The 55,579-nt window shown below is 67.9% G+C and carries 59 protein-coding genes (2 of these 59 running past the window's edge); 39 read left to right on the top strand and 20 right to left on the bottom strand.

The window, feature by feature from the left end:
• The 5 genes from ACWF0M_RS03775 to ACWF0M_RS03755 all read left to right on the top strand — a co-directional run.
• Window positions 1–669: the 3' portion of a Gfo/Idh/MocA family protein gene (locus ACWF0M_RS03775; RefSeq protein ID WP_452234066.1), read on the top strand. The gene continues 429 nt to the left of window position 1, outside the view; 669 of the gene's 1,098 nt are visible here — the last part of the coding sequence; its start codon lies beyond the left edge, outside the window; its stop codon occupies window positions 667–669.
• A gap of 64 nt (window positions 670–733) precedes the next feature.
• A complete protein-coding gene (gene hrcA / locus ACWF0M_RS03770; protein ID WP_452234065.1) occupies window positions 734–1,756 on the top strand; it encodes a heat-inducible transcriptional repressor HrcA in 1,023 nt (340 codons plus the stop codon).
• Window positions 1,757–1,781: 25 nt separating this feature from the next.
• On the top strand, window positions 1,782–2,924 hold the full coding sequence (gene dnaJ / locus ACWF0M_RS03765; protein WP_452234064.1) for a molecular chaperone DnaJ: 1,143 nt from the start codon (window positions 1,782–1,784) through the stop codon (window positions 2,922–2,924).
• A 76-nt stretch (window positions 2,925–3,000) separates the two neighbouring features.
• Entirely contained in the window at window positions 3,001–3,705 is a 705-nt protein-coding gene (locus tag ACWF0M_RS03760; protein WP_452234063.1) for a 16S rRNA (uracil(1498)-N(3))-methyltransferase, read from the top strand.
• A 43-nt stretch (window positions 3,706–3,748) separates the two neighbouring features.
• Window positions 3,749–4,078, top strand: a complete 330-nt coding sequence (locus tag ACWF0M_RS03755) for an ArsR/SmtB family transcription factor (RefSeq protein ID WP_452234062.1) — start codon at window positions 3,749–3,751, stop codon at window positions 4,076–4,078.
• A gap of 4 nt (window positions 4,079–4,082) precedes the next feature.
• Here the strand turns inward: ACWF0M_RS03755 and ACWF0M_RS03750 are convergent, their stop codons facing one another.
• Entirely contained in the window at window positions 4,083–5,207 is a 1,125-nt protein-coding gene (locus tag ACWF0M_RS03750) for a Gmad2 immunoglobulin-like domain-containing protein (protein WP_452234061.1), read from the bottom strand.
• On the bottom strand, window positions 5,204–5,713 hold the full coding sequence (locus ACWF0M_RS03745) for a SigE family RNA polymerase sigma factor (RefSeq protein ID WP_452234060.1): 510 nt from the start codon (window positions 5,711–5,713) through the stop codon (window positions 5,204–5,206). Before ACWF0M_RS03745 ends, ACWF0M_RS03750 begins: the two co-directional genes overlap by 4 nt.
• A gap of 280 nt (window positions 5,714–5,993) precedes the next feature.
• Between ACWF0M_RS03745 and ACWF0M_RS03740 the strand changes: the two genes are divergently transcribed.
• The 7 genes from ACWF0M_RS03740 (at window position 5,994) to ACWF0M_RS03710 (ending at window position 11,739) form a co-directional block, all read left to right on the top strand.
• Window positions 5,994–6,920, top strand: coding sequence for a PhoH family protein (locus ACWF0M_RS03740; protein WP_452234475.1), 927 nt, complete (start codon window positions 5,994–5,996; stop codon window positions 6,918–6,920).
• Window positions 6,917–7,393, top strand: a complete 477-nt coding sequence (gene ybeY, locus ACWF0M_RS03735; protein ID WP_131290828.1) for an rRNA maturation RNase YbeY — start codon at window positions 6,917–6,919, stop codon at window positions 7,391–7,393. Before ACWF0M_RS03740 ends, ybeY begins: the two co-directional genes overlap by 4 nt.
• Window positions 7,394–7,400: 7 nt before the next feature.
• Window positions 7,401–8,705 (top strand): hemolysin family protein, encoded by a 1,305-nt coding sequence (locus ACWF0M_RS03730; protein WP_452234059.1) that lies wholly within the window; start codon window positions 7,401–7,403, stop codon window positions 8,703–8,705.
• A gap of 41 nt (window positions 8,706–8,746) precedes the next feature.
• A complete protein-coding gene (locus ACWF0M_RS03725) occupies window positions 8,747–9,088 on the top strand; it encodes a cytidine deaminase (protein ID WP_452234058.1) in 342 nt (113 codons plus the stop codon).
• Window positions 9,072–10,001, top strand: coding sequence for a GTPase Era (gene era / locus ACWF0M_RS03720; RefSeq protein WP_452234057.1), 930 nt, complete (start codon window positions 9,072–9,074; stop codon window positions 9,999–10,001). Before ACWF0M_RS03725 ends, era begins: the two co-directional genes overlap by 17 nt.
• Entirely contained in the window at window positions 10,001–10,669 is a 669-nt protein-coding gene (locus tag ACWF0M_RS03715; protein WP_452234056.1) for a GNAT family N-acetyltransferase, read from the top strand. Before era ends, ACWF0M_RS03715 begins: the two co-directional genes overlap by 1 nt.
• A 116-nt stretch (window positions 10,670–10,785) precedes the next feature.
• The gene (locus tag ACWF0M_RS03710; RefSeq protein ID WP_452234055.1) at window positions 10,786–11,739 is read left to right on the top strand and encodes a hypothetical protein; all 954 of its coding nucleotides are present in this window, start codon (window positions 10,786–10,788) and stop codon (window positions 11,737–11,739) included.
• Between the two features lie 65 nt (window positions 11,740–11,804).
• On the opposite strand, the gene ACWF0M_RS03705 is transcribed toward ACWF0M_RS03710, so the two are convergent.
• Window positions 11,805–12,794, bottom strand: coding sequence for a GNAT family N-acetyltransferase (locus ACWF0M_RS03705; RefSeq protein WP_452234054.1), 990 nt, complete (start codon window positions 12,792–12,794; stop codon window positions 11,805–11,807).
• Between the two features lie 41 nt (window positions 12,795–12,835).
• Window positions 12,836–13,261: a PPOX class F420-dependent oxidoreductase gene (locus tag ACWF0M_RS03700; RefSeq protein WP_452234053.1), complete on the bottom strand. Its 426-nt coding sequence runs from the start codon at window positions 13,259–13,261 to the stop codon at window positions 12,836–12,838.
• A gap of 267 nt (window positions 13,262–13,528) precedes the next feature.
• Here ACWF0M_RS03700 and leuA point away from each other — a divergent pair, with 267 nt between their 5' ends.
• From leuA to recO, 12 genes are all read left to right on the top strand, one after another.
• Window positions 13,529–15,247 carry a 2-isopropylmalate synthase gene (gene leuA, locus ACWF0M_RS03695; RefSeq protein WP_452234052.1) on the top strand — a complete coding sequence of 573 codons (1,719 nt, stop codon included), beginning with the start codon at window positions 13,529–13,531 and terminating at the stop codon, window positions 15,245–15,247.
• A gap of 249 nt (window positions 15,248–15,496) precedes the next feature.
• Window positions 15,497–16,597 carry an ABC transporter permease gene (locus tag ACWF0M_RS03690; RefSeq protein WP_452234051.1) on the top strand — a complete coding sequence of 367 codons (1,101 nt, stop codon included), beginning with the start codon at window positions 15,497–15,499 and terminating at the stop codon, window positions 16,595–16,597.
• Window positions 16,598–16,601: 4 nt separating this feature from the next.
• Window positions 16,602–17,498: an ABC transporter permease gene (locus ACWF0M_RS03685; RefSeq protein WP_452234050.1), complete on the top strand. Its 897-nt coding sequence runs from the start codon at window positions 16,602–16,604 to the stop codon at window positions 17,496–17,498.
• Window positions 17,499–17,503: 5 nt separating this feature from the next.
• Window positions 17,504–18,586, top strand: coding sequence for an ABC transporter ATP-binding protein (locus tag ACWF0M_RS03680; RefSeq protein ID WP_452234049.1), 1,083 nt, complete (start codon window positions 17,504–17,506; stop codon window positions 18,584–18,586).
• Window positions 18,583–19,644: an ABC transporter ATP-binding protein gene (locus tag ACWF0M_RS03675; protein ID WP_452234048.1), complete on the top strand. Its 1,062-nt coding sequence runs from the start codon at window positions 18,583–18,585 to the stop codon at window positions 19,642–19,644. The genes ACWF0M_RS03680 and ACWF0M_RS03675 overlap by 4 nt, the downstream gene beginning before the upstream one ends.
• On the top strand, window positions 19,644–19,850 hold the full coding sequence (locus ACWF0M_RS03670) for a hypothetical protein (protein ID WP_452234047.1): 207 nt from the start codon (window positions 19,644–19,646) through the stop codon (window positions 19,848–19,850). The genes ACWF0M_RS03675 and ACWF0M_RS03670 overlap by 1 nt, the downstream gene beginning before the upstream one ends.
• Before the next feature lie 62 nt (window positions 19,851–19,912).
• Window positions 19,913–21,778 (top strand): ABC transporter substrate-binding protein, encoded by a 1,866-nt coding sequence (locus ACWF0M_RS03665; RefSeq protein ID WP_452234046.1) that lies wholly within the window; start codon window positions 19,913–19,915, stop codon window positions 21,776–21,778.
• A 42-nt stretch (window positions 21,779–21,820) separates the two neighbouring features.
• Complete coding sequence (locus ACWF0M_RS03660; protein ID WP_452234045.1) at window positions 21,821–23,278, top strand: GNAT family N-acetyltransferase; 1,458 nt, start codon at window positions 21,821–21,823, stop codon at window positions 23,276–23,278.
• A 63-nt stretch (window positions 23,279–23,341) separates the two neighbouring features.
• Window positions 23,342–23,632: an SAV_915 family protein gene (locus ACWF0M_RS03655; RefSeq protein WP_452234044.1), complete on the top strand. Its 291-nt coding sequence runs from the start codon at window positions 23,342–23,344 to the stop codon at window positions 23,630–23,632.
• 114 nt (window positions 23,633–23,746) lie between these two features.
• Entirely contained in the window at window positions 23,747–24,736 is a 990-nt protein-coding gene (locus ACWF0M_RS03650; RefSeq protein ID WP_452234043.1) for an aldo/keto reductase, read from the top strand.
• Window positions 24,733–25,554, top strand: coding sequence for an SDR family oxidoreductase (locus ACWF0M_RS03645; protein ID WP_452234042.1), 822 nt, complete (start codon window positions 24,733–24,735; stop codon window positions 25,552–25,554). Before ACWF0M_RS03650 ends, ACWF0M_RS03645 begins: the two co-directional genes overlap by 4 nt.
• A 12-nt stretch (window positions 25,555–25,566) precedes the next feature.
• Window positions 25,567–26,319: a DNA repair protein RecO gene (gene recO / locus ACWF0M_RS03640; protein ID WP_452234041.1), complete on the top strand. Its 753-nt coding sequence runs from the start codon at window positions 25,567–25,569 to the stop codon at window positions 26,317–26,319.
• Between the two features lie 5 nt (window positions 26,320–26,324).
• Here the strand turns inward: recO and ACWF0M_RS03635 are convergent, their stop codons facing one another.
• The 4 genes from ACWF0M_RS03635 to ACWF0M_RS03620 form a co-directional block, all read right to left on the bottom strand.
• Window positions 26,325–26,969 carry a hypothetical protein gene (locus ACWF0M_RS03635; protein WP_452234040.1) on the bottom strand — a complete coding sequence of 215 codons (645 nt, stop codon included), beginning with the start codon at window positions 26,967–26,969 and terminating at the stop codon, window positions 26,325–26,327.
• Window positions 26,966–27,346, bottom strand: a complete 381-nt coding sequence (locus tag ACWF0M_RS03630) for a hypothetical protein (RefSeq protein ID WP_452234039.1) — start codon at window positions 27,344–27,346, stop codon at window positions 26,966–26,968. The genes ACWF0M_RS03635 and ACWF0M_RS03630 overlap by 4 nt, the downstream gene beginning before the upstream one ends.
• 888 nt (window positions 27,347–28,234) lie before the next feature.
• Window positions 28,235–29,221: a hypothetical protein gene (locus ACWF0M_RS03625; protein ID WP_452234038.1), complete on the bottom strand. Its 987-nt coding sequence runs from the start codon at window positions 29,219–29,221 to the stop codon at window positions 28,235–28,237.
• Window positions 29,215–29,826: a hypothetical protein gene (locus tag ACWF0M_RS03620; RefSeq protein WP_452234037.1), complete on the bottom strand. Its 612-nt coding sequence runs from the start codon at window positions 29,824–29,826 to the stop codon at window positions 29,215–29,217. The genes ACWF0M_RS03625 and ACWF0M_RS03620 overlap by 7 nt, the downstream gene beginning before the upstream one ends.
• Window positions 29,827–30,315: 489 nt before the next feature.
• Here ACWF0M_RS03620 and ACWF0M_RS03615 point away from each other — a divergent pair, with 489 nt between their 5' ends.
• The gene (locus tag ACWF0M_RS03615; protein WP_452234036.1) at window positions 30,316–31,155 is read left to right on the top strand and encodes an isoprenyl transferase; all 840 of its coding nucleotides are present in this window, start codon (window positions 30,316–30,318) and stop codon (window positions 31,153–31,155) included.
• Between the two features lie 126 nt (window positions 31,156–31,281).
• A complete protein-coding gene (locus tag ACWF0M_RS03610) occupies window positions 31,282–32,175 on the top strand; it encodes a hypothetical protein (RefSeq protein ID WP_452234035.1) in 894 nt (297 codons plus the stop codon).
• A gap of 4 nt (window positions 32,176–32,179) precedes the next feature.
• Here ACWF0M_RS03610 and ACWF0M_RS03605 read toward each other — a convergent pair whose 3' ends face one another.
• Genes ACWF0M_RS03605 through ACWF0M_RS03590 form a run of 4 tightly spaced genes read right to left on the bottom strand, consistent with a single transcriptional unit; the run spans window position 32,180 to window position 35,845 of the window.
• Window positions 32,180–32,821 (bottom strand): response regulator transcription factor, encoded by a 642-nt coding sequence (locus tag ACWF0M_RS03605; RefSeq protein WP_452234034.1) that lies wholly within the window; start codon window positions 32,819–32,821, stop codon window positions 32,180–32,182.
• Entirely contained in the window at window positions 32,818–34,140 is a 1,323-nt protein-coding gene (locus ACWF0M_RS03600; protein WP_452234033.1) for a sensor histidine kinase, read from the bottom strand. Before ACWF0M_RS03600 ends, ACWF0M_RS03605 begins: the two co-directional genes overlap by 4 nt.
• Window positions 34,140–34,958, bottom strand: a complete 819-nt coding sequence (locus ACWF0M_RS03595; protein WP_452234032.1) for an ABC transporter permease — start codon at window positions 34,956–34,958, stop codon at window positions 34,140–34,142. The genes ACWF0M_RS03600 and ACWF0M_RS03595 overlap by 1 nt, the downstream gene beginning before the upstream one ends.
• The gene (locus ACWF0M_RS03590) at window positions 34,958–35,845 is read right to left on the bottom strand and encodes an ABC transporter ATP-binding protein (protein WP_452234031.1); all 888 of its coding nucleotides are present in this window, start codon (window positions 35,843–35,845) and stop codon (window positions 34,958–34,960) included. The genes ACWF0M_RS03595 and ACWF0M_RS03590 overlap by 1 nt, the downstream gene beginning before the upstream one ends.
• A gap of 251 nt (window positions 35,846–36,096) precedes the next feature.
• Between ACWF0M_RS03590 and ACWF0M_RS03585 the strand changes: the two genes are divergently transcribed.
• Both ACWF0M_RS03585 and ACWF0M_RS03580 read left to right on the top strand, forming a co-directional pair.
• Window positions 36,097–37,191, top strand: a complete 1,095-nt coding sequence (locus tag ACWF0M_RS03585) for an S-(hydroxymethyl)mycothiol dehydrogenase (protein ID WP_452234030.1) — start codon at window positions 36,097–36,099, stop codon at window positions 37,189–37,191.
• Between the two features lie 3 nt (window positions 37,192–37,194).
• A complete protein-coding gene (locus tag ACWF0M_RS03580; RefSeq protein ID WP_452234029.1) occupies window positions 37,195–38,118 on the top strand; it encodes a sigma-70 family RNA polymerase sigma factor in 924 nt (307 codons plus the stop codon).
• On the opposite strand, the gene ACWF0M_RS03575 is transcribed toward ACWF0M_RS03580, so the two are convergent.
• From ACWF0M_RS03575 to ACWF0M_RS03545, 7 genes are all read right to left on the bottom strand, one after another.
• Entirely contained in the window at window positions 38,104–38,598 is a 495-nt protein-coding gene (locus ACWF0M_RS03575) for a GNAT family N-acetyltransferase (protein WP_452234028.1), read from the bottom strand. The two genes, ACWF0M_RS03580 and ACWF0M_RS03575, sit on opposite strands and share 15 nt — an antisense overlap.
• Before the next feature lie 84 nt (window positions 38,599–38,682).
• Window positions 38,683–39,657 carry an aldo/keto reductase gene (locus ACWF0M_RS03570; protein WP_452234027.1) on the bottom strand — a complete coding sequence of 325 codons (975 nt, stop codon included), beginning with the start codon at window positions 39,655–39,657 and terminating at the stop codon, window positions 38,683–38,685.
• A 71-nt stretch (window positions 39,658–39,728) separates the two neighbouring features.
• A complete protein-coding gene (locus tag ACWF0M_RS03565; protein WP_452234026.1) occupies window positions 39,729–40,166 on the bottom strand; it encodes a MerR family transcriptional regulator in 438 nt (145 codons plus the stop codon).
• A 50-nt stretch (window positions 40,167–40,216) separates the two neighbouring features.
• Entirely contained in the window at window positions 40,217–40,609 is a 393-nt protein-coding gene (locus ACWF0M_RS03560) for a Fur family transcriptional regulator (protein ID WP_452234025.1), read from the bottom strand.
• 52 nt (window positions 40,610–40,661) lie between these two features.
• Window positions 40,662–41,666 (bottom strand): metal ABC transporter permease, encoded by a 1,005-nt coding sequence (locus ACWF0M_RS03555; RefSeq protein WP_452234024.1) that lies wholly within the window; start codon window positions 41,664–41,666, stop codon window positions 40,662–40,664.
• Complete coding sequence (locus ACWF0M_RS03550; protein ID WP_452234023.1) at window positions 41,663–42,424, bottom strand: metal ABC transporter ATP-binding protein; 762 nt, start codon at window positions 42,422–42,424, stop codon at window positions 41,663–41,665. Before ACWF0M_RS03550 ends, ACWF0M_RS03555 begins: the two co-directional genes overlap by 4 nt.
• The gene (locus ACWF0M_RS03545) at window positions 42,421–43,368 is read right to left on the bottom strand and encodes a metal ABC transporter substrate-binding protein (protein WP_452234022.1); all 948 of its coding nucleotides are present in this window, start codon (window positions 43,366–43,368) and stop codon (window positions 42,421–42,423) included. Before ACWF0M_RS03545 ends, ACWF0M_RS03550 begins: the two co-directional genes overlap by 4 nt.
• A 51-nt stretch (window positions 43,369–43,419) precedes the next feature.
• Here ACWF0M_RS03545 and ACWF0M_RS03540 point away from each other — a divergent pair, with 51 nt between their 5' ends.
• Both ACWF0M_RS03540 and eboE read left to right on the top strand, forming a co-directional pair.
• The gene (locus tag ACWF0M_RS03540) at window positions 43,420–44,700 is read left to right on the top strand and encodes a YibE/F family protein (RefSeq protein ID WP_452234021.1); all 1,281 of its coding nucleotides are present in this window, start codon (window positions 43,420–43,422) and stop codon (window positions 44,698–44,700) included.
• 108 nt (window positions 44,701–44,808) lie between these two features.
• Window positions 44,809–45,957 carry a metabolite traffic protein EboE gene (gene eboE, locus ACWF0M_RS03535; RefSeq protein ID WP_452234020.1) on the top strand — a complete coding sequence of 383 codons (1,149 nt, stop codon included), beginning with the start codon at window positions 44,809–44,811 and terminating at the stop codon, window positions 45,955–45,957.
• A gap of 26 nt (window positions 45,958–45,983) precedes the next feature.
• Here the strand turns inward: eboE and ACWF0M_RS03530 are convergent, their stop codons facing one another.
• Complete coding sequence (locus ACWF0M_RS03530; RefSeq protein WP_452234474.1) at window positions 45,984–46,358, bottom strand: DUF6703 family protein; 375 nt, start codon at window positions 46,356–46,358, stop codon at window positions 45,984–45,986.
• Here ACWF0M_RS03530 and ACWF0M_RS03525 point away from each other — a divergent pair.
• From ACWF0M_RS03525 to ACWF0M_RS03485, 9 genes are all read left to right on the top strand, one after another.
• Window positions 46,317–46,625 (top strand): antibiotic biosynthesis monooxygenase family protein, encoded by a 309-nt coding sequence (locus ACWF0M_RS03525; protein ID WP_452234019.1) that lies wholly within the window; start codon window positions 46,317–46,319, stop codon window positions 46,623–46,625. The genes ACWF0M_RS03530 and ACWF0M_RS03525 overlap by 42 nt on opposite strands.
• Before the next feature lie 78 nt (window positions 46,626–46,703).
• Entirely contained in the window at window positions 46,704–48,089 is a 1,386-nt protein-coding gene (locus ACWF0M_RS03520) for a glycine--tRNA ligase (protein WP_452234018.1), read from the top strand.
• Between the two features lie 2 nt (window positions 48,090–48,091).
• Window positions 48,092–48,757 (top strand): hypothetical protein, encoded by a 666-nt coding sequence (locus tag ACWF0M_RS03515; RefSeq protein WP_452234017.1) that lies wholly within the window; start codon window positions 48,092–48,094, stop codon window positions 48,755–48,757.
• A gap of 1 nt (window position 48,758) precedes the next feature.
• Window positions 48,759–49,880, top strand: coding sequence for a tRNA dihydrouridine synthase DusB (gene dusB, locus ACWF0M_RS03510; protein ID WP_452234016.1), 1,122 nt, complete (start codon window positions 48,759–48,761; stop codon window positions 49,878–49,880).
• A 693-nt stretch (window positions 49,881–50,573) separates the two neighbouring features.
• The gene (locus tag ACWF0M_RS03505; RefSeq protein ID WP_452234015.1) at window positions 50,574–51,905 is read left to right on the top strand and encodes a hypothetical protein; all 1,332 of its coding nucleotides are present in this window, start codon (window positions 50,574–50,576) and stop codon (window positions 51,903–51,905) included.
• Window positions 51,872–53,194, top strand: a complete 1,323-nt coding sequence (locus ACWF0M_RS03500; RefSeq protein ID WP_452234014.1) for an ABC transporter substrate-binding protein — start codon at window positions 51,872–51,874, stop codon at window positions 53,192–53,194. Before ACWF0M_RS03505 ends, ACWF0M_RS03500 begins: the two co-directional genes overlap by 34 nt.
• A gap of 2 nt (window positions 53,195–53,196) precedes the next feature.
• Window positions 53,197–54,102 carry a carbohydrate ABC transporter permease gene (locus tag ACWF0M_RS03495; RefSeq protein WP_452234013.1) on the top strand — a complete coding sequence of 302 codons (906 nt, stop codon included), beginning with the start codon at window positions 53,197–53,199 and terminating at the stop codon, window positions 54,100–54,102.
• A complete protein-coding gene (locus ACWF0M_RS03490; protein WP_452234012.1) occupies window positions 54,099–54,980 on the top strand; it encodes a carbohydrate ABC transporter permease in 882 nt (293 codons plus the stop codon). Before ACWF0M_RS03495 ends, ACWF0M_RS03490 begins: the two co-directional genes overlap by 4 nt.
• A gap of 4 nt (window positions 54,981–54,984) precedes the next feature.
• Window positions 54,985–55,579, top strand: partial view of an ABC transporter ATP-binding protein gene (locus tag ACWF0M_RS03485; RefSeq protein WP_452234011.1) — the 5' portion only. 536 nt of this gene lie beyond the right edge of the window; 595 of the gene's 1,131 nt are visible here — the first part of the coding sequence; the start codon lies at window positions 54,985–54,987; its stop codon lies beyond the right edge, outside the window.

Genomic DNA, 55,579 nt, shown 5'->3' with positions numbered 1-55,579 from the left:
ACCCCGCACGCAGCGACCGCGTTCATGGTGACGCCCGGCCACGAGTTGTGGCACCCCGCGCCCGAGTTCTACTACCAGCCCGGCGGCGGACCAGTCCTCGACATGGGCCCGTACTACGTGACCAGCCTGGTCACCCTGCTCGGGCCGGTGGTCCGGGTCACCGCCCGCGCGGGCCGGGCGAAACAGCAGCGGACGATCCATACCGGACCGCGCGCCGGGACCGTGTTCGACGTGGAGGTGCCGACGCACGTCACCGGCGTACTGGAGCACGAGTCGGGCGCGCTGACCACCGTGCTGATGTCGTTCGACGTATGGGCCGGGCGGCTGCCGCGGATCGAGGTCCACGGTACGGACGGCAGCCTGTCCGTGCCGGACCCGAACGGGTTCGACGGGACCGTCGAGATCGTGACTCCGGCGCAGCGCGAGTGGACCGAGGTACCGGTCGCCGGAGGGTACGCCGGAGCCGGGCGCGGGGTCGGTGTCGCGGACATGGCCCGGGCGTTGCGCACCGGCGAGCCGCACCGCGCGACCGGGGAGCTGGCCTACCACGTGCTCGACGTACTGGAGTCGTTCGTGGACTCCGCCGTACAGGATCAGCCCCTCGATGTGGCCAGTACAGTGACGCGTCCCGCGGCCGTTCCGTTGGGAGCGTCGCCCGAGACCGCCTAGACTGGCACTCTGAACGATTGAGTGCCAGGGGAGTCTGGCCGGAGAGCCGGAGAGGGTGGTGCGCGTGCTCGACGAACGCAAGCTGGATGTGCTCCGCGCCATCGTCGAGGACTACGTGGCCACCCATGAGCCGGTCGGTTCGAAGACCTTGGTCGACCGGCACAACCTCGGCGTCTCGCCGGCAACCGTGCGTAACGACATGGCTGCGCTGGAGGAGGAGGGGTACATCACCCAGCCGCACACCAGCGCCGGCCGGATTCCGACCGACGCGGGCTACCGGCTGTTCGTCGACAAGCTGAGCACGGTCAAGACGCTGTCGATCGCGGAGAAGAAGGCGATCACGTCGTTCCTGGCCGGAGCGGTCGACCTGGACGACGTCGTCCGCCGTACCGTCCGGCTGCTCGCCCAGATCACCCGCCAGGTCGCCATCGTGCAGTACCCCTCGCTGAACCGGTCGAGCGTCCGGCACATCGAGGTCGTCACGATGAGCCCACGGCGGTTGCTGCTGGTGCTGATCACCAGCAACGGCCGGGTCGAGCAACGGCTTGTCGAGCACCCGAACGACGTCGACGAGCAGCTGATCGCGGACCTTCGGTCCCGGTTGAACACCGCCCTCGCCGGGCAGCGGCTGACCGACGCGACGACGTCCCTGGCCGGTCTGCCGGAGCTGTTCGCGCCGGCCGACCGGACGATCGTCGCGGCGATCGTCACCACCTTGCTGGAGGCGTTCACCGACGAGGTCGGCGAGCAGCGGATCGCGGTCGGCGGCGCCGCCAACCTGACCCGGTACGGCGACGACTTCGAGCGGAACGTGAAGCCGGTGCTGGAGGCCCTGGAGGAGCACGTCATCCTCCTGAAGCTGCTCGGCGAGGCGACCAACCCGCAGACGCTGACCGTTCGGATCGGTCACGAGAACCCGTTCGAGGAACTGGCCACCACGTCGGTGGTCGCGACCGGGTACGGGTCGCGGTCGGAGGCGCTCGCCACCCTGGGCATCGTCGGCCCGACCCACATGGACTACCCGAGCACGATGGGCGCAGTACGCGCCGTCGCGCGTTACGTCAGCCAGATCCTGGCCGAATCCTGATGAAGACAACCCCCTGGTCTGGAGTATGAGCACCGATTACTACGCCGTCCTAGGTGTCAGCCGTGACGCTTCACCGGACGAGATCAAGAAGGCGTACCGCAAGCTGGCACGCCAGTACCACCCGGACGTGAACGACTCCGAGGACGCGCACCAGAAGTTCCAGGAGATCGGGCGCGCGTTCCAGGTGCTCAGCGACCCGCAGAAGCGGCAGATGCACGACCTCGGCGGCGATCCGTTCGCCTCCGCGGCCGGCGGACCGGGCGGGGCCGGCTTCGGCCAGGCGTTCACGTTCACCGACATCATGGACGCGTTCTTCGGCCAGACCGGCGGGGCCACCCGCGGGCCGCGGCCGCGGACCCGGCGCGGTCAGGACGCGCTGATCCCGCTGCGGATCGACCTGGCCGAGGCGGCCTTCGGTACGACGCGGGAGCTCAAGGTCGACACCGCCGTACTGTGCCCGACCTGTAGCGGGTCCGGCGCGGCGGCCGGGTCCGAGCCGGTCACCTGCGAGATCTGCCACGGGCGCGGTGAGGTCACGCACACGCAGCGGTCGTTCCTCGGCGAGGTGCGGACGATGCGTCCCTGCCCGAACTGCCGCGGCTACGGCACCACGATCCCGAGCCCGTGCGTCGAGTGCGCCGGCGACGGGCGCGTGCGCTCCCGCCGTACGGTCACCGTCAAGATCCCCGGCGGCGTCGACAGCGGGACGCGCGTGCAGCTGTCCGGTCAGGGCGAGGTCGGTCCCGGCGGCGGCCCGGCCGGCGATCTGTACGTCGAGATCGAGGTCGAGCCGCACGACATCTTCACCCGTAACGGCGACGACCTGCACTGCACGGTGACGCTGCCGATGACGGCGGCCGCGCTCGGTACGACGATCGATCTGCCGACGCTCGAGGGCGAGACGACCCCGCTGGAGATCCGTCCTGGTACGCAGTCCGGCACCGCGACGACCCTGTCCGCACGCGGCGTACCGCGGCTGCGGCATGCCGGTCGCGGCGACCTGATCGTCCAGATCATCGTCGAGACCCCCACCAAGCTCGACGACGCCCAGGCCGAGCTGCTCAGGCAACTCGCGGTGGTGCGCGACGAGGAACGCCCGCAGGGCCAGGTCCAGGCCACCCACAAGAGCGTCTTCGGCCGCCTCCGCGACGCCTTCGGCACCCACTAGATGACATCTCGACACCCCGGGGACGACTCGCCGCCTCTCAGCGGCGCGGGGAGGTGTTTGGTAGGTGGGGGTTGCGGTGTTCTTTCGCGCTGACCTCGGCGGCGACGAGTTGGTGCTCGACGGTGCCGAGGGACGGCATGCGGCCCTGGTACGGCGGATCGGGCCGGGGGAACGCGTTCGGCTGACGGACGGGCGGGGGACCTGGGCCGAAGGGGCCGTGGTCGCTGCGTCCAAGGGCGGCGTGACGGTTGCCGTCGATGCACGGGGGAGCGTGCCGGCGGCGGCTCCGCGGGTCGTCGTGGTGCAGGCGGTGCCGAAAGGCGAGCGGGCCGAGCTCGCGGTGGAGATGCTGACCGAGGTCGGCGTCGACGTGATCGTGCCGTGGAACGCGGAGCGCAGTCAGTTCCGCGCGAACCCGGAGCGGGTCGAGAAGACGCTCGCGAAGTGGCGGGCGTGGGCGTTCGAGGCGAGCAAACAGTCGCGACGTACCTGGTTCACCGAGGTGACCCCGATCGCCACCACGTCCGAGGTCGCCGAGTTGCTGGCCGGCGCCGCGCTCCGCGTCGTACTGCACGAAGAAGCCACCACCCCACTGGCGTCCCTCGAACCGCCCGCGACCGGCGACATCGTCATCGTGATCGGCCCCGAAGGCGGGATCGCACCGACCGAGCTGAAGGCCTTCGAGGCCGACCCGGTCCGCCTGGGCGACACCGTACTGCGGACCTCGACGGCCGGCGTTGCCGCCGCAGCGGCCCTCCTGTCCCGCTTCCGCTGGGCGTGAGCGACGTACGCTGTTAGACAGGAACCGAACACAAGGATCGAATATGTCCGTCGAGTCAGCGCGTGCCCGTACGCTCAATCATGTCGAGCCCGCCGAGGTGCCGTTGCAGGCCGCATTGGATGCGCTCGCGGACCCGGTGCGCCGGTCGATCCTGCGTGACCTGGCCGTTCACGACGACTGGACGCGCGCCTGCGGCACGTTCGACCTCCCGGTGAAGAAGGCGACCGCCAGCCACCACTTCGCCGTACTCCGTGCCGCCGGCCTGATCGAACAACGCGACGAAGGCGCCCGCCGCCTCAACCGCCTCCGCCGCGAAGAGTTCAACACAGCCTTCCCCGGCCTCCTCGCCGCCACCATCGACCGCCAGGACTGAGCAACTACTTCACGACGATCGACTTGGTGTCCGTGTCGGTGATGCTGCCGTCGGCCGCCGAGATCTCGAAGACCTCGAGGGTGTAGGTGCCGGGGTCGAGTTTGGCGATGCTGAAGGCGAAGGGGGCGAACTTGTACGCCTCGGTGGTCTGGGCTGCGCCTTTGGCAACCACCGCTCGGGACTTGTCGGAGACGATCCGCCAGTTCACCTGGGCTTCGAAGACGGACGCGATACCGGTCACCTTCACGGGAGTTGTGACGACGGTGTTGTCGTCCGGGGAGGTGACCCAGATGAACGCCTGTACGTCAGTGGCTTCTGCTCGGCTCAGAGGCTCGCTGGTGTCGACCTGGCCGAACAGTTTGCCGCCGGCCCGACCCTGCTCGGTGACCTGGACTCGCATGGCGCCAGAGTCCTCCAGAGCACCCTGAACCGTGTAGACGAGTTGTTGCGTCGCGACCTTGGCGAGGTCGGGGTCGAGGGTGGCTTGGGGGAGTTGCTTGAAGTCGACGGTGACGACGCCGTTCGAGCGGGTGACGGTGTTCAGGGCGGCGCCGCGCCAGACCGAGTAGTAGTCCGGGTCGGTCGGCTGCTTCGTGGTCATGATGCGGACCGCCTGCTCGGCCGGGCGGCCGCTGACCTGCGCCCAGGTGCGGTACAGGCGGGCGGCCGACTTCTTCGGCGCGCCGACCTGCTGGCCGAGCCAGTAGACCGGGACGACGGTGCTCTTGACTGCTGCTTCGGGTACGCCGCGGTCCGTCGGGTTTGCGGTCTTCGCGGACGGTGAGGTGCTCAGTGCCTGGGACGGTTCGGGGGAGGCGGTCAGCGCCGAAGGGGTCGGGCTCGGTGGTACGCCGGTCGCGGTGGTCGTCGTACCGGATCCGGCGACCGCGTCGCCGTCGTTGGCGGTGTTGGCGGGGCCGTTGAGCATGGTGAATGCGCCGATGGCCGCGGCAGTGCCGACGGCGGCGAGGCCTGCGGTCAGGAGCCAGGGGCGCCGCGCGGCGGGACGCTGGGCGTGCGCGCGGGCGCGGATCTCCGGCAGTACGTCGGACGGCTCGATCCGGTCCGCCTCCTCGTGGAGGGACCGCCGCATCAGCTCGTCGAACGGGTCGTTCTGGTTCTCGTTCATACGTTCTGCTCCAGGAGCTGGCGGAGCGACTTGCTCGCGCGCGCGGCGTGGCTCTTCACGGATCCCCGGCTGATGCCCATCGTGTCCGCGATCTCGGCCTCCGACAGGTCACCGTAATAGCGCAGGACCATCACTGTGCGTTGCTTCTCCGGGAGGGTCCGCATCGCATCGATCACCCGGTCGGTCTCCGCGGTCCGCAGTACGGCCTGTTCGGCGCTCGGCTCGTCCGGAAGGGTCCGAGGGGTGTGCTTGTCCACGACCACCAGGTGGCGCTGGCGGGAGCGGCAGCGGTTCACCACGGCGGTCCGCAGGTACGCGAGCGCCTTGTGCGGGTCGCGCAGCCGGTGCCAGCGGCCGTGCATCGCGACGAACGCGTCCTGAACGATCTCCTCGGCCGTACCGGTGTCGCGCAGCAGCAAGGCGCCGAGGCGGACCAGCGACGTGTAGTGCGCGGTGTAGACAGCCGTCAGCGCCTCGTCGGCATCCCACGAGGACTCATGTGTCACGCACTCTTCGTACACCACGGCCGGTTGTGCCACGAAAAGACGACGCAAAGACCCCGTCCCAGGTTGACAACAGCCCATGACCGGCGCGTCCGGACTAATACCGGTGAGGCTGTCGGCGGGGGCGGCTAGCATGGGTGGACTACTTCATCGGCATCAGGAGGGGAACAGGCTGTCCAGGCCACGCAGTATCGAACCGGAGGCGCGCCCGAACGGCACAGTTGCCGGCGCAGCCGCCGGCACGCAGGCGTCGCACAAGATCGTCGTGCCGAACAGCATCGACATGGTGGCCCTGCTCGGAGCCCGGGACGAGTTCCTCCGCATCGTCGAGAAGGAGTTCGCCGCCGACATCCATGTCCGCGGCAACGAGATCACGCTGAACGGCGAGCCGGCCGAGCTGGCCCTGGCCGAGCGGCTGATCGACGAGCTGATCGCGGTGATCCGCACCGGTCACGGGCTGACCGCCGACTCGGTCGAGCGCAGTATCGCGATGATCAAGCAGGCCACGGCCGAGAGCCCGGCCGACGTGCTGACGCAGAACATCCTGTCCAGCCGCGGCCGCACGATCAGGCCGAAGACGCTGAACCAGAAGCGGTACGTCGACGCGATCGACAAGAACACCATCGTGTTCGGCATCGGCCCGGCCGGTACCGGCAAGACCTACCTGGCGGTCGCCAAGGCGGTCCAGGCGCTGCAGGCCAAGGAGGTCACCCGGATCATCCTGACCCGGCCGGCCGTCGAGGCCGGCGAGCGGCTCGGGTTCCTGCCCGGCACCCTGTCGGAGAAGATCGACCCGTACCTGCGGCCGCTGTACGACGCGCTGCACGACATGCTCGACCCGGAGTCCATCCCGCGGCTGATGACCGCCGGCACGATCGAGATCGCGCCGCTGGCCTACATGCGCGGCCGGACGCTGAATGACGCCTACATCATCCTGGACGAGGCGCAGAACACCTCGCCGGAGCAGATGAAGATGTTCCTCACCCGGCTCGGGTTCGGCTCCAAGATGGTCGTCACCGGCGACGTCACCCAGGTCGACCTGCCGAACGGGACGCACTCGGGGCTGCGGGTCGTGCAGGAAATCCTCGAGGGCGTCCAGGACCTGACGTTCTGCCGGCTCACCGCGCACGACGTGGTCCGGCACAAGCTGGTCGGGCGGATCGTCTCGGCGTACGAAAACTATGAAGGTAGTGCTGAGAACCACCGATGAACGTCGAGGTCAACAACGAGTCCGGGGTCGAGATCGACGCGCACGGACTGATGCGGCTCAGCCGGTTCGTGCTGTCGTCGCTGCGGCTGCACCCGGAGTGTGAGCTGTCGATCAAGCTGGTCGACGAGGACACCATGGCGCGATATCACGTCGAGTTCCTGGACCTGCCGGGTCCGACCGACGTGATGTCGTGGCCGATGGACGAGCTGCGGCCGGGGTCCGACGGCGACGCCGACGAGGACCTGCCGCTCGGGCACCTCGGCGACATCGCGCTGTGCCCGACGGTCGCCGCCGCGCAGGGCGCGAAGGCCGGTCACGGTACGTGGGCGGAGCTCGAGCTGCTGACGGTGCACGGCATCCTGCACCTGCTCGGTTACGACCATGCGGAACCCGCCGAGAAAGCGGAGATGTGGGACATCCAGGGCCGCCTGCTGGAAGCATGGCGAGCACCTGGAAACCGGCTAGAGGCGTGATCTCACGATGACTTCCCACGACCTGGTTCTGCTGGTTGTGGCTGCGGTGCTCGTTCTGCTGGCCGGGCTGTTCGCCGGGGCCGAGGCGGCGCTGTCGTCGTACTCGAAGGTGCGGGCGAACGAGCAGGTCGAGCTGGGCAACCTGCGGGCGGTTCGGCTGCGTGACCTGCTGTCGGACGCCCCGCGGTACCTGAATTCCCTGCTCCTGCTCCGGCTGATCTGCGAGATCACCGCGATCGTGCTGGTCGCCCAGGCGCTGTCCGGGGTGCTCTCGGTCACCTGGGAGCACGTCCTGATCACCGCCGTGGTGATGGTCCTGGTCTCGTACGTGATCATCGGGGTCGCCCCGCGGACGCTCGGCCGGCAGCACTCGGACCGGTTCGCGATCATCTCGGCCGGCCCGGTGATGGCGCTGACCAAGATCCTCGGTCCGCTGCCGAAGTTCCTGATCCTGATCGGCAACGCGCTGACGCCCGGCAAGGGGTTCGCGGAAGGCCCGTTCGCGACCGAGGCCGAGCTGCGGGCGCTGGTCGACTACGCGGAGAAGTCCGCGGTGATCGAGTCCGGCGAGCGGCAGATGATCCACTCGGTGTTCGAGCTCGGCGACACCATCGTCCGCGAGGTGATGGTGCCGCGGACCGACATGGTCTACATCGAGAAGCACAAGAAGCTCCGCCAGCTCACGTCGCTGGCGCTGCGCTCCGGGTACTCGCGGATCCCGGTGATCGGTGAGTCGCTCGACGACATCCTCGGCGTCGCGTACCTCAAGGACGTGATGCGCCGGGTCTACGACAACGCGCAGTCGGAGTCGACCGAGCGGGTCGAGTCGGTGATGCGGCCGTGCATGTACGTCCCGGACTCCAAGCCCGTCGACGAGCTGCTCCGCGAGATGCAGGCGGCCCGGATGCACCTGGCGATCGTCGTCGACGAGTACGGCGGTACGGCGGGACTGGTCGCGATCGAGGACATCCTGGAGGAGATCGTCGGCGAGATCACCGACGAGTACGACGAGGACCCGGACTCGGTGCAGCAACTGTCCGACGGCGCGTACCGGGTGTCGAGCCGGTTGCCGATCGACGAGCTGGGCGAGCTGTTCGGCGTACCGCTGGACGACGACGACGTCGACACCGTCGGCGGCCTGATGGCCAAGCTGCTCGGCAAGGTGCCGATTCCCGGCGCCGAGGTGGGGATCGCAGGTCTGTCGCTGACCGCGGAGCGGCCGTCCGGCCGCCGGAACCAGGTAGGTACGGTTCTCGTACGGCGCGAGGAGCCAACTCCCGCGCCGCAGGACCAGAACCACCAGCACGCCTGACCCAGGAGCCCACCCGCTCCCCATCATCGCCTTTTGGAGTTTTGTTGTCAGATCTTTCGGCGGAGGACGCCAAACTCGTCACGCTCGCCCGCGCTGCCCGTGCACGGACGCGGGCCGCTGAAGGAGCCGCCGTACGGGACTCCGACGGACGGACGTACGCCGCTTGCACGGTCGCGCTCGACACGGTCGAGCTGACCGCGCTGCAGCTGGCGGTGGCGATGGCGCTCGCGTCCGGCGTGAAGGGTCTGGAGGCGGCCGCGGTGGTCACCGAATCCGAATCCGCCGATGTCAGTGTTGGCGTCGTACGGCACTTCGCCGGCGCCAACATTCCTGTAGTACTTGCTCTTGGCACTGGAGAGGTCCGCGATGTCGTCCACACCTGAGAACTTCAAATCGGGGTTCGCCTGCTTCGTCGGCCGGCCGAACGCGGGCAAGTCCACCCTCACCAACGCCCTGGTGGGGAAGAAGATCGTCATCACGTCGTCGAAGCCGCAGACCACGCGGCACGCGGTCCGCGGGATCGTGCACCGGCCGGACGCGCAGCTGATCCTGGTGGACACACCCGGTCTGCACAAACCCCGCACACTGCTCGGTGAGCGGCTGAACGATCTCGTGAAGACGACCTGGGCCGAGGTCGACGTGATTGCGGTCTGCCTGCCGGCCAGCGACAAGATCGGTCCGGGCGACCGCTTCCTGGCGGCCGAGGCGGCGAAGGTCGCGAAGACCCCCAAGGTCGCGCTCGCCACCAAGGCCGACCTCGTCGAACCCGACCGGATGGTCGAGCACCTGGCCGACATCCAGGCGCTCGGCGAAACCTCCGGTATCGAGTGGGCGTCGATCGTGCCGGTGTCCGCGACGTCCGGGTACCAGGTCGACCTGGTCGCGGACGAGCTCGTGAAGCTGCTGCCGGTCGGTTTTCCGCTCTACCCGGACGGCGACGTCACCGACGAACCGGAGGAGACGCTCGTCGCCGAGCTGATCCGCGAGGCGGCGCTGGAAGGTGTCCGGGACGAGCTGCCGCACTCGATCGCGGTCACCATCGACGAGATGAACCTGCGCGAGGACCGGCCCGAGGACAAGCCGCTGCTCGACATCTACGCGAACATCTTCCTCGAGCGGGAGAGCCAGAAGGGCATCGTGATCGGCCACAAGGGCGCCCGGCTGCGCGAGGTCGGCGCGGCGGCCCGGCGGCAGATCGAGGCGCTGCTCGGGACGCCGGTGTACCTCGACCTGCACGTCAAGATCGCCAAAAACTGGCAGACAGACGCGAAGAACCTGCGCAAACTGGGATTCTGATGAACCTGCAGAATCCCGTGTACGACGCTTTGACGGGGCCGCATGCGTCCTTCGCCGAGGTCCGCGGCAACGCCCGCCGCTACCCGTCCGCGATCGCGCCGTTCCTGGCGCTGCCCGGCGACCCGACGGATCAGGACTGGTCCGACGCGGCCGAACTCGTCGGACCCGGCACCGTGGTCGCACTGATGCGCCCTGAGTTCCCGCTCCCGGACACCTTCAAACTGGACCGCGCGATCGACCTGGTGCAGTTCGTGGCGCCGGCTTCGCTTCCGGCCGAGGACCCCGAAGCGGTCGTCCTCGGCGTCGACGACGTACCCGAGATGCTCGCGCTCGTCGCCCTGACCGACCCGGGCCCGTTCCGGAGCCGGACGATCGAGCTCGGCACGTACGTCGGCATCCGCCGCGCCGGCGAACTGATCGCGATGGCAGGTACGCGGTTCGCGCTACCCGAGTACACCGAGATCAGCGCCGTCTGCACGCACCCGTCGTACCAGGGCCAAGGCCTCGCCACCCGCCTGATCCGCACGGTCGCCGCCCACATCACCGCAACCGGCCGCACCCCGTTCCTGCACACCGGCGCCGCCAACAGCGCCGCGATCCGGCTGTACCGTTCGCTGGGTTTCACCCTCTCCAATGAGATGAAGGTCACAGTGGTCGAGGCGGTCTAGCCTGGAACCGTTGCAACAAGGTGCAAAGCGCCGCGTTCTGTCCCCTGCGCACGTTATGCTCGCGCACGATCTCGAGGCCCATCGAGGTCAAACATGTCCTGAGGGGGACTCCCAGTATGAAACTGCAGCGCCTTGCGCTCGCCCTGGCCGGCGTCGGCATGCTCGCCGCCACGGCCGCCGCCGTACCGGCCACCGCCGCCGTCCGGTCCAACCCGACGTCCGCGATCGCCGACCCGGCCAAGGGCAATCTGAAGACCACGCCGAACACCAAGCTCGCCTCCGGGGGATGCGTGCAGGATGTCGGCTTCAACACCCCGACGCCGGGGATCAGCGACGTCGTGGTCACGCCGGCCAAGCCGCCGCGCGGTGAGTTCTTCGACGAGTTCAAGTTCGTCGGCACGCGTCTCAACACGACGTGGTACGGCGTGAAGACCGACGCGCACTTCTATTACCACAGCCTGTTCGTGCAGGGCGGCACGCTGTACCGCGGTGTCACCTACTTCGACACCGACAACGCGCGACCGACGTACGCGCGGATCGGCTCCGGCTGGACCAGCTTCACCCAGCTCGTGACCTCGAACTACGCCATCACCGCGCCGAACCGCTCGTACCTGTACGGGCTGAGCACCAACGGCAGCCTCTACCGCTACGCGGCGTCGGGTGCCACCTTCCGGGCGCTCGGTCACTTCCCCGGCTTCAAGGGCTTCAAGGCGATGACCGTGATCTCCGAGACCCCGACCTACGACACGCTCCTGATGACCACCAAGGCGGGCGCGCTCTGGACGGTCCGGATCCCGGCCGCGGCCTCGACCAAGCCGGTCCTGAAGCTGGTCCGGAGCACGGGCTTCGCGGCGTACGAGTCGCTGGCCGCCAGAGAGTGCGGTGAGAGGGGCGGCACGCTGGTGACCGGTTTCGACAACGACACCGACTCGGCGTACCAGTACGCGACGAGCAAGTTCAACGGCTCGAAGACGGTCGTCACCTCCTACGGCCGAGTCACCGGCGGCACCATCGCGGGCACCGGCATCTTCTCGGTCACCGGCCACTGGAACCAGCTCGTGGGCGAGTGAGCTTTCAGCAGTACTTTCAGCAGTAAGGCCGGGGGCGTCGCTGGTTGCGGCGCCCCCGGTCTGTCTCAGAGCGTCTTCTGGTAGGCCAGGATCCGGGCGACGATCTTGTAGTTGAGTTGTTCGTTGATGCTGATCATGTGGTTGTTCGACTCGGCGTTCCAGGTGTCGACCTGGGTCAGGGCCGGCTCGGTGTCGCGGAGGTTGAGGAGCATCGCGGACTTGAGCAGGGCGCCCAGGCGGTGGCCGCGGTGTTCGCGGGAGACCGCGGTGTCGTGCTGGTGGCCGACGTGCGGGCGCTCGCGCTCGACCGCGACGACCGTGTGGCCGGCGAGTGCGCCGGTGGCCTTCTCGCGGGCGACAAGGCGATGGATCGTGTGGTCGCTCTTCGCTTGCGCTTCCTCGTATGCGCGCAGCCGCTCGGTGCTGTAGACGTCGTCCTCGATGTCCAGGTCGTCCGTCGGGGCGTCGTTGATGGACGCGGTGACCGCGATCATCCCGTCGAGCATGTCGTCGGGCAGCGCCCCGGTGAGCGTGACCAGCTCGTACGCCGTGGACGCCGCGACCGCGTCGTCGTACAGCGACTGGACGATCGACCAGTCGAGACCGGTCAGGTCCTGGCGGCGGTTCACCTCGACGGCCTTCTGCGCGTACCCGTGCTTGCCCGCCAGCGCGATCGCCTCGGGCAGGTCGAATCCGCTGTACCCGATGATGCTGCGTCCGGCGTCGCGACCGAGCTGCTCGACGTACTCGAACAGCGCCGCCTCGACCGCACCGTCACGGTGGTCCGGATGGACGGACAGGTCGAACCACACGTGGTTGGTGTTGTCGTACGTCGGCAGCGAGACCACGAGCAGGCCGACAGCCGCACCGTCGTCGTCCCGCGCCAGGTACGCCTGGTGGGGATCCAGGTCCCAGCCGTAGCGCAGCATGTTCGCGAAGCCGCGTGGGGTCGCCACGAGCATCTCCGGGCAGTCCTGCATCACGGCAGCACTCTGTACGGCGACTGCGTCGACGCAACCGGCCTCGTCGTCGGGTGACAGATTGATGATCTCCACGCCCACAGCGTCCACCGCGACAGCCGGTTACCGCACCTGGTTTATCCGAGGTCGGGTTTTGGCATGCCGTACGCGTGCTCGACGGTCATCGAGAACATCAACCGCTTGTCCCGCACCATCACCGCGCGGTACTCGTCCCAGTCCGGGTGCTCGCCGGACGCGATCCGGTAGTAGTCGACGAGATCCTCGACCACCGCGTCGCCCGGTTCGGCGGCGACCGGGCTGAGGTCGGCCTTGCCCTCGAGTACGACGTACGAGCGGCCGCGGGGACCGTCGACGTACAGGCTGGCGCGCGGGTCGCGGCGCAGGTTCTTCGTCTTCGCCCGCCCGTCGGTGAGCGAGACGCGCACGCGCGTCCCGTCGAACACATAGGTCACGTTGGACAGCTGCGGCCGGCCGTCCCGCTTGATCGTGACCAGCACGCCGAGCCCGTGGGCCCCGATCCGCTCGAGCAGAGTTTCCGTCATGCTGCAACCTTAGGAATTCAAGCGCCCTTGAACGCAAGGAGCATCCTCAGCTGAGACGCGATCACTCTGTGTGTCTCGGCGGTCGAGACCCCCGGTTCGACGGGGCGGGGGAGTTGTGCATAGACTCACAGGCATCATGCGGCACCAGCTTCTCCTCCTTCGCTGCCGCGGCGAGGCCTGTTAAGGCCGGTTCCCTCGCCGCGGAGTTTCGTCGTACAGCCGGTCGTCCAGCGACCTTGAGCTAAGACGTATCCGAGGAGAACCCCCGTGGCACCGAAGAACCAGCCCCAGCCTGTACAGCAGCCGTCCGGTCTGCCGATCCACCGCTACCGCGCGTTCCCGCCGATCGAGCTGCCCGACCGCACCTGGCCGGCGAAGTCCGTCGACCGCACCCCCCGCTGGCTGTCCACCGACCTTCGGGACGGCAACCAGGCGCTGGTCGAGCCGATGTCCCCGGCCCGCAAGCGGCGGATGTTCGACCTGCTGGTGAAGATGGGCTACAAGGAGATCGAGGTCGGTTTCCCGAGCGCCAGCCAGTACGACTTCGACTTCGTCCGCAGCCTGATCGAGGACGACGTGATCCCGGACGACGTGACGATCTCGGTGCTGACCCAGGCGCGCGAGGAGCTGATCGAGCGCACCGTGCAGTCGCTGCAGGGCTCGCCGAAGGCCACCATCCACCTGTACAACGCGACCGCGCCGCTGTTCCGCCGGGTGGTGTTCAACGTCGACAAGGCCGAGTGCCGCACGATCGCCGTCCGTGGGACCGAGACGGTGATGAAGTACGCCGACGAGATCCTGGGCGACTGCGAGTTCGGGTACCAGTACAGTCCGGAGATCTTCACCGGCACCGAGCTGGAGTTCGCGCTCGAGGTCTGCGAGGCCGTCAGCGACGTCTGGCAGCCCGCCGAAGGCCGCGAGATCATCCTGAACCTGCCGGCCACCGTCGAGATGAGCACCCCGAACGTGTACGCCGACCAGATCGAGTGGTTCGGCCGGCACCTGACCCGGCGCGAGCACAGCACGATCAGCCTGCACCCGCACAACGACCGCGGTACGGCGGTCGCGGCGACCGAGCTCGCCCTGATGGCCGGTGCGGACCGGGTCGAGGGCTGCCTGTTCGGCCACGGTGAGCGCACCGGTAACGTCGACCTGGTCACGCTGGGGATGAACCTGTTCAGCCAGGGCATCGACCCGCAGATCGACTTCTCCGACATCGACGAGATCCGCCGCACGGTCGAGTACTGCACGCAGATGCGCGTCCCGGAGCGGCAGCCGTACTCCGGTGATCTGGTCTACACCGCGTTCTCGGGCTCGCACCAGGACGCGATCAAGAAGGGCCTGGAGGCGCTGGACAAGCAGGCCGCGGCCGAGGGCAGGCCGGTCGGCGACATCACCTGGGAGGCGCCGTACCTGCCGATCGACCCGAAGGACGTCGGCCGCAGCTACGAGGCCGTGATCCGGGTCAACTCGCAGTCCGGCAAGGGCGGCGTCGCGTACATCATGAAGTCCGAGCACCGGCTCGACCTGCCGCGCCGGCTGCAGATCGAGTTCAGCCGGGTGATCCAGCAGCACACCGACAACGAGGGCGGCGAGGTCGGCCCGCAACAGATGTGGGACATCTTCGCGGCAGAGTACCTGGCGCCGGGCCCGCTGTCGCTGCTCAGCGTCAACTCGACGTCCGGTGAGGGACAGGGCGACCAGTTGCGGGTTCAGGTCTATGCCAACGGCGTACCGCACGAGTTGGTTGGCGAGGGCAACGGTCCGGTGTCGGCCTTCGTGGACGCGATCAAGCCGCTGAAGTACGACGTACGGGTGCTGGACTACCACGAGCACGCGCTTTCCGCGGGCGGTGACGCGCTGGCCGCGGCGTACGTCGAGTGCGAGGTCGGCGACGACGTGTTCTGGGGTGTCGGCCGGGACGCCAACATTCTCACTGCGTCGTTGAAGGCCGTGGTGTCCGCTGTCAACCGCGCCACGCGCTGACCGCGTTCGAATCCTTACCCCGAGTTGCCCGTCTCCGTGTCGGAGGCGGGCAACTCCTGTACTCCCCGATACCTTTTCCTCACGGACCGCAACGTTGTCTCAACGTTGCCTCAAGTCGTTGACTCGGTGACTGAGGTTGCGCACACTATCGTCACTATGCGCAGATCCTTGCAAGACCATTTTCTTAAGTCTTGCTGTTGAGTGGTCTGCGCCACCGACTTTTCCTTGGTAGTCGCGTGGAGGTGAGCAGTGAGTGGTGCGGTCGACACGTCCGCGACGAAGCTGATCGAAGGACCGGTCGTCGAACCGAGACCCTCGGCTGCTCGGCGTTTTGTCAACGCCTGGCTGGTCCGAAGACTCTTCAAGGCGGTCCTGACGGTCTTCATCGTCACCACCGGCACGTTCTTCCTGGTCAGATTGTTGCCCGGTAACCCGGTCGACACCTATATCCAGACGCAGATCGCGCAGACCGGTATCTCGTACGAGGCGGCCGCCGCGCAGGCGAAGAACCTGTTCTCGCTCGACCCGAACGCCCCGGTGATCTCGCAGTACGGGACCTACATGGTCAACCTGCTGCACGGCGACTTCGGCAACTCGGTGCTGTCGCCGGGGACCACGGTCGCGCAGGTGATCAAGACCTACCTGCCCTGGACGTTGTTCTCGGTCGGCGTCGCGACGGTCTTCAGCTTCGTCATCGGCATCGTGGCCGGCATGATCATGGCCTACCGCCGGGAGAGCTGGATCGACCACCTGCTGACGTCGATCGGCTCGCTGCTGCACGCGATCCCGAACTACATCCTGGCGATCCTGATCGTGGTCTTCCTCGGCGTGAAGTTGCAGCTGTTCAACCTGACCGAGGCCCGCGGCTCGTACACCCCCGGGGTGCAGCCGTCGTTCAGCCTGAGCTTCCTGAACGACATCTTCTACCACGCGTTCCTGCCGATCCTCGCCTACGCGTTGACCACGGTCGGCTCCTGGGCGCTGGTGATGAAGTCGTCCACGGTGGAGACGCTCGGCGAGGACTACGTGACGGTCGCCCGGGCGCGCGGTCTGTCGGACAACCGGATCCGGTCCGGGTACGTCGGGCGCAACGCCGTACTGCCCTTGTTCAGCCAGCTCGCGGTGTCGCTCGGATTCGTGGTCGGCGGCTCGATCTTCGTGGAGAAGATCTTCGGCTATCAGGGCATCGGGTTCAGCCTCTTCAACGCGGTCAACGGCCGCGACTACCCGGTGCTGCAGGGGATCTTCCTGGTCGTCACGATCTCGGTGGTGGCGGCCAACCTGCTCGCGGACGTTCTCTACAGCCGCCTGGATCCGCGCATCCGGGTCGGCGGCACGGGCAAGGGGTGAGGACATGACTGAGGCAACAATTCCCGTCTCGGCGGTCGGCACCACCGGCGTCTCCCGGTTCGCCGGCATCCTGAGCTCGCTGCGCCGCAGCCCGGCCGGTTTCATCGGCTTCGTGATCGTCACCCTGCTGGTGCTGATCACCGCGATCGTGCCGTTCTTCCTCCCGGAGGTGGCGCCGAACGTCAAGGAGATCCTGCTCCCCGCCGGTTCCCCCGGGCACCTGCTCGGCACCGACAACGAGGGCAAGGACGTCCTGATCCAGATGATCGGCGGCGGCCGGACGGTGATCTTCGTCGGCTTCTTCGCCGCGGCGATCTCGACCGCGCTCGCGATCGTGCTCGGGTCGCTGGCGGCGTACCTCGGTGGCTGGGTCGACTCGGTGGTGGTCACGCTGGCCGACGTCTTCCTGACCGTTCCGCAGATCGTCCTGCTCGCCGTCATGGGCGCGTTCTTCAAGCTCGACTCGCCGATCCTGCTCGCGCTGCTGGTCGGCGGCCTGTCCTGGCCGGTGCTGACCCGGGCGGTGCGCGCCCAGGTGTTCTCCCTGAAGGAACGCGAGTTCGTCGAGGCCGCCCGGCTGCTCGACCTCGGCACGATCAGGGTGGTGTTCGTCGAGATCCTGCCGAACATGGCCAGCTTCATCCTGATGAACTTCATGATCGGCGTCACGAATGCGATCTACCAGCTGGTCGGCCTCTACCTGCTCGGGCTGGCGCCGCTGAGCGGGGCGAACTGGGGCATCATGCTCAACCGCGCCTGGATCGCCGGCGCCATCTTCAACGACGCGAGCCTGGCCTGGATCCTCAGCCCGATCTTCGCGATCGTCCTGCTGCTGCTCGGACTGGTGATGATGACGAGATCCCTCGAAGAGATCCTCAACCCGCGGCTCCGGGACCGGTGATCGCGATGACTACGACATCTTCGAGCGACCGCGCACTGCGCGGCGGCCAGGGCAAGCCGCTGCTGTCGATCCGCGACTTCAAGGTCGAGTACCGGACCGGTTCCGGTACGACGGTGCAGGCGGTCCGCGGCGTCGACCTCGACCTGTTCCCGGGCGAGAGCCTGGCGCTCGTCGGCGAGAGCGGCTGCGGCAAGACTACGTTCGGGCTCGGTCTGCTGCGGTTGCTGCCGCGGCTCGGGCACGCCAGTGGCCAGGTGACCTTCAACCGCGGCGACGGCACCGAGATCGACGTCCTCGGCCTGGACGGCCGGGACCTGCGGCAGTTCCGCTGGCGGGACGCGGCGATGGTGTTCCAGGGCGCGATGAACGCGTTCAACCCGGTGCTCAAGATCCGTGCGCACATGCACGACACGATGCGGGCGCACACCAAGGCCACCAAGCAGGAGATCGAGGACCGGGCCGCCGAGCTGCTCCGCCTCGTGCGCCTCGAGCCGTCGCGGGTGATGGACAGCTACCCGCACGAGCTGTCCGGCGGTATGCGGCAGCGTGTGCTGATCGCGATGAGCCTGCTGCTCGAACCCGAAGTACTGATCCTCGACGAGCCGACCACCGCGCTCGACATCCTCACCCAGCGGTCCGTCGTCGACGTCCTGCACGAGGTGCGCGAGCGGCTCGGGTTCTCGATGATCTTCATCTCCCACGACCTCTCGCTGGCCGCCGAGCTCGCGGACCGGGTCGCCACCATGTACGCCGGGCGGATCATCGAGACCGGCGGCGTCCGGGACATGTTCTACCGGCCGCGGCACCCGTACACGCTCGGGCTGATCAAGGCCGTGCCGCCGATCGTCGGCGACCTGCCGGACATGGAGTCGATCCCGGGCGGCCCGCCGAGCCTGGCCGCGCTCCCGAAGGGCTGTACGTTCAGTCCGCGCTGCAAGTACGCGACCGAGGAGTGCAACGAGGCCGACCCGCCGCTGATCCCGATCACCGACGAGCCGGGCGACTACCACGATGTCGCGTGCATCCACTCGAAGGACGTGCACCTCGAACGCGCGGTGCAGAGCGAAGACTTGGGGACCGCATCATGAGCGCGCAGGAGTTGTCTGTCCAGGACGCGGTCCGGACGCCGTTGATGACGCTCGGCGGAGTCAGCCAGGTGTTCGACACCAAGGCCGGACCGATCCGCGCGGTCGACAACATCGACCTGTCGGTCAACCCCGGTGAGGTGCTCTGCCTGGTCGGCGAGAGCGGTTCGGGGAAGACCACGGCGGCCCGGATGGCGGCGGGCCTCGCCCGGCCGACCAGCGGCCAGGTGGCCTTCGACGGCACCGACATCTGGTCGATGAAGCGGAACGACTTCACCACGTTCCGGCGCAGCGTGCAGTACGTCCACCAGGACCCGTACGCCTCGCTCAACCCGACGCGGACGATCCAGCAGACGATCACCGCCCCGCTGTTCAAGCACGGGCTGGTGAAGACCAAGAAGGAAGCTGCGGACCGAGCCGTCGAGCTGCTCACCAAGGTCGATCTGACCCCGGCCGAGAACTACCTGCCGAAGTACCCGCACCAGCTGTCCGGCGGTCAGCGGCAGCGGGTCGCCGTCGCCCGGGCGCTGACGCTGGACCCGAAGCTGATCATCGCCGACGAGTCCACGTCGATGCTGGACGTGTCGATCCGGATCAGCGTGCTCGCGATGCTCGGCCGGCTGCGCGACGACCTCGGCGTCGGGTTCCTGTTCATCACCCACGACCTGGCGATCGCGAAGTACTTCGGCTGGCGCGGCAAGACCGCGGTGATGTACCTCGGCCGGATCGTCGAGTTCGGGCCGACGCCGAAGATCATCAACGCGCCGACGCACCCGTACACCCGGGCGCTGATCGACGCGATCCCCGAGCCGGACCCGGACCTGACCAAGACCAAGGGCCGCGAAACCCTGCGCAGCCTGGAGATTCCGAGCCTGGCGCACCTGCCGGCCGGCTGCTCGTTCCACCCGCGCTGCCCGCAGTTCGAGGACGGGCTGTGCGACGGGGCGGTCCCGCAGCTCACCACGATCCGATCCGGCCAGTCCGCCGCGTGCCATGTGGTCGCGCGCGACGGCGTACCGAATGTCGGCGATGCAGGACGGCCGGATGAGCCGGGGGCCTGATGCCGTCCCAGATCGGCCGAGTGGCGCTCAGCTGGGCAGCATTCCTGGTGCTGGCCAGCGGAGTCCTGCTGCTCACCCTGACGCCGGGCACCCCGGAGTTCGTCGTCACCTTGTTCACCTTGTGTTTGGGCCTGCTACTGGGCCTGGTGGTCGTCGTCGGCGTCATCCTGACCCGGCGCCGGGAAAAACGCGAGGGCGGTAGTTAGTCCCACCAGTAAGTAGTAACTGACCCACATGGGCGTGCGGTCAGTCCAGAAAGGACGAAGGAATGAGTCCCACCGGCACCAACGATTCCGGCACCAACGCGCCGGGCGCCAGCGCCCAGACCAACGCGATTTCCCGTCGGCACGTGCTCCAGATCTTCGGTATCGCCGGTGTCGGCGTGGCCGGCATCGGATCAGCGGCCGCGTGTTCGCCGAGCAAGCCGAACGCCAGCGGGGGTGACAGCGGCAAGTCCGGCAACAAGGAGTTCCACGGGGCGTACCCGTACCAGTTGCCGCCGAAGGGTCACTTCAACCTGATCGCCGGTGTCACCGACGGCATCCAGGCCAGCAACAGCCCGTACTTCGACCTCGTCTACCCAAGCGCCGGCATGTACTACTGGGCCGACAAGAAGTGGGAATGGATGATGGCCGAGTCCGGAACCCTGGACGAGGCGACCAAGACCTACACCCTGAAGCTGCGCTCGGGCCTGACCTGGAGCGACGGCAAGCCGGTGACCGCGAAGGACGTCGTGTCGACGTTCAACCTGCGCTGGCTGCTGCGCCAGCAGGACTGGACGTTCCTGTCCGACGTCAGCGCCAAGGACGACACCACCGTGGTGTTCACCATCGGTACGCCGTCCACCGTGCTCGAGCGCTACATCCTCCGGGCCGGCATCCTGCCGGACTCGGTCTACGGTGAGTGGGCGACCAAGGCCGAGACCCTGCGGAAGGCCAAGACCAGCCTGGACAGCGCCGAGGGCAAGCAGCTGAACGGCGACTTCCAGAAGTTCCGTCCGGAGAACCCGCCGGTCTCGGGCCCGTTCAACTTCGATGTGAAGAGCATGACCAACGCGCAGATGTCGCTGGTCAAGAACGACAAGGGCCTGTTCGCCGACAAGATCGGCTTCACCAAGGTCGTGCTGTACAACGGTGAGACGTCCGACATCTCCCCGGTCGTGCTGAACAAGGACGTCGACTACGCCACCCACGGTTTCGCGGTGGCCACCGAGAAGACCCTGCTGGGCAGCGGGTTCCGGATCCTCCGGCCGCCGGTGTACTCGGGCCCGTCGCTGGTGTTCAACTACACTGCGCACCCGGAGCTCGCGGACGCCCGCGTCCGGCAGGCGATCGCCTACGTGCTGGACCGCAACGAGAACGGCACCGTCGCGCTCGGCGACTCCGGCAAGCCGTGCAAGTTCATGGCCGGCTTCTCCGACATCCTCGTGCCCGACTGGGTCTCGGACGCGGACCAGAAGAAGCTGCAGGCGTACGAGAAGGACGAGGCCAAGGCCACCTCGCTGCTGACCGCGGCCGGATGGAAGAAGAACGGCGGCAAGTGGACGTTGCCGAACGGCAAGCCGGCCGCCTACGACATCAAGTTCCCGACCGAGTTCGCCGACTGGAACCCGGCCGCCACCAACGCGGCCGACCAGCTGAACAAGTTCGGGTTCAACATCACCAAGCGGGGGATCACCTTCACCCAGCTGAACCCGGACGTCCTGGCCGGCAAGTTCGACATCGCCATCCAGGGCTGGGGCGCCTCGAGCCACCCGCACCCGTACTTCGCGTTCGTCCAGGACCTGTACACGTTCAACTACGTGATCGCGGCGAACTCCGGCGGCAAGGGAATGAACTTCCCGCTCAAGCAGACCACCTCGGCGGGTCCGATCGACCTGCAGTCCGTGGTGGACAAGTCCGCTCAGGGCCTGAATGTCGACGAGCAGAAGAAGAACATCACCGCCGCGGCGATGGCGTTCAACGAACTGCTGCCGATCATCCCGCTCTGGGAGCGCTACGGTAACAACCCGGCGCTCGAGGGCACCCGGGTGGCGAAGTTCCCGGCCGACGACGACCCGATCCTGAAGAACGCGCCGTACGCGGACAACTTCGTGATCATGGGCATGTACAAGGGCACGGTCGCGCCGGTCTAAACGATTGGCGTTCTGACCCGATTGTTTGGTTGGGTCGGCCGGGTGATCAGTATTCGCGAGATCGACCCGGCCGACCTGGCCTTGTTCGACGAGTGGTACGACGCCTTCCGGGCCGGCGCGGTCGCCGGACGGGAGGCCGCGCTGGTGACCGGTCGCGAGGCCCTCGGGTACTCGCTGCGCAACCCGGGTCCGCTCAAGCAGCGGATCGCGGTCGGTGCGTTCGAGGACGACCGGGTGCTCGGCGGGATGCTGTTCGAGTACCGGCTGACCGACAACCTCGATACGGTCGAGGCCGAGATCGACGTACCGCCGGCGCATCGGCGGCGGGGGATCGGTACGGCGCTGTGGCAGTGGGCCGTCACCCGATCGGCGCAACTCGGCAGGACGATCGTCCAGACCGAGCTCGGCGTACCCGGTGGCGATTCACCCGGGGCCGCGTTCGCGGAGCGGCTCGGGTTCGAGGTGGAGCATGTCGAGGAGCACCTCGTCGTACCGCTGCCGTACGACGACCTGCGGCTGGAGGACCTGCGCTCTTCCGCGGGCCGGCTCGACGGGTACCGGCTGACGTCGTGGGCGGGGTTGTGCCCGCCGGAACATCAGCAGGCGTACGCCGACCTGCACACCGCGATGGATCTCGACGTACCGACCGGCGGCATGACCCGTGAGGTCGTGCCGTGGACCGTCGAGAAGCTGGAGGCGAGCGAGGCGCGGATCGACCGGAACTATCTCGCCCTCGTGACGATGGTGCACACTCTCGCCGGCGAGCCGGCCGGCTACACGCTGATCTATCTGCCGCGGGCCGACGCCGAGAACGCCCAGCAGGACGACACGCTGGTACTGCGGGAGCACCGCGGCCACAACCTCGGCACGTTCTTGAAGCTCGCCAACCTCGAGCAACTGGCGAAACACCGTACGACGCAACGCTTCCTGCACACGTGGACGGCGCTGACCAATGCCCCGATGCGCAAGGTCAACACCCGCTTCGGATTCCGCGCGGTCGAAGAGCACCGTGAACTGGAGCTCCGCCTGCCCAGCCTCCGCCCGGCGGCCCGCGGCGTGATCGTCGATCCCGACGACCGCGTCCTGCTGGTCCGCTTCGAGTTCGGCGACGGGCCGCTGTGGGCTACCCCGGGCGGCGGTCTCGAGGCCGGCGAAACCGTGATCGAGGGGCTGCGGCGCGAACTCGTAGAGGAGGTCGGCTTGCGGGACTTCGCCGACCCGCCGCACCTCTGGCACCAGGAAGTAGTTGCCGAGGGCCACGCAACCGGATACGACGGAGTCATCAACGACTACTTCCTGATCCGCACGGACCACTTCACGCCCGCGGGCTGTCTCACTGCCGAAGAACTCCGTGCCGAGAACGTCTACGACATGCGCTGGTGGACATCGACCGAACTCGCTGCTTATGACGGACCCTTCGCACCCCGGGAGCTGCCCGCGTTGATCGAGCGCTTGCTGCAGTCCGGCCCGCCCAACACACCCACTCACCTGGTTCTGTGAGAGACCTGTGCGAACTCTGCAAGAAAGGGAGCTGTGGGCAACGAGAACGCCTAGCTTCGGGGTGTGAAGCCTCGGCATACCACTGACTGGTTCGTCCCCGTCCACTCCCTCGGCGACATCGCCGCACCGCAGATCGGCCGCCTCCCCGACGGTCACCGGGTCGGCATCGCGTTCACCACCCTCGCGAACCTCCGCACCGCGTCCGGACCGCAGCAGGAATGGATGCGCCTGACCGAGGAAGCCCTGCGTGCGACGCTCTCGCCACTCGGTGTCACCAGGATCCAGCTCGACCCCGTGCTGGTCGGCCCGGATGTGCAGCCGTCGTACCCAGCTCAGCCTGCCCTCGTCCCTTGACGCGCGGCCGTTGTCCCCTGACGTGTGCCCTTGTCCCTTGACGCGCGGCCGTTGTCCAGGCGGGAATCCCGGCCCCTTGCCCCGCGGGCGGCGTCGCGGCGGTAGGTTCGAGGCATGCGTGAATCCCAGCTCGGTGACCTGACCGTTTCAGCCCTCGGCCTCGGCTGCATGGGCATGTCCCAGTCGTACGGCGTCCGCGCCGACGACTCCGAGTCCATCGCGACCCTGCACGCGGCGATCGACGCGGGCTGCACCTTCATCGACACCGCCGACGTGTACGGCGACGGCGAGAACGAGGAACTCGTCGGCCGTGCGCTGGGCGGCCGCCGCGACCAGGTGGTGCTCGCGACGAAGTTCGGATTCAAGCGTCCGGCGTCGGCCTCGGCGCTGCCGTCCGTCGTCGACGGCTCGCCTGCGTACGCCGCTCAGGCCTTGGACGCCTCGCTGCGCCGGCTGGGTGTCGACCACGTCGACCTCTGGTACCTGCACCGCCGCGACCCGCAGGTCCCGATCGAGGAGACCGTCGGGGCGATGGCCGCTGCGGTCGAGGCCGGCAAGGTGCGGTACCTCGGACTGTCCGAGGTGAACGGCGAGACGGTGCGCACGGCGCACGCCGTACACCCGATCACCGCCGTACAGAGCGAATGGTCGCTGTGGACGCGGGACCCGGAGACCGTCGTCCTGCCGACGCTGCGTGAGCTCGGCGTCGGGTTCGTGCCGTTCAGCCCGCTCGGGCGCGGGTTCCTCACCGGGCAGATCAAGTCTCCAGAGGATTTCCCTTCGGATGACATGCGGCGAGGGCTGCCGCGGTTCCAGGGCGAGAACTTCCAGCGGAACCTGGACCTGGTCGCGCAGGTGCAGTCGCTGGCCGCATCGAAGGGCGTGACGCCTGGGCAGTTGGCGCTCGCCTGGTTGCTTGCGCAGGGCAACGACGTGGCGCCGATCCCAGGGACGAAGCGGCGGACCTATCTCGCCGAGAACCTCGGCGCTCTGGACGTCACGTTGAGCGCCTCCGAGTTGGCTGAGCTCGACGAGGCGTTCCCGCCGGACGCGGTGGCCGGGCAGCGGTACACCCAGGGCGGGATGGACCTGGTGGGCAAGTGATCGGCGTCACCGGTTCGACCGGACAGCTCGGGTCGCGGATCGTCGCACGATTGACCGACGTACCGCTGCGGCTGATCGTCCGGGATCCGGCGCGGGCTCCGTCGGTGCCCGGTGCCTCTGTGGCGCAGGCGGCGTACGGCGAACACGCGGCGCTGCTGTCGGCGCTGGACGGGGTCGACGTACTGATGTTGCTGAGTGCAACGGAATCGGCGGATCGGGTCGCGTTGCACAAGGCAACGGTCGACGCGGCGGTCGCTGCTGGTGTGCAGCGGATCGTCTACACGTCCTTCGTCGGGGCGGCGCCGGGGGCGACGTTCACGTTCGCGCGCGACCACTGGCACACCGAGCAGCACATCCGGTCGACCGGTGTCGACTTCACGTTCCTGCGCGACAACCTGTACCTCGACTTCGTGCCCGGGTTCGTGGGCTCGGACGACGTGATCCGCGGACCGGCGGGGGACGGGCGGGTCGCCGCGGTCGCCCGCGACGACGTGGCCGCGGTGGCGGCGCAGGTGCTCACCGGGTCCGGGTACGGCGGCGCGACCTACGACCTGACCGGCCCCGGGGCCTTCACCTTGGCCGAGGCGGCCGGGGTGTTGACGGAGGCCTGGGGCCGCAAGGTGCGGTACGAGGCCGAGACGCTCGACGAGGCCTACCGGTCCCGCGAGTCCTACGGCGCCGCCCCGTGGGAGGTGGCCGGCTGGGTCACGTCGTACGCGGCCATCGCCAGCGGCGAAATGGGACACGTCTCGACCGCTGTCGCCGACATCACCGGGCATCAGCCGATCAGCCTCGAGGAGTATGTCGGCCGGGAATGAGACACTGACCTCGTGCCGCTCTACCGGGATCAGGCGATCGTGCTGCGCACCCAGAAACTGGGTGAGGCGGACCGGATCGCCACGCTGCTGACCCGCGCCAACGGCAAGGTCCGCGCGGTCGCGAAGGGCGTCCGCCGTACGTCGTCACGCTTCGGCGCCCGGCTCGAGCCGTTCAGCTACGTCGACCTGCAGCTCGCCACCGGCCGCACCCTCGACGTCATCACCCAGGCCGAGTCGATCTCGGCGTACGGCGAAGGCATCGTCAACGACTACGCCCGCTACACCGCCGGCACCGTCCTGCTCGAGACCGCAGACCGCCTCGTCGTCGAGGAGAAGGAACCCGCCACCCAGCACCACCTGCTCCTGGCCGGCGCCCTCCGCGTCCTGTCCACCGGCGAACGCGAACCGGCCCTCGTCCTCGACTCGTTCCTGCTGCGCTCACTCGCGATCTCCGGCTACGCCCCGTCCTTCGACGACTGCGCCCGCTGCGGCGAACCCGGCCCCCACCGCGCCTTCAACCCCGCCGCCGGCGGCATGGTCTGCACCACCTGCCGCCCACCCGCCTCAGCCATGCCGTCCCTCGCCACCGTCGCCCACCTGGCCGCCCTCCTCACCGGCGACTGGCCCACCGCCCTCCAAGCAGACCCCCGAACCCGCCGAGAATCCACCGGCCTGATAGCAGCCTTCTTCACCTACCACCAAGAAAACCAACTCCGCTCCCTACCCCACCTAGACCTAACCCCCAACCCCCACCTAGCCAGCTAACCCACTCACCACTCCCGCCCCGGCCACCCGGTCGGTCCTGGCCGTGAATTCCTTGGACGGTCCCGAGACGGACCTGCGGTTGGGCTCGGGGTCCTGGGCGGCGCTCCGATGAGGACCGGTCGTGAGGATTGCAGAGGCTGCTGGCCCGCCCATGCATGAGCGATCGCACGTTTCGCATCCAGCTCGGCTTGCCGTGTTGCGACGCCCCCGCTGAACTCCTGCCAGCCGTCGAACCGGCCGAGGCCGGGTTGCCGATCATTCGGACTGCGGTTCAGGCGGGCGCAGACATGCGCATAGATGTTGTTCCGTCCGCGGCGAGGTTTGATCGCCAGCAACTCCCGCCGCGCCAGCTCACCCGGTGCTGTCGGCCCGAGCTCCCGGAACACCAGCCGATAGTCCGCCGGTCGTCCCGGATCCGACTGGAGGTACGCCGTCACGCAGTCACGCAGATCACCTTTCCCTCGCGCGTAGGTCAGCGCGTGATGCCCGTCGGACTTGCCTGCGGCGAGATCGAGCATCGCCCGCACCACTTGGCGTCGGAGCGCAGCCGCAGGACCGGACGGATTCCCGCTCGCCGCGACATCGATCCGGCGATAGTCGAGATCGAAATCGGGCCCCGCCACCAACCGGTACCCGACCCCGAGGTTCATGACTCCTCTCGGTCCTCACGCCGCAGTTCCTCCAGCAGTTCCTGTGTCTCAGGCCCCATCCGAGCAGCCCACTCGTCCAGGTCCAGGGGGCGGCTGCCGGGGAGTGGCTCTGTCGCGTACCTGCGCACGGTGGGATCGTCGACAACACCAGTTGGCGGGTGATCATCACCGCGGAGGTCGCGGTACTGCGCCGTCGACATGACCACAGCCTCCGGCTCACCATCCGCACCCCACACCACCGGAGCCCCGGTCCCGGCCCGCGCGCCCTCCACGATCTGCGACAGCTGTCGGGCAAGCACCGCCGGCTCGACCACCTCATCGCCAACCACGAACTTGGCTTCGCCCCCGAGGTCCTCGAACTCGTCGTACGTGAGCATGACCGCCTCAGGAACCCCATCCCCAAAACTGAACGCCCACGCTCCCGCCCGAAACCGCGCGAGCACCCCCGCCAGATCCGCCCCAACCTCACCAACAGAAGCCCAACTCGTCATCCCCCGAATCTATTACCTCCCACCCACCTCCCGCGGAACTTATCCACAACCCCACCCCCGCCAGACCCACCCCCACCCACCAACCAACCCCCGCCAAGCCCAAAGCCGCCCCTCAAGCAGCACCACCGAACAGCACGCCCTCCCGCAGCCACTTCCTGTAGACCCGGCACCGACTCCCGCTGACGACAGCGAGCCAGCCACCTGCTGTGCAGCCAGCAGCGAACCCGCCAGCCGTCGTACCGCTACCAGCGCCCCCCAACTTGTTGTGCCGCTGGCAGTGAACCCGCCGGGCGTCGTACCGCTACCAGCTCGTTGCGCCACTGACGGGTTGCAACCCACCACCGGCGAAGTGACCTGCCAGCAGCCACCCCGCGCACCCACGCCACCCGTGCCCCGAGCAGCCCCGCCACCCGCACCCCGCGCAGCCACGCCACCCGTGCCCCGCGCAGCCACGCCATCCGTACCCCGCGCAGCCACGCCAGCCGTGCCTCGCGGCTGCCTCGCACGGGCGCGTCGCCCGGCCGCCGAGTGGAATCGCCACGCATCACGGCGAGTCGTGGCGATTGGTCGGTCCTCGGAACCGCGAGTCGTGGATTCAGGCTGCATCCAGCCACCAAATCCCACGACTCGACGCCCCAGACAGGAAGAAGCCAGCGAAGTCGGACGACGTACCTCCCCAGGCCAGAGGACGTACCGCCACAAGCCAGGGGACGTACCGCCAGTCAGCCACCGCGAGAAGCGGCCTCAGTCCGACAGGGGGCCCGGGTCTCCTCGTCAGCACGCGGCGGCGCTGGGCGCGACGACCTCGCCGCCGTTCGGATCGACAAGCACCGGGACTGCTTGTCCGATCCGGAGCTGCGTCGCGGCCTGCTGGGTCATGGCGATCTGCCCGCTATCACCCAAGCTGCTCTGCCAAGTGATGTCCCACTGCGCGATCGCGTTCACGGGGTACTTGCAGCTCGGCAGCTTCTGCGATGTCTTCACATAGCGGTGGCCGCAGGTAGGCGAAGCCTTCACACCCACCGACTTGTCGTACGGCGTCCCCGGCCCTTCACAGCGGACCGTCGTGCCGTCGCCCATGGACCAGTTGATCGCTTTGACGTGTGCCGTCACCGTCACTGTCAACCCAGGCACGCTCGCACTCCGCACGATGGGTCCCCAGGTGTTCTCCGACTTCGTCACCCACAACCAGACCGGCATGTTCACCAGACCGATCTGACCAGGCGCCGGCGCCGTCTTGACGAGAGGGGGAGCCAGGTGCATTTCCCCAATTGCCTCGTAGACCAGTGTCACCGGGTCGACCACCACGGTGTCAGGCCTACCGGGCAGCCAGATCCACCGCGTCACGAACCGAATGCCCTGCTCGTGAACACAGATCCAGATAGCGCCGTCGGTGTGGCCTTGCCAGGAGGGGTCGCTCTTCGGCGGCTGCGGGCTGAGTCTCCGCAGGTAACACTGCTGGCTGTTCGACCAGTTGCCGAGGCGCGACGTACACGCACGCGAAGCGCCGCCGTCCATGCAGACGCGCTCCGGCGTCCTGGTGGTCGACTTGGCGGGCTTCTTTCCCGGCTTCGTCGTTGTTCGCGGATCTTTAATGGTGGAGCCCAGCATCCAGATGCAGATATGGCTGCTGTAACAGACGAGGACGTAGTCGCCTTCGGGTTTAGGCGGAGTGGTGCTTCGTGCCCATGCGGGCACCACAAGGTCCGCCGAGATCAGCGCGAGCGTCACCGTGGTGAGGGTGACGAGACGCCTCAGCATGAACCTAGATCCTTCTCGTCGACGAGGTACCACATCTTCGTGGACTGGCCGGTGGCCGGAGCGTAGACAACCTGAGCCTGGATCTTGTGGCGATTGCCGTTTGCGGGGATGCCGGGAACAGGTTGGTGGGTCTTCTGGTAGTACAAGCCGATCTTCGAGGTGTCCAGGCACACGTTCAGTCGCACCTCGGGTTGCTCGGCCTTGAGTTTGACCGATGCAACGGACAGGACTGCGACGGCCATCTTGCCGTTCTGATACCAGCCGCGCTCCAGGTTGAACTGCACGTCGGTCAAGACGCGGACCAGCCAAGCCCCGCCGGTGCCGGCTTGCAACAGTTTGGCATCCGTTGCGGTGACGGGATTGTTGAGTGCGACATCGATGGCGGCTCGAGCTGACATGTAGCGCGCCTTGGCCGCCGTGATGGCGGCCTGTTCGGCCGGGGTCCAACTCGGAGTTGAGGGGCTCGTCGGCGTCGGCGTTGGGGTGGGGGAGGTTGTGGTCGGGGTGGTGTTGGGCCGGCCGGCTTCGGGGGAGGCGTTGCAGGCGGTCAGCAGGGTGAAGGTGCTGAGCGTTGCTACGGCGGTGAAGAGCGGTCGGCGGGGCATTGGGTGGGGCTCCGTTCTTGGGTGTTGTTGTGTAAAGGGTGGCATACGGAGGGTGTTCGAAGTCGGGAGTTGTCCACAGGTTGCAGGTTGTTGCAGCGGGCGGTGGGGGGCGGGGGCGGCCGTGCGTCGGGGTGGTTGGGGCTGGTGTTGGGGGAGGGGTGGTGCGGCGTACGGCGTGGTGTGGCTTTGTGCATCCGGTCCGTGGGGGCGGAGGCGGTGGATGCGGATTTGGTGCACAAAGAGGGCTGGGGGAGGGCTGGTCGGCGAGGTCGCGTGATGGGGGGCCGGGGCCGTCGGGTTGTGCGGGTGGAGGGGCCGCGGTGGGCTGGTGGGTGCGGGCGGGGCGGCGGCGGTGCAGGTTGTGGGGCGCGGCGTTGGCGCGCAAGTCGTGGCGCGGCGGTGGCGCGCAAGTCTTGGGGCGGTGGCGGTGGGTGCACGGGGTTGGGGCACGTGGGGTGGGGATGGGCGGGGGATGGGAGACTTTGGGGTATGTCGCCTATTGGTCGTCGTCGGGGTCGGGGGGTTGTGGGGCGGGGGGAGCGGAAGGTGGTGGTGGCGCCGGAGCGGCATTCTTCGGGGGCTTTGGTGCCGGCGGTGCCTAAGGAACTGGTGCCTCGGCATGTGGCGATCGTGATGGATGGGAACGGGCGGTGGGCCAAGCAGCGGGGGCTGCCCAGGACCGAGGGGCACAAGGCGGGGGAGGCGAGCCTGCTCGATGTGATCAAGGGCGGGATCGAGATCGGGGTGAAGTACATCTCGGCGTACGCGTTCTCGACCGAGAACTGGGCCCGGTCGCCCGAAGAGGTGCGGTTCCTGATGGGGTTCAACCGTGAGGTGATCCATCGGCGGCGTGACGAGCTGGACGCGATGGGGGTCCGGGTGGTGTGGTCGGGGCGGCGGCCGCGGTTGTGGAAGAGCGTGATCGACGAGCTCGAGTACGCGCAGGAGCGGACCAAGGACAACGACACGATCACCTTGCAGTTCTGCGTGAACTACGGCGGTCAGGCGGAGATCGCGGACGCGATGAAGTCGATCGCGGCGGAAGTTGCTGCCGGCAAGCTCAAGCCGGACCGGATCACCGAGAAGACGATCGCCCGGCATCTCTATGCGCCGGACATCCCCGAGGTGGACCTGTTCGTCCGGTCGTCGGGGGAGCAGCGGACGAGCAACTTCCTGGTCTGGCAGCTCGCGTACGCCGAGATGGTGTTCCTGGACACGCTCTGGCCGGATTTCGACCGGCGGGACCTGTGGCGGGCGATCGAGATCTACGCGCAGCGAGACCGGCGGTACGGCGGCGCGATCCCGAACGAGGTCGCCGCGGACAGCTGATCCCGCGGTACCACAAGACGCGAAGGGGTGGGAACCGGAAGCAGACCCACGAGCGTCTACGCTCGTTGTGCAAGGCATCTATCGTGACGGGAGCAGGAGCGTGCGGCGGACGAAGGGCGTGAGCTGATGGCGGACGAGGAAGAGTACGCCGGCTTGACCGACCGGATCGCGACGGCCGTGACCCAGACGCAGGGAACGCTGCAGTCGGTGGCCAACGATCTCAGTGACGAGAACATCGGCCGGATGCTGGGGCGGCGGATGGAAGAGGTCGGGATGCTGCGGCCGGGCGTCGACAGCCTCCGCGCGCTGGAGGACCGGGTCGGCGAGGCCCAGGGCGCCGCCAAGGAGCCGGCGAAACAGGCCCTGGTCTCCACCTACCGGTCGTACCAGGTCGAGGCCGGGAACCTGTCGAGCCGGATCGGAGGGGCCGAGCGGAACCTCGACGAGCTCCGCGAATCCTTGCACCAGCGAGCAGGGTCCCTGAAGAACGCCCTCCGGGATCTGGAGCGGATCGAGCAACTGCCGGATCGTCAGACCGCCGACGTGGCGAAGCTCCGTGCGGGCGTCGAGTACCTGAACACTGTCGTCGGCGTTGTCGACCAGCGGGTCGAGCAGATGATGGGCGACCTGTCCAGGGGGCGGTCGTCGGCCAACAGCCTCGAGCACTCCGCCGCCAGGATCGGCGCCACCCGCGAGCATTCCACCGAGATCAGTGCCGCGACCCGCGACATCGGGGGCGCGATCTCCCAGACGCAGCAGCAGGTCGGCAGCCTGCGGACGGAACTCGACCAGCGCAGTGCGGGATTCCGGGAGATCGGCCAGTTCTCGATCGACGTCGCCAACCAGGCGTCGGTCGAGAAGCAGCAGGCGGATGTGGAGGCGGCCCAGTTGGCCGACGCGGCGCGGGCAGGCTTCACGCCGCAACCCGCGGTGGACCCGCGGATCGCTTACTCGATGGGCGCGCAGGAGTACCGTCCAGACACGGACGGGCGCTCGACGGAGCGGGGACAGGACCGCTAGCCGGTCACCGTCCGGGTGAGGGGAGTAGGCCGCGTTCGATCGCTACGGTGACGGCGCGGGTGCGGTCGTCGACGTCGAGTTTGGCGAACAGGCGTTGGAGATGGGTTTTGACGGTGGCCTCACCGATGAACAGTTCGCGTCCGATCTCGGCGTTGCTGAGGCCGCGGGCGACGGCGGCCAGCACCTCGAGTTCCCGCGGCGAGGGTTGCGCGGCGGCGGGTGCGGCCGGCGTACGGAGGCGTGACATCAGCCGCGCCGCGACCGGCGGGGCGAGCACGGTCTCGCCGCGGGCGGCGGCCCGGATCCCGTTCAGCAGTTCGGCGTGCGGTGTGTCCTTGAGCAGGTACCCGGCGGCGCCGGCCTCGACCGCGTGCAGGATCTCGGAGTCGGTGTCGTACGTCGTCAGCACCAGTACCCGCGTCGCCGGGTAGGAAGACACGATCGCCCCGGTCGCCGCGACCCCGTCCATCCGCGGCATCCGCAGATCCATCAGTACGACGTCAGGCAGCGTCGACTCGACCAGCGCCAGCGCCTCGGAACCGTCGCCGGCCTCGCCGACCACGGAGATGTCGTCGGTCACCGACAGCATCCCGCTCAGCCCGGACCGCACCACCGGATGGTCGTCGACGACGAGTACCCGAATCACGCATCCTCCTGTACCGCGGGAATCAGGACCTGGACCCGGGTCCCTCGACCCGGCGTACTTTCCACCTCGACGGTGCCGCCGGACTCCTCGACCCGGCCGCGCATCGCGTTCAGCCCGAAGCCGCCCGACACCGACCCCGGCGTGAACCCGGACCCGTCGTCGCAGATCTCGATCCACACCCGACCGTCCGACAGCCCCAGCGTGATCAGCACCTGCGTGGCCGCCGCATGCTTACGTACGTTGGCCAACGCCTCCTGCGCCGCTCGGAGCAACACCACCTGCTGCGCCTGCGGCAGCGCCGTGACCTCGTCGTCAGGCAGGTCCAGCGAGACCTGTACGTCGACACCGGTCTCGGCGGCGAACCGCTCCGCCTGACGGCGCAGTACCTCGGTCAACGTTGCCTCCGACAACGCAACTGGGGTGAACGCGGCAACCAACGCCCGCGCCTCGGCGAGATTCTCCCGCGCGGTGTCCTCGATGGCAGCCAAACGTCCCGCGGCGTTGCCACCCTGTGAGAGCTCGGCCGCCGCGGCCTGGGCCAGCATCACGATCGAAGTCATCCCCTGCGCGAGCGTGTCGTGGATCTCCCGCGCCATCCGCTCCCGCTCGGCCATCACACCGGCGCTGTGGTGCGCCTCGGCGAGCTCGTCCCGCGCCGACTCGAGCTGCTCGATCAGTTCGGCGCGCTGCTGACTCTGCGTGATCACCTTCTCGATCCAGATCCCGAACAGCAGGCTGACCACGAGACTGACCAGCATCCACGGCAGGATGTCCCAGAACGCGTTCCAGCCCCACCCCGCGCTCCACAACTGCGCCGTACCGACGCCGAGCACCAGCAGCAGGCTGAGCCCGACCCCTTCGCGAATGTCCTCGCACAGCAGCCAGATCTGCGCCGACGCGATGAACATCAGGAACACCGACTGCGGATAGATCCCGATCAGCACCATCAGGCAGGCGATCAGCACCAGCCGATAGGCGTACGACGGGAGCGCCCGGCGGGACCGCATCGCGTACAGGCCGATGAACTGGTACGCCGCCCCGAGAACCACCACCGTGCCGGCGAACAGCGCCTGCCGCACGGCGCCGAGGTCTCCGAGGAACGACAGCGCCAGCGTCATCCCGAGCAGCACCCAGAACACGATGTGCCAACCGACCAGTGTCCGTGTCCACACGGGCTGTCCGGCGCCACCGCGAGAGCTCTGCACGGACCCCATCTTCCTCCACACCAGGATCCACACACGAGGCCCGGTCCACGCCGGTGACAGCTCGGTACGACGCCGCTCCGGAAGGGAGGACGTCGTACCGGTGAGCTGGTTCATCAGCCCGCGTCCCGGCGGGTCCAGCGGAACACCCGCTGGGCGAGGAACAGGCCGACGATCAGCCACACGGTCAGCACGATCGCACCGGTGCCGAGCTGCCAGGACCCGCCCGGCTCGTTCACCTGGAACCCGTCCGGCAGGAACACCGACCGCATCCCCTGGGCGAGCCACTTGAGCGGGAAGACCGACGCGACGTCGCGCATCCAGGCCGGCAGGCTGCTGTAGACGAAGTACACGCCGGACATGAACTGCAGCAGCAGGACGACCGGCGTGATGACTGCGGACGCGGCCTTGCCGGATTTCGGTACGACGCTGAACGCGATCCCCAGCACCGAACCCGAGGCCGCGCCGAGAACGAAGATCCAGACGAAGTTCAGCCACTTCGACGGCTCGGTCGGGATGTCGACGCCGAGCAGCAGCCCGGAGATCGCCAGCAGCAACGCGAACTGTGCGATCGAGGTGATCAGCACCTGGCCGATCTTGCCGATGAAGTAGGCCTGCGGGGGCATCGGCGTACCGCGGAGCCGCTTCAGCAGACCCTCGTCGCGCTCGAGGGCGATGCTGATCGCGAGCGACTGGAAGCTGCTCAGGAAGATGCCGGAGGCGATCATCCCGGGAGTGAAGTACGTCGCGGCGTTGACGCCGTTGAAGTCGGTGTCGCCGAAGACGGCGGAGAAGATGCCGAGGAAGATGATCGGGAAGAAGAACGTGAAGATCAGCGCCTCCTTCTCCCGGAAGAACTCGCGGACCTCGAGCTTGGTCCGGGCCAGACCCACCGAGAGGGTGGAGGGCAACGGCTTCGTGGTGGTGTCGGCCATCAGAGTGCTCCAGCTTCGATCGAGACAGCGGCGTCGGCGGCGTTGGCCTTGCCGATCAGGTCCAGGTAGATGTCTTCCAGGCTCGGGCGGCGGACCTCGAGCTCGGGCACCTCGCCGCCGAAGCGCTGCATCAGCGCGGCGACCTCGGCGGTCGGCTGGTCGGTGCGCAGCTCGTGCTGTCCGTCGGCGTCGCTCCAGGAGACGCGGGCCGTCCGGGCGCCACGTCCGCCGAGCGTCTCCGGCGTACCGATCTCGATCATCCGGCCGTCGGCGATCACGCCGACCCGGTCGGCCAGGTGTTCGGCCTCGTCCAGGTAGTGGGTGGTCAGCAGGATCGTCGTACCGCTGGTACGCAGGTTCTCGATCAGGGTCCAGAACTGCCGGCGCGCCTCGGGGTCGAACCCGGTCGTGGGCTCGTCCAGGAACAGCAGCTCCGGGTTGCCGATCACGCCGAGGGCCACGTCGAGCCGGCGGCGCTGACCGCCGGACAGCTTGCGCGGGCGGGTCTTGCGCTTCTCCTCCAGCCCGACGGCCGCGATCACCTCTTCCGGGTCGCGCGGGTTCGGGTAGTAGCCGGCGTAATGGTTGACCAGCTCCAGGACTGTCGACTCGGCCTCGTCGCGCGAGGTCTGCAGCACGATCCCGAGCCGGCTGCGCCAGCGGCGGTCGCCGTTCGCCGGGTCCGTGCCCAGCACGCTGACCTGTCCCTCGTCGGCCCGGCGATACCCCTCCAGGATCTCCGTGGTCGTCGTCTTTCCTGCCCCGTTCGGGCCGAGCAGGGCGAACACCTCGCCCCGGTGGATGTCCAGATCGACACCGTCGACCGCGACCTTGTCCGGGTACCGCTTGACCAGGCCGCGCACCCTCACTGCGTTGTCGTTCTCCATGCCCTTAACTCTCGCGCCCCACGACCGTCCCCGGGAGCACCACCCGACGGACCCGCTGTCCCCCAACCGGTGGACACCGCCGTACCACCTCCTGCAGACCCACTTTGAGAAGCCACCAACCATTTCGTCACGGGAAAACTGGTTGGTGGCTTCTCAAAGTTGAGCAGGTGAGGGCGGGCGGGGCGGTTGGGAGCGGTGGGGGCGCGCGGGAGGGGCTGACGTGGATGGGGTGGGGCGGCTAGCGTCGGGGAATGGCTCAGACGGTGCGGGGTGTGGTGGCGGCGCGTAAGGGTGCGGCGGTGTCGATCGAGGAGATCACGGTGCCGGACCCGGGTCCCGGGGAAGCGGTCGTGAAGGTGCAGGCGTGCGGGGTCTGCCACACGGATCTGCACTACCGCGAGGGCGGGATCAATGCTGATTTCCCCTTCCTATTGGGGCATGAGGCCGCGGGGATCGTGGAGGCGGTCGGCGACGGCGTCACCGACGTACGGCCGGGGGACTTCGTCGTACTGAACTGGCGGGCGGTCTGCGGCAACTGCCGCGCCTGCCTGCGCGGTCGGCCCTGGTACTGCTTCAACACGCACAACGCCGAGCAGAAGATGACATTGAAAGACGGCACCGAGCTGAGCCCCGCGCTCGGCATCGGGGCGTTCGCGGAGAAGACCCTGGTCGCGGCCGGGCAGTGTACGAAGGTGGACCCTGCCGCCAAGCCCGAGGTCGCGGGCCTGCTCGGCTGCGGCGTGATGGCCGGTCTCGGCGCCGCGCTCAACACGGGCAACGTCGGCCGCGGAGACACCGTCGCCGTGATCGGCTCGGGCGGCGTCGGTACGGCGGCTGTCGTCGGCGCCCGTCTCGCCGGAGCGGCGAAGGTGATCGCGATCGACCTCGACAAGCGCAAGCTCAGCACTGCGCAGGAACTCGGCGCGACGCACACGATCAACTCGAAGGAGCTCGACCACGACGGGGTCGTCGCCGCGGTGCAGGAGCTGACAGGCGGATTCGGCGCCGATGTCGTGATCGACGCGGTCGGTCGTCCGGAGACGTGGAAGCAGGCGTTCTACGCGCGCGATCTCGCGGGCACTGTGGTCCTGGTCGGCGTACCGACGCCGGACATGCGCCTCGACATGCCGCTCTTGGACTTCTTCGGCCGCGGCGGCTCCCTGAAGTCGAGCTGGTACGGCGACTGCCTCCCGACCCGCGACTTCCCGCTGCTGATCGACCTCCACCTCCAGGGCCGCCTGCCCTTGGATCGTTTCGTGTCCGAGACGATCACGCTGGGCGAGGTCGAGGACGCCTTCGCGAAGATGCATCACGGGGACGTTCTGCGCTCAGTGGTCGTCTTCTAGATCGTGGACGACTTCGAGCCGTACCGGCGGGAACTGCTCGCGCACTGCTACCGCCTACTCGGATCGCTGCACGACGCGGAGGATCTGGTCCAGGAAACGATGCTCCGCGCGTGGCGGGCGATCGACACGTACGACGCCGAGCGCGCGTCGCTGCGCACCTGGCTCTACCGCATCGCGACCAACGCCTGCCTCACCGCGCTCAAAGGACAGGGCCGACGCGCCCTGCCGTCCGGTCTCGTCGGTGCGGAGACCGACCCACTGGCGCCGATCGAGCCGTCGCTCGATATCCCTTGGCTGCAACCGTTCCCGACCGATCCGGCCGCGGCGTCGGCGGACCGGGGGAGTCTGCGACTGGCCTTGGTCGCTGCGATGCAGTACCTCCCGGCCAGACAGCGAGCAGTGCTAGTACTGCGGGACGTGCTCGACTGGCCCGCGGCCGACGTCGCCGCTGCGCTCGACACCACGCCCGCGTCGGTGAACAGTGCGCTGCAACGCGCGCGGGCCCGGCTCGCCGAGGTCGATCTCGAGGAAGAGGACGTCGACGAACCGACGGATCGGGAGGTGCGCGCGATCGTCGAGGACTACGTCCGCGCGTTCGAGGCCGCCGACGTCGAAGGCCTGACCCGGTTGCTGGCCGAGCGCGTCGTACTCGAGATGCCGCCCGCGCCGCTGTGGTTCGTCGGCAAGGACGCGTACGCCGGATTCATCGAGCGGGTGTACGCGATGCGCGGCCCGGCCTGGCGGCTCCGCCTCACGACGGCGAACGACCAGCCCGCCGTCGGCGCATACGCGCGCGCCGACGACGGGCGGTACCACGCCCACAGCCTGCAGGTCTTCACCGTCACCAAGGCCGGCATCACGCACAACGTCACATTCTTCGACCAGACGTTGTTCGCGTCCTTCGGCCTGCCGTCAGACCTTGAATGAGATCCACAGGTCGGGGGTCGCGTCGGGCTTGCCGGCGATCGGGCGCGCCTCCTGGGTCCACACGTCGCCGGAGATCTCGGTCGCGACCCGCTGCCAGAACCTGACCGCCTTCTCGTTGTTGCCCTGGAACGCGACGTCGCACGGGCCGGGGTGATGCGACAGCACTTCCTGGACTGCCCGCAGTCCGTGTCCGCTGCGACGTACCGGACGCACCATGAAGAACGCGTTCAGCACGTGCACCGGCTGCTGCAGCGCTCGCATGAAGCAGAAACCGACCGGGTTCTCGCCCAGCGAGACCAGGTACCCGGCCCACTCCGGATCGCCGGTCAGGACCTTCTCCAGCCACTCGGAGCGGAAGCTGCCGTCGGGGCGCGGGAGCTGGCCCTGGAACTCGGACAGGTCGTGGCGGAACATCAGCCACAACCGCTCCATCACCGGTCGATCGGTTGCCTGGACACGGCGCACCACGAGATCAGACATGGGTCTCCTCAGAACCTGATTCAGAACGCAGAAAAGCCTCCCGCCGGAAGAGTCCGGTACGGAAGGCTTACTGTGGTTAGTTTATCAGCCCTGTACGGCGGTCTGCCCGGCGACCCAGGTCATGTCCGGGTAACGGTTGCCGACCGGTGTCAGCTTCGACAGCGCCTCCACATCGGCGGCGGACAGCGCGACATCGAGCGCCCGGAAGTTCTCCTCCAGGTACTTGCGCCGCTTCGTCCCCGGGATCGGCGCGACATCGTTGCCCTGCGCAAGCACCCAGGCGAGCGCGATCTGTCCGGGCGTCGCGTCGTACCGTGCGGCCACCGCGCGGATCTCCTCGACGAGTGCGAGGTTCGCCTCCAGATTGTCGCCGGAGAAGCGGGGGAGGGTACGGCGGAAGTCGTCGGCGGCAAGCTCCGTGGGCAGGGCGCCGGTGAGCATGCCACGCCCGAGCGGCGAGTACGGCACGATCCCGATGCCGAGCTCGCGGCAGGCCGGCAGCACCGACTCCTCGATGTCCCGGCTGAACAGCGACCACTCGCTCTGCACCGCGGTGATCGGGTGTACGGCGTGCGCCCGCCGGATCGTCTCCGCCGACGCCTCCGACAGCCCGAGGTATCGGACCTTCCCGGCCTCGACCAGCGACGCCATCGCCCCGACCGTCTCCTCGACGGGTACGTCGGGATCCATCCGGTGCTGGTAGTAGAGGTCGACGTGGTCGACGCCCAGCCGCTGAAGCGACGCGTCGATCGCGGACCGGACGTACTCCGGCGACCCGTTCACGCGACGCGCCGCCGAGTTCCGCGGGTCTCCCATGATGCCGAACTTCGTCGCGAGGAACACCTCGTCGCGGCGCTCGGCGATGGTGGCGCCGACGAGTTCCTCGTTGGCGCCGAACCCGTACATGTCGGCGGTGTCGAGGAACGTGATGCCGAGGTCGAGCGCCCGGTGCAGCGTCGCGGTCGACTCGTTGTCGTCGGCCGCGCCGTACGCGAAGCTCATCCCCATACAGCCGAGTCCGAGCCGGCTGACCTCGGCGCCTTGGCTACCCAGTTTCATGGTTTCTCCCATCAGAAGGCATGGCTGCGCCGGCCGAGCGCGCGGAAACGGTCGGCTCAGCTGGTGGTTGGTTACGGTGCGGCGGTGCCGCCGTACGCGGTGATCTTGTAGTCGGTCACCGCGAGGGCGAGCTGCAGATCGCGCAGCTGCCGCTGGATCCGGTCCCGGTGCTCCTGCATCAGGACGAGCCGCTGGGGTGCGGTGTGGTCGCCCTCGAGCACCAGCTCCAGGTAGTGGCTGATCGTGCCGATCGGCATGCCGGAGGCACGGAGCCTGCTGATGAACACGATCCGCGCCATCGCCCGCTCGTCGTAGCTGCGGTACCCGGCGGAGTCCCGGCGTACGTCGAGCAGGCCGATGCGCTCGTAGTACCGCAGGGTGTGCGCGGTGAGGCCGGTGAGCTCGGAGGCCTCGGCGATCGACAGCTGCTCGGGCAGATCCTCCGGCAGCTCGAGCAGGCCCATCAGGTCCCGATCGATCGGCGGGGTGAGCAGTTCGGTCGCGTTCATGTCGACGACCGTATGCCTTAGAGCGCACTCAAAGGCAAAGGTGACCTACGTCACGCCTTCTGGCACTCTGCGCAGGTGCCGAAGATCTCCAGTGTGTGGCTGATGTCGGCGTACCCGTGCTCGGCCGCGACCTTGTCGGCCCAGCGCTCCACGGCCGGTCCCTCGACCTCGACGGTCCGGCCGCAGCTGCGGCAGACCAGGTGGTGGTGGTGACCCTTCGAGCAGCGCCGGTACGCCGTTTCGCCGTCGGCTGTGCGCAGTACGTCGACCTCGCGGGAGTCCGCGAGCGCCTGCAGGGTGCGGTAGACAGTGGTCAGACCGACGGCCTCACCGGCGGACCGGAGCTCCTGGTGGATCTCCTGGGCGGTCCGGAAGTCGTCGATCTTGTCGAGCGCGAACGCGACCGCCGCGCGTTGACGGGTCGAGCGTGTTCCGATAGCCACCGTTCCTCCTGTCATCTCTCTACCGCCTTCAAGTCTCTCAGAACTCATCAACTCAGTGTTCGTCCCAGTGGTCACCGTGCGCCGCATGCAGGTGGCTGTCGTGCACGTAGTCGACGTGGTCGCCGTGCTCGACCTTCTTGTGGCCGCACTCCGGGTTGTGCGCGTGCGGGTGCCCGGCACTCACCACATGTGGTTCCGGTGCCGGTACGCCGACCTCCGGCTCCTCATCTGCCAGCGGACGCGCCCGACCGGCCCGCCGCCGCAGCAGCGTCCCGACCGTCGCCGCCACCACGAACCCGGCCAGTGCCAGTACGACGATGGTCGCACCCGGCGCCACATTCGCGTTGTACGACGTGACGATGCCGGCCAGACACGCCAGTACGCCGATGATGCATGCGGTGACGAACGTACTGCGGAACGACCGAGTCACCTGCTGCGCTGTCGCCACCGGGACGACCATGAGCGCACTGACCAGCAGCAGCCCCACCGTGCGCATCGCCACCGTCACAGTGACCGCAGCCATCACAGCGATCACCAGGTTGAGCAGCTGGACCCGGAGTCCCGTCGTACGGGCGAACTCCTCGTCCTGGCACACCGCGAACAGCTGCGGGCCCAGACCGATGGCTACGACCAGTACGGCGACGGCTAGGCCGACTACGACGTACAGGTCGCTCTGGGAGACCGTGGTGAGTGAACCGAACAGGTAGGTGTTCAGTGTGGCTGCACCCTGACCTGCGAGTCCGATGAGCAGCACGCCACCTGCGATACCGCCGTAGAACAGGAGGGCCAGTGCGACGTCGCCAGTGGCCTTGCCGCGGGCGCGGACCAGTTCGATGGCTGTGGCTCCCGCTATCGAGACGATGATGGCGGTCAGCACAGGTGCGCTGCCGGTGAGCAGACCGAGCGCCACACCGGTGATCGCGATGTGGCCGATGCCGTCACCCATCAGCGACAGCCGCCGCTGCACCAGGTACGTCCCGATAGCAGGTGCCGACAGCCCCGTGAGCAGCCCGGCAATCAGGGCCCGCTGCATGAACTCGAGCTGGAACATGGTCATGACGTCATCAGCCCGGGTTCGTCGTCGGTGGTGTGCGAGTGGTGGACGTGGGCGTGGGTTTGGGAGGCGTGCGGCGGGCCGTCGTACACGACGCGGCCGCGACGCATCACGACCGTGCGGTCGATCAGGGCGTCCATCGGGCCGAGGTCGTGGCTCACCATCACCACGGTCGTGCCACGCGCGACCCGCTCCCGGATCGCGTCGGCGAAGATCTGCTGGCTGGCCAGGTCCACACCGGCCGTCGGCTCGTCGAGGATCAGCAGCTCCGGGTCGGACACCAGGGCCCGCGCGATCAGCACCCGCTGCTGCTGCCCGCCGGACAGCTCGGCCACCGCGTCCTTACGCCGGTCGGCCATGTCGACAACCTCCAGCGCCTCCTCGATCGCCTGCTTGCCGGCGGCACCGAGCGGCGCGAACAGCCGCCGCTTCGAGAGCAGACCGGACGACACCACCTCGTACACCGTCGCCGGTACGCCGCCGGCCGCGGTGATGCGCTGCGGCACGTACCCGACCCGCCGCCACTCTCGGAACCGGGGGACCGGCGTCCCGAACAACCGGACCTCGCCACGGGCCGCCGGGAGCAGCCCGACGATGGTCTTGATCAGCGTGGACTTGCCGGAGCCGTTGGTGCCGAGCACGGCGACCACCTCGCCCTGACGAATCCGCAGGTCGATGCCCCGAAGCACCAGCCGGCCGCCCAGGTCGACGGAGAGATCGTCGACCTGAACGGCCCTGGCGGTGTCGTTCTCGGATGTCACTGGCAGCCGTTCGCCTTCTGCAGTTCTTGCAGGTTCTCCTGCATCAAGGTCAGGTACGTTTCCTTGGAGTTCGCGTCCGACAGGCCCTCGATCGGGCTCAGTACAGCGGTCTGGACGCCGACGTCCTTCGCGATCGTCTCGGCCACCTTCGGACTGACCAGCTCCTCGTAGAAGATGGTCGTCACGTGCTGGGCCTTCACGATGTCCTGGACCTCCTTGATCCGGGCCGGGGTCGGCTCCGCGTCCGGCGTGAACCCGGCGATCCCGACCATCGTCAGACCGTACCGCTTGGCGAGGTACGCGAACGCCTCGTGGCTGGTCACGAACGTCTTCAGCTTGCAGCTCGCCAGCCCGGTCTTGTACGCCGTGTCAAGCTTGCCGACCTGGTCGAGCAGGGCCTTCGCGCGCTCGTGGTACCCGGCGGCGTTGGCGCTGTCGAGGCTCGCGAGCTTGTCCTCGACCGCCTTGACGACCGCGGCGTACCGCACCGGGTCGAGCCAGAAGTGCGGGTCGAGGGCATTGTCCTTGTGGGCGGCCGGGTCCGCGCCGTGCTGCTCGAAGTTGGCGCCGGTGTCCTCGAGTTGCGCGGCCGGGGCGACGTCGAAGCCGGCGTCCTTGGCGTTCTGCTGGACGGCCTCGTCGACGGCGGGCTGCAGGTCCTTCTCGAAGACGACGAGTTTCGCGCCCGCGATCTCGCCGACCTGCTTGGGGGTCAGCTCGAGGTCGTGGGGCTCGACACCGGGCGCTGTCAGCGTGGTGACGTTCACCGCGTCGCCCCCCACTGTGCGGGCGATGAACTCGAGCGGGTAAAACGAAGCGACGACGTCGAGCTTGCCGCCGCCGGAGCCGTTACCGGTGCCGTTGGCGGAGCCGCCGCACCCGGCCAGGGTGAGGGCGGCGAGGGCGGTGGCGCCGGCGAGGACAGCTCGAAGACCAGATCTCATGACAATCATTTTCATTTAACTGGAACTGATTGTCAAAACAGGGAGTTCACGATGGCCAGCCGCAACGTCGGGCGACGACGTGCCGACCCCAAGGCGAACCGCCGCCGGGGACTCGATATTCCGCACGGGCACGGACACGGGCACGGTCATGTCGACCACGTGGTCGACACGTCGGTGGTGAACTCCGACGCGATCGTCGCCCGCCGCGTCCGGATCGTGGTCGCCGCGGTCCTGATCCCGCTGATCACCGCGGCTGTGGTGCTGATGATCGTCATGTGGCCGGGTGGCGGGGTGAAGGTCACGTCGTACCAGACCAACACCGCCCGCGGTGAGATCACCGCGCTCAAGGCGTGCCCGGATCCGAAGGACAAGTGCGACCTGGCGACGGTCAAGCTGACCACCGGAGCGGACAAGGACAAGCCGGCGCCGGTTCAGGTCCCGACGCAAGGTCAGGTCCCGATCCCGCCCAAGATCGGACAGTCGGTCATGCTCGCCGTGGTGGCCGACGCGAAGACGATCGCCGACCGGTACCAGTACGTCGACCACGACCGGACGAAACCGTTGCTGCTGCTGACGGTGATCTTCGCGATCGCGGTCGTGGCCCTGTCCCGGTGGCGTGGTTTCGCGGCGCTGATCGCGCTGGCGGTGACCGCGGTGATGCTGACGCAGTTCATCATGCCGGCGATCCTCAAGGGCTCGAACGCGCTGGTGGTCGCGGTCGTCGGCGGCACGGTGATCATGGCGATAGCGCTGTTCCTCACGCATGGGATCAACGCGGAGAGTTCGATAGCGCTGTCCGGCACGATCGCTGCGCTGGGGCTGACCGTGGTTCTGGGCTGGTTCTTCACCAAGCTCTGCCAGTTGAGCGGGTGGGCGTCCGAGGGAGCGTCGGCCGCCCAGCAGTTCGCGCCCGATCTCGACCTGACCGGGCTGTTGGTGGCCGGGATGGTGATCGGTGCGTTAGGAGTGCTCGACGACGTCACCGTCACGCAGGCGGCGGCGGTCTGGGAGCTGTCCGCCGCGAACCCGGCCGCGAACCGGCGTGAGCTGGTCGGCGCCGGCCTGCGGATCGGCCGCACCCACGTGGCCTCAGTGGTCAACACCCTCGTCCTGGCGTATGCCGGTGCCGCGATGCCGATCCTGCTCGTCTTCGCGATCCAGGGCCTGCCCGGCCGGTACGTCGTCTCGACCGAACTGGTCGCGATGGAAGTGGTGCGCGGCCTGGTCGGCAGCCTCGGCATCATCATGGCCGTCCCGCTCACCACGGCGCTCGCCGCGATGGCAGTCGCCGACCGCTCCCGCGAGCTCGTCGCCGAACCGGAACACCTCTAACCGAAAATCACCCCTTCCGCCCGGCCTTGCGGGCTTCTACAGTGCTACTAGGTCACGGAGAGTCCGCCCTCGACTACCTTCGGCGACCGCACGGGGTGAGGAGCGCTGATGAGGTTCTGTCATCGGGACGGTTCGACCGTTCATCTGGGGTACTGCGCGACGGTGCATCCGGCCGCGGAGCTCGACGAACTGGTCGCGGGCCTCGACACCTGTGCGGGTGCGGTGCGCTCGGCGCTCGACGTACCCGTTCTCGGGGTCGGCCTGTGGTTCCCGTATCGGCTCGCTGATCGCCTGGCGAACTCGCCGGCCGCGCTCAGCAAGCTCCGCCGGGCGCTGCAGCGCAACCGGCTCGAGGTCGTCACGCTGAACGGCACGCCGCATGCGCAGTTCACCGACAAGGTCGTCGGCACCAAGCTGTACTGCCCCGACTGGACCGACCCCGAGCGACTCCGCTACACGCTCGACCTGATCGATGTACTGGCCGAGTTGCTCCCCGATGACGCGGCGTACGGATCGATCTCGACCGTGCCGCTCGGCTGGCGGGTGCCGTGGTCGAAGGCACGGAACCGGGCCGCGCGCGAGGCGATCGACCGGGTCGAGCAGCACCTGGCGCGGACCGAGGCCAGGACCGGCCGGAAGATCCGGATCGCCATCGAGACCGAGCCGGGCTGCGTACTCGAGATGATCGGCCAGGCCGCCGCGTGGCTGGACCGCTACTCCAGCCCGTACGGCGGTATGTCGCGTATCGGACTGGGACTCGACACGTGTCATCTGGCAGTGCAGTTCGAGGACCCGGCCGAGTCGTTCGAGCTGCTGTGGCGAGCGGGCGTGGACGTGGTCAAGGCGCAGCTGTCCCTGGCGCCGACGCTCGTGGACCCAGGGGACGCGTCGGGTCGCTACGTGCTCAGCCAGCTCGGGACACCGAAGTACCTGCGTCAGGTGCGTGAGTGGGGCGGACCTGGGGTGGATGACGTGGCGCAGGCGTACGAACTGTCCGGCCACGCCGCCTGGCGGATGCACGCGCACCTGGCGGCGCACGCTGCGCCACCAGATCCGTTGAGCGCGACAACCGGCGTACTGGATGACTGTCTGACCAGACTGGTCGGTGGTGGGCATCCGCTCACGCACCACCTGGAGTCAGAGGTGTATGTGTGGCCGCATGCGCCCAGAACCCAGCAGGCGTTGGCTAAACGGCTTACCAAGGAGCTGGCGTGGCTACGTGACCGGCTGACCGCTCTGGGGTTGGACGAGCTCTGAGGCGTACGACAGCCTCGGCCCCCTGACTAACCGGTGGCGATCCGGGAGACCGCGAACAGCAGGATGACGAGGATCGAGAAGATCCGCAGGAAGCGCGGTCCCGTCGTCGTCACCGCCGGCCACGACAGAAACGCCAGCCACCCCAGCAGCAACGCCAGCAACACCAGCGCCGGCACCCCCACCGGCACCGGAGCGAACACCCCCACCAACGCCAGCGCCAGAGTGATCCCCGGCAGAGTCAACTTCGGCGCAGCGTGCAGCTTCGCGACGTACGGGTAACTCACCTTGGTGATCCGCTGCCGCAACGGGCTGCTTGGGGTGCTCATGCCGCCATTGTTCCAGGTTCTATGGTTGAGCCCGTGTTCGTCGTGATCAGGTTTCGGGTGGGGGAGAGCGCGCAGGCCGGGTTCGCGGAGCGGATGCGGGCTGCGGTCGAGGTGCTGGGACAGCAGAAGGGGTTCGTGGCGGCGCGGGTGGGGCGGAACGTGGACGACCCGGAGTTGCTGGCGCTGACGCTGGAGTTCGAGAACATCGGCAGTTACCGGCGGGCGCTGTCGCCGTACGACGTGAAGCTGGCCGCGGTGCCGTTGTTGTCGGAGGCGATCGACGAGCCGACGGCGTACGAGGATTGGCCTGGGGGATTTGCTGAGCCAGCACGGATTCGATGACGGCCACCCCGGACCGATAGCCTGGTCTCTTCCGTAGATTCGCCAGCATCCGTTCTGTGCCCGTTCTGGAGTCGAAAAGTGCCCGTGGAAACCGTCGATGCCGTCGTCAGCCTCAGCAAGCGGAGGGGCTTCGTGTACCCGTGCGGCGAGATCTACGGCGGGACCAAGTCGGCCTGGGACTACGGACCGCTCGGCGTCGAGCTGAAGAACAACGTCCGCACCCAGTGGTGGCGGACGATGGTGACCGGCCGCGACGACATCGTCGGCCTGGACTCCTCGGTGATCCTGCCGACCAAGGTCTGGGAGGCCTCCGGCCACCTGTCCGAGTTCGTCGACCCGCTGACCGAGTGCCAGTCCTGCCACAAGCGGTTCCGTGACGACCACCTCCGCGAGGACTTCGCCCGCCGGAAGAACAAGGACGTCGACGACGTCAAGCTCGCCGAGATCGCCTGCCCGAACTGCGGTAACAAGGGCACCTTCACCGAGCCGCGGATGTTCAACGGTCTGCTGAAGACCTACCTCGGACCGGTCGAGTCCGAGGAGGGCCTGCACTACCTCCGCCCGGAGACCGCGCAGGGCATCTTCATCAACTTCGCGAACGTGATGGGCACCGCCCGGAAGAAGCCGCCGTTCGGTATCGCCCAGGTCGGCAAGAGCTTCCGCAACGAGATCACCCCGGGCAACTTCATCTTCCGGACCCGCGAGTTCGAGCAGATGGAGATGGAGTTCTTCGTCGAGCCGGGCTCCGACGAGGACTGGCACGAGTACTGGCTGAAGGCGCGCTGGGACTGGTACACCGGCCTCGGTCTGAACCCGGACAACATGCGGTTCTACGAGCACCCGAAGGAGAAGCTGAGCCACTACTCCAAGCGCACCGTCGACATCGAGTACCGGTTCAACTTCGGCGGCAAGGAGTTCGACGAGCTCGAGGGCATCGCGAACCGCACCGACTTCGACCTGACCACGCACTCCAAGCACTCCGGCGCCGACCTGTCGTACTTCGACCAGGAGAAGGGCGAGCGCTGGACGCCGTACGTGATCGAACCGGCGGCCGGCCTGACCCGCAACGTGCTCGCGTTCCTGCTCGACGCGTACACCGAGGACGAGGCGCCGAACGCGAAGGGCGGTGTCGACAAGCGGACGGTACTGCGTTTCGACCCGCGGCTCGCCCCGGTCAAGGCGGCCGTGCTGCCCCTGTCCCGCAACGCCGACCTGTCGCCGAAGGCCCGCGACCTGGCCGGCGAGCTGCGGAAGAACTGGAACGTCGACTTCGACGACGCCGGTGCGATCGGCCGCCGGTACCGCCGCCAGGACGAGATCGGTACGCCGTACTGCATCACCGTCGACTTCGACACCCTCGAGGACCACGCCGTCACGATTCGCGAGCGGGACTCGATGAAGCAGGAACGGGTCGCCCTCACCGAGGTCACCGGCTACCTCGCCCAGCACCTGGTGGGTTGCTGAGGATGAGGGCCCGGTTGGCTGTCTTCGGACTGTCCGCGCTCGCGGTGTTCGTGCTGTCGTCCTGCTCGGACAGCAAGTCGGAGGCCGGTACGTCGCCCTCGACGTCTGCCTCCACGCCGTCGTCCGGTACGTCGAGCGCGCCGATCCCGACCGCGTCGACGCCGACGCTGACCGCGCTGCCGACGCCGTCGAAGCCCTGGCCGACGCCGACGGTCACCGGTGCGCCGGAGAACGACGCGCCGCTCGCCGACCGGATCACGTTCGCGATCTCGAAGCAGGCGCAGATCGCGGCCGGCAAGGCGGCCACCACGACCGTGAAATGCCCGGGGATCGACAAGGTCGAGACCGCCGGCAAGCACGAGCTGACCTGCACGGTGACGTACGCCGGCAAGCCGTACACCGGCACGCTGACGGTCGACGCCAAGCAGTACTCGGCGTCGTACAAGTTCACCTCGGAGTCGGTCGCGATCGTTCGCGCGAAGGTGGTCGACGCCGTACTGCGGACCGTCACCGACGCCGCGAAGGTGACCTGCACGATGGATGATGTTGCCGTGGTCAAGCATTCCGACGCGGGGATCGCGTGCGACGTGACGACGACCGCGAACGCCGTACAGCCTTACAAAGCACAGGTTTCCGGTAACGGACAGGTGCTGGTGGCGAAGGCCTGACATGCTGCGACTCGGGGCTTTGACGATTGACACGCCGGTGGTGCTGGCGCCGATGGCGGGTATCACCAACGCGGCGTACCGGCGGCTGTGTGCTGAGCAGGGCGCCGGCCTGTATGTGTGCGAGATGATCACGTCGCGCGGCATCGTCGAGCGTGACCAGAAGTCGCTCGACATGCTGACGTTCGACGCGCGGGAGACGGTTCGGTCGGTGCAGTTGTACGGCGTGGACCCGACGTACATCGGTCGCGCGGTGCAGATCCTGTGCGACGAGTACGGCGTCGCGCACATCGACCTGAACTTCGGGTGCCCGGTGCCGAAGGTGACGCGCAAGGGCGGTGGCGCCGCGCTGCCGTGGAAGCGCAACCTGCTCGGCGCGATCCTGCGCTCCGCGGTGCAGGCCGCGACACCGTACGGCGTACCGGTGACGATGAAGACCCGGATCGGGATCGACGCCGCGCATCAGACGTATCTCGACGCCGGGCGGATCGCTTCAGACTCTGGCGCTGCGGCGATCGGGTTGCACGGGCGGACGGCATCTCAGGCGTACTCCGGTCAGGCCGATTGGACCGCCATCGCCGCGCTGGTGGAGCACGTTTCGATCCCGGTGCTCGGGAACGGCGACATCTGGGAAGCCGGCGACGCTCTGCGGATGGTCGCCGAGACCGGGTGTGCCGGCGTGATCGTCGGGCGCGGATGCCTCGGTCGGCCGTGGCTGTTCCGCGACCTCGCGGCCGCGTTCGCCGGTGGCGAGGCGTTGAATCTGCCGACGCTCGGCGAGGTCGCCGACGTGATGCGGCGGCACGGTGAACTGCTCGCGGAGCTGATGGGGGAGCAGCGCGGCCTGCGCGACTTCCGCAAACACGTCCCGTGGTACCTCAAGGGTTTCCCCGCCGGCGGCGAACTCCGCGCCGCCCTCGGCATGGTCGACTCACTCGCGCACCTGGACGAGCTGTTGGCGCAGCTCGACCGCACCGTCCCCTTCCCGGTAGCCGAACTCGGCGCCCCTCGAGGCCGCCAAGGCAGCCCCCGAGACCACGTCATCCTCCCCCAAGGCTGGCTGGACGACACCGACGGCCTAACCGCCGACCTAACCGCCGCCGAAATCGGAGTCTCCGGCGGCTAACCCCACCGCCCACCAACCTCCCGAGTCACCCGCTCCCACCCACCGAGCCACCGCACCCCACCAAACGCACCGCGCCACCGCACGCACCGCGCCGCACGCACCGCACCACACGCACCGCGCCACCGCACGCACCGCACGCACCGCACCGCACCGCACCGCACGCACCGCGCCACCGCCCGCACCGCACCGCCCGCACCGCCCGCACCGCACCGCACCGCACCAAGGCACCGCACCACAGCTCCCGGCATCCATTGCCCGGGCCGGCCGACCGGCTGGCGCCGACCGGGCGGGTGAGCCTCGCATACGAGGGGATATCCGTCGGCGTTGTGGCTTCTCCGTTGGTGTTAGAGGGGAGAACCCACAACGCCAGGGGATATCCGTTCTTGTGCTGGATGGGTGGCGGAACGGCTGCTTGTGGCGGGGTGATGTGCAGGCTCGACAGGTAGTGCACCGGTGAGACGGTGTACGCACGGGCGCGTTCACGCTCAGGTGCACTACCCGGCCACTGGACATGTCCTGTCGAGCGTGCACATCACACCAAGCCCGGCACCGCCCTGGAACCCGTCGACCACCCACACATCAGCTCTGCTGCGAATCCTGCGGGATCCCTTGACCTGGGTGCTGGAGTCGCGGGATGTTTGACGGCATTGGATTTACGAGTCACTTCCGAACGTGGTTCGTTAAAGGAGTGTCGTGGATATCGTGATCGGGGTCGTCACGCACGTGACTCACCACGAGTTGTTCCACGATGCCGCGCGCACGCTGGGCGGAGTGGGTCTGGAGTGGGTCAGCTACGACCACGAGGACGAGATTCGCGACAAGGTCGCCGAGTTCCTGAGTACGACGCGGCTCGACGGCTTCCTGGCCGGACCGGTGCCGTACACGGCGAGCCAGGAACTCCTCCCACCCGGACTGCCGGTCGGGGTGATCCGCTCGTCGGCGCTCGATCTGACGCTCGCGCTCTACCGTGCTCAGGAACGCGGCTGGGGCCGTACGCCGGTCAGCATCGACACGTTCCCGGCCGAAGCGGTCGAGGCGGTGGCTACCGCGCTGGATCTCGATCAGGACCAGATCGACTGCTTGCCCTATGCACCGACCCAGAGCGTCGACGAGATCGTCGCGTTCCACCGGGACGCGTACCGGCGGTTCGGTGAGCGCAGCTACGTGATCAGCGTGCGCGCCGCCGTACGGGAACAGCTTGCCGGCAGCCTGCAGATCATGAGCGGTATGCCGGTGCCGGCGACGATCCGCACCGAGTTGCACGAGCTCGCGCTGCGGATCGAGTCCGAGCGGGCCAGTGCGCAACGCTTCGCCGCGGGAGTCTTCCTGATCAAGCAGTCCGCGGATGAGGAGCGGGCCCGGATCGGTCTGTTGAACCACCTGCTCAACACGCCCGAGTTCGCCGGCGCCTGGATCGAGAACCGCGGGCGTCGCGGTGTCGTCGTCTTCGCCCACAAGGCGTTGTTCGAGCGCATCACCCGCAACTGGGTCGCCGTACCCGCACTGGCCGAGGCCGCCGTGGCGCTCGGCGCACAGATCTCGGCCGGCTTCGGGGTCGGTGTGTCGGCCCGCAACTGCGTCCTGCTCGCCGAGCAGGCGGCGGCGCGTGCCGAGCTCGCCGATGAACCGTGTGCGTACCTGTTCGAGGACAGCGGTGTCGTGATCGGTCCGATGGGGCCGGCCGGTGAGGCGCTGCGGTTCTCGTACCGGGAGCACGGCGACGAGGTCGAACAACTCGCGAAGTACGTCGGTCTGAGCGCGACCACCGTCTCCCGGCTGGCCGCGCTGGACCAGGAACTGCAAGGCCGCACGCTCTCGCCTGGAGAGCTTGCCGGTCATCTCGGCATCACGGACCAGAGCGGACGCCGCCTGGTCCGGACTCTCGACGCAGGCGGCCTGGTGAGCGTCGAGGGAACTGCCCAGCACCACGCCAAAGGACGCCCGACGCGTCTGTACCGACTGCGCATCGCCCAAGCGTTGGAGGCACAACCATGGAGCTCACCCGCCGCCACATCCTCAAGCTGACCGGTCTCGGACTGGTTCCGCCCGCACTCGCCGCTTGTTCCAACAACGACTCCAAGAACGGAAGTGGTTCCGGGGACGGCAGCGTGAAGTTCGAGGGCTGGGACTACGAAGCCGCACTGGTCCAGCAGAACCTCGACCGCTTCACCAAGAACAGCAGCATCAAGGTCAACTACACCCCGATCACGAGTGCGCAGTACGTCCAGAAGGTGGTCGCCGAGTTCACCGGCGGCGGACCGGACGCGCTCTACGTGTATGACGACTCGCTCGCGGCCTGGGTCGAGGGCGACTACCTGCAACCTCTCGACGGAATGGCCGGCGTCGACGAGGTCTACACCGCGATCTACCCCGGCAACGCCCAGGCGATGACGTACGGCGGGAAACGCTACGGCCTCCCGTACTACACCGACGCGACCTGCCTGACGTACAACGCCGGAATCCTCGCCCAGGCAGGGATCTCGAAGCCGCCGGCCAGTCTCGAGGAGCTCGAGGCGCAGGCCCTGAAGATCAAGAACGCCGGCCTGCTGGAGTACCCGATCGGTCTGCCCGCGCAGTTGTCCGACACCTGGTGGTCCTGGGTGTGGGCGCTGCTGTTCGGCAGCGGCGGGAACCTGTTCGACGACCAGCAGAACCCGATCATGAATACCTCCGACACGGTGACGAAGGATGTGTTCGCCTGGCTGCAGCAGGCCGCGACCAAGTCCAAGGTGATCGACCCGGCGTCGCTGCAGTTGCTGCCGGTACCGGTCGACAACGCGATGAAGGCGAACCGGTACGCGTACACGATCGGCGCCCGCTACGCGAGTCGCGACTACAACGACCCGGCCAAGTCCAAGGCCGCGGGCAAGATCCGGATGGGACTCGTGCCGAGCCTGGACGGCAAGGAGCACGGGACCGTCAGCAACACCCGGATGTACGGGCTCGCGAAGGACACCGAGGTCAAGGACAACGCGTTCAAGCTGCTCACGTACCTCGGCGGGTACGACGACCAGAAGCAGCCGTACACCGCGAAGTACTGGTTCCTGCAACGCGGACTCGGCTTCGCGTACAAGGCGATGGTCAACGATCCGGAGATCACGGCGGCGCTGAAGAAGTTCGCCGACCCGAAGGTGTACACGCACCTGGCCGAGATCGCCAAGCCGCGCAACGTGCTCGGGGTGCCCTGGTACACCGAGTTCGAAACCGAGATGCACAAGGTCGTGCAGGGCGTGCTGAGCAACCAGACCCAGCCGTCGGCCGCGGTCGCGTCGCTCGCGCAGTCGGCGGAGACGCTCAAGAAGAAGTACTCCTGAAGATGGTTGCATTCGCCGAACGACGGCCGCTGGGCGACAACGCGAAAGCCTGGGCGCTGAATGCCCCGGCGATCGCGGTGATCGCCCTGCTGGTCGCCTATCCGATCGGGTACTCGTTCTACGTCAGCCTGCAGAAGAACAACCTGAAACGCCCGCGGGCCAAGCGATTCATCGGGTTCGACAACTACACGTCACTGCTGACCGACCAGGCGTTCCTCAATGCGCTGAAGGTGTCGGCGCTGTTCGTGCTCGTGGTGCTCGGGCTGACCGTCGTACTCGCGTTGATCCTGGCGCTGGTGCTGAACGAACGGTTCCGCGGCCGCGGTCTCCTGCTCAGCCTCGCCTTGTTGCCCTGGGCAATGCCTGGGGTGGTGAACGGCCTGATGTGGCGGACGATCTTCGACGCGAAGACCGGCGCGCTGAACGGTCTGCTGCAGCAACTCGGGCTGATCGACAGCTACCACGCATGGCTGACGTCAGGCACGGGCGCGTTCCTGTTCACAGCGCTCGCCCAGGTCTGGAACACGCTCCCGTTCTCGGTCATCATCCTGCTCGCCGGATTGTCGACAATCCCTTCAGAGCTGTACGACGCCGCGACCGTGGACCGCGCCGGCGCATGGCGACGCTTCACCGAGGTCACCGTGCCGTGGCTCCTGCATCCACTCCTCATCGTCCTCATCCTCGAGACGATGAACGCGTTCCGCGCGTTCGACACCATCTACGTCCTCACCGGCGGCGGCCCCGGCGACGCGACCACCACGATCGCGCTGCTCGACGTCCAAACCGTCCTCACCTTCACCGACTTCGGCCTCGGCAGCGCCTACGCCTGGGTGATCACAGCCATCACGCTACTGATCTCCATCGGCTACATCGGCCTTCTCTACCGAAAGGGGAACTTCGACGTATGAGAGCTCCTCTGAGATATCGGATTCCGTGGAAGAAGATCGTGCTCTACGTGCTTGCGGTGCTGTTCGCGTTGTATCTGGTGCTGCCGTTCTACTGGATTGTTGCGATGAGTTTCATGCACGAGGTGGATGCGATCTCGGTGCCGCCGCATTGGGTGCCGGTGCATCCGACGTTGGAGAACTATCTGGGGTTCGTCCGGCCGAACGCGGCGCAGGAACTCGTCGGCGGGCGGGCCGTGTCGGAGACGCCGTACTCGCTGCGGAACAGTCTGGTCGTGGCGACCGCGACCGCCGTACTGAACCTTGCGCTGGCCACGCTCGCGGCGTACTCGTTCAGCAGGTTGAAGTTCCGGGGGAGTCAGGTGCTGCTCGTGCTGTACCTGCTGACCCGGATGGTGCCGGGGATCGCGATCATCATCCCGTTCTACCTGCTGATGCGGTCGTTCGGGCTGCTGGACACGTATCTCGCGCTGATCCTGTCCTACACCACGTTCGCGTTGCCGATCACGATCTGGATCCTCAAGGACTTCTTCCGGTCGGTGCCGCGCGAACTCGAGGAGGCGGCCCGCGTCGATCGGTGCGGATGGTTCCGCACGATGTGGACGGTGTTCCTGCCGGTCGCGGCGCCCGGGCTGGTCGCGGCCGCGGTGTTCGCGTTCATGACCGCGTGGAACGAGTTCATGTTCGCGCTGTTCCTGACCAGTACGAAGGCGGCGAAGACGATCCCGGTGGTGGCGGCGAACTTCGCCACCGACTTCAACACCCAGTTCACCGTGATGGCCGCGGCCGGTGTGCTCGCGGTCGTCCCACCCCTGGTGCTGGCCCTGCTCTTCCAGCGCAAGCTGGTGCAGGGCATGGCCGCCGGATCCGTGAAGGGCTGACGCGATGGCAGAAGTACGACTCGAAGGCATCACCAAGTCGTTCGGCGGCAAGACCGCGGTGAACGACCTCAACCTGACCGTCGAGGACCAGGAGTTCCTCACGCTGGTCGGACCGTCGGGTTGCGGCAAGTCGACAACCCTCCGGATGATCTGCGGGCTGGAACGCGCGACCGAGGGCAACATCTTCTTCGACGGCAAGCCGGTCAGCTGGTTGCCGGCCAACAAGCGCGACGTCGCAATGGTATTCCAGAGCTATGCGCTCTACCCGCACAAGACGGTCCGGCAGAACATCGGGTTCGCGCTGAAGATGATGCGGGTGCCCAAGGCAACTATCGCCGAGCAGGTGCTGCAGGCGGCGCGAACGCTGGACATCGAGGACCTGCTCGATCGCAAGCCGCGCGAGCTCTCCGGTGGCCAACGGCAACGGGTCGCGCTCGGGCGGGCGATCGTTCGCGACGCGGGCGCGTACCTGCTCGACGAGCCGCTCTCCAACCTCGACGCCCAGCTGCGGGTGCTGATGCGGGCGGAGATCAAACGCCTGCACGTGGATGTCGCGCGGACGTTCATCTACGTCACGCACGACCAGGTCGAGGCGATGA

The sequence above is a fragment of the Kribbella sp. NPDC055110 genome (assembly GCF_053607525.1).
Note: the sequence above shows the minus strand (reverse complement) of the source record. Positions and strands in the feature narration are given on the sequence as shown.

What these genes read in the sequence shown, in the direction of transcription:
- dnaJ (WP_452234064.1), top strand. Translation starts at nt 1,782, where the DNA reads ATGAGCACCGATTACTACGCCGTCCTAGGTGTCAGCCGTGACGCTTCA.
- ACWF0M_RS03755 (WP_452234062.1), top strand. Translation starts at nt 3,749, where the DNA reads ATGTCCGTCGAGTCAGCGCGTGCCCGTACGCTCAATCATGTCGAGCCC.
- ACWF0M_RS03750 (WP_452234061.1), bottom strand. Translation starts at nt 5,207, where the DNA reads ATGAACGAGAACCAGAACGACCCGTTCGACGAGCTGATGCGGCGGTCC.
- ACWF0M_RS03740 (WP_452234475.1), top strand. Translation starts at nt 5,994, where the DNA reads ATGGTGGCCCTGCTCGGAGCCCGGGACGAGTTCCTCCGCATCGTCGAG.
- ybeY (WP_131290828.1), top strand. Translation starts at nt 6,917, where the DNA reads ATGAACGTCGAGGTCAACAACGAGTCCGGGGTCGAGATCGACGCGCAC.
- ACWF0M_RS03730 (WP_452234059.1), top strand. Translation starts at nt 7,401, where the DNA reads ATGACTTCCCACGACCTGGTTCTGCTGGTTGTGGCTGCGGTGCTCGTT.
- era (WP_452234057.1), top strand. Translation starts at nt 9,072, where the DNA reads ATGTCGTCCACACCTGAGAACTTCAAATCGGGGTTCGCCTGCTTCGTC.
- ACWF0M_RS03715 (WP_452234056.1), top strand. Translation starts at nt 10,001, where the DNA reads ATGAACCTGCAGAATCCCGTGTACGACGCTTTGACGGGGCCGCATGCG.
- ACWF0M_RS03710 (WP_452234055.1), top strand. Translation starts at nt 10,786, where the DNA reads ATGAAACTGCAGCGCCTTGCGCTCGCCCTGGCCGGCGTCGGCATGCTC.
- ACWF0M_RS03700 (WP_452234053.1), bottom strand. Translation starts at nt 13,261, where the DNA reads ATGACGGAAACTCTGCTCGAGCGGATCGGGGCCCACGGGCTCGGCGTG.
- ACWF0M_RS03685 (WP_452234050.1), top strand. Translation starts at nt 16,602, where the DNA reads ATGACTGAGGCAACAATTCCCGTCTCGGCGGTCGGCACCACCGGCGTC.
- ACWF0M_RS03680 (WP_452234049.1), top strand. Translation starts at nt 17,504, where the DNA reads ATGACTACGACATCTTCGAGCGACCGCGCACTGCGCGGCGGCCAGGGC.
- ACWF0M_RS03675 (WP_452234048.1), top strand. Translation starts at nt 18,583, where the DNA reads ATGAGCGCGCAGGAGTTGTCTGTCCAGGACGCGGTCCGGACGCCGTTG.
- ACWF0M_RS03670 (WP_452234047.1), top strand. Translation starts at nt 19,644, where the DNA reads ATGCCGTCCCAGATCGGCCGAGTGGCGCTCAGCTGGGCAGCATTCCTG.
- ACWF0M_RS03665 (WP_452234046.1), top strand. Translation starts at nt 19,913, where the DNA reads ATGAGTCCCACCGGCACCAACGATTCCGGCACCAACGCGCCGGGCGCC.
- ACWF0M_RS03650 (WP_452234043.1), top strand. Translation starts at nt 23,747, where the DNA reads ATGCGTGAATCCCAGCTCGGTGACCTGACCGTTTCAGCCCTCGGCCTC.
- ACWF0M_RS03635 (WP_452234040.1), bottom strand. Translation starts at nt 26,969, where the DNA reads ATGAACCTCGGGGTCGGGTACCGGTTGGTGGCGGGGCCCGATTTCGAT.
- ACWF0M_RS03630 (WP_452234039.1), bottom strand. Translation starts at nt 27,346, where the DNA reads ATGCTCACGTACGACGAGTTCGAGGACCTCGGGGGCGAAGCCAAGTTC.
- ACWF0M_RS03625 (WP_452234038.1), bottom strand. Translation starts at nt 29,221, where the DNA reads ATGCTGAGGCGTCTCGTCACCCTCACCACGGTGACGCTCGCGCTGATC.
- ACWF0M_RS03620 (WP_452234037.1), bottom strand. Translation starts at nt 29,826, where the DNA reads ATGCCCCGCCGACCGCTCTTCACCGCCGTAGCAACGCTCAGCACCTTC.
- ACWF0M_RS03615 (WP_452234036.1), top strand. Translation starts at nt 30,316, where the DNA reads ATGTCGCCTATTGGTCGTCGTCGGGGTCGGGGGGTTGTGGGGCGGGGG.
- ACWF0M_RS03610 (WP_452234035.1), top strand. Translation starts at nt 31,282, where the DNA reads ATGGCGGACGAGGAAGAGTACGCCGGCTTGACCGACCGGATCGCGACG.
- ACWF0M_RS03600 (WP_452234033.1), bottom strand. Translation starts at nt 34,140, where the DNA reads ATGAACCAGCTCACCGGTACGACGTCCTCCCTTCCGGAGCGGCGTCGT.
- ACWF0M_RS03595 (WP_452234032.1), bottom strand. Translation starts at nt 34,958, where the DNA reads ATGGCCGACACCACCACGAAGCCGTTGCCCTCCACCCTCTCGGTGGGT.
- ACWF0M_RS03590 (WP_452234031.1), bottom strand. Translation starts at nt 35,845, where the DNA reads ATGGAGAACGACAACGCAGTGAGGGTGCGCGGCCTGGTCAAGCGGTAC.
- ACWF0M_RS03585 (WP_452234030.1), top strand. Translation starts at nt 36,097, where the DNA reads ATGGCTCAGACGGTGCGGGGTGTGGTGGCGGCGCGTAAGGGTGCGGCG.
- ACWF0M_RS03575 (WP_452234028.1), bottom strand. Translation starts at nt 38,598, where the DNA reads ATGTCTGATCTCGTGGTGCGCCGTGTCCAGGCAACCGATCGACCGGTG.
- ACWF0M_RS03570 (WP_452234027.1), bottom strand. Translation starts at nt 39,657, where the DNA reads ATGAAACTGGGTAGCCAAGGCGCCGAGGTCAGCCGGCTCGGACTCGGC.
- ACWF0M_RS03565 (WP_452234026.1), bottom strand. Translation starts at nt 40,166, where the DNA reads ATGAACGCGACCGAACTGCTCACCCCGCCGATCGATCGGGACCTGATG.
- ACWF0M_RS03555 (WP_452234024.1), bottom strand. Translation starts at nt 41,666, where the DNA reads ATGACCATGTTCCAGCTCGAGTTCATGCAGCGGGCCCTGATTGCCGGG.
- ACWF0M_RS03545 (WP_452234022.1), bottom strand. Translation starts at nt 43,368, where the DNA reads ATGAGATCTGGTCTTCGAGCTGTCCTCGCCGGCGCCACCGCCCTCGCC.
- ACWF0M_RS03540 (WP_452234021.1), top strand. Translation starts at nt 43,420, where the DNA reads ATGGCCAGCCGCAACGTCGGGCGACGACGTGCCGACCCCAAGGCGAAC.
- eboE (WP_452234020.1), top strand. Translation starts at nt 44,809, where the DNA reads ATGAGGTTCTGTCATCGGGACGGTTCGACCGTTCATCTGGGGTACTGC.
- ACWF0M_RS03515 (WP_452234017.1), top strand. Translation starts at nt 48,092, where the DNA reads ATGAGGGCCCGGTTGGCTGTCTTCGGACTGTCCGCGCTCGCGGTGTTC.
- dusB (WP_452234016.1), top strand. Translation starts at nt 48,759, where the DNA reads ATGCTGCGACTCGGGGCTTTGACGATTGACACGCCGGTGGTGCTGGCG.
- ACWF0M_RS03500 (WP_452234014.1), top strand. Translation starts at nt 51,872, where the DNA reads ATGGAGCTCACCCGCCGCCACATCCTCAAGCTGACCGGTCTCGGACTG.
- ACWF0M_RS03495 (WP_452234013.1), top strand. Translation starts at nt 53,197, where the DNA reads ATGGTTGCATTCGCCGAACGACGGCCGCTGGGCGACAACGCGAAAGCC.
- ACWF0M_RS03490 (WP_452234012.1), top strand. Translation starts at nt 54,099, where the DNA reads ATGAGAGCTCCTCTGAGATATCGGATTCCGTGGAAGAAGATCGTGCTC.